At 41.4% G+C, this 57,671-nt stretch carries 46 protein-coding genes and 2 tRNA genes (2 of these 48 cut by a window edge); 32 read left to right on the top strand and 16 right to left on the bottom strand.

The window, feature by feature from the left end:
* Positions 1 to 1,141, top strand: partial view of an ATP-binding protein gene (locus FHS68_RS03700; RefSeq protein WP_167267308.1) — the 3' portion only. Its footprint begins 41 nt before the window's first position; only the last 1,141 of its 1,182 coding nucleotides appear in the window; its start codon lies off the left edge, out of view; the stop codon is at positions 1,139 to 1,141.
* Positions 1,142 to 1,149: 8 nt separating this feature from the next.
* On the top strand, positions 1,150 to 1,485 hold the full coding sequence (locus tag FHS68_RS03695; protein WP_167267306.1) for a DUF6984 family protein: 336 nt from the start codon (positions 1,150 to 1,152) through the stop codon (positions 1,483 to 1,485).
* A gap of 22 nt (positions 1,486 to 1,507) precedes the next feature.
* Here FHS68_RS03695 and FHS68_RS03690 read toward each other — a convergent pair whose 3' ends face one another.
* Both FHS68_RS03690 and arfB read right to left on the bottom strand, forming a co-directional pair.
* Positions 1,508 to 2,749, bottom strand: a complete 1,242-nt coding sequence (locus FHS68_RS03690; RefSeq protein WP_167267304.1) for an MFS transporter — start codon at positions 2,747 to 2,749, stop codon at positions 1,508 to 1,510.
* 33 nt (positions 2,750 to 2,782) lie between these two features.
* On the bottom strand, positions 2,783 to 3,190 hold the full coding sequence (arfB, locus tag FHS68_RS03685) for an alternative ribosome rescue aminoacyl-tRNA hydrolase ArfB (RefSeq protein ID WP_167267302.1): 408 nt from the start codon (positions 3,188 to 3,190) through the stop codon (positions 2,783 to 2,785).
* A gap of 304 nt (positions 3,191 to 3,494) precedes the next feature.
* On the opposite strand from arfB, the gene FHS68_RS03680 reads away from it, so the two are divergent.
* On the top strand, positions 3,495 to 4,805 hold the full coding sequence (locus tag FHS68_RS03680; protein WP_208408158.1) for a DUF6600 domain-containing protein: 1,311 nt from the start codon (positions 3,495 to 3,497) through the stop codon (positions 4,803 to 4,805).
* 139 nt (positions 4,806 to 4,944) lie between these two features.
* A complete protein-coding gene (locus tag FHS68_RS03675) occupies positions 4,945 to 5,964 on the top strand; it encodes a GntR family transcriptional regulator (protein WP_167267300.1) in 1,020 nt (339 codons plus the stop codon).
* A 57-nt stretch (positions 5,965 to 6,021) separates the two neighbouring features.
* Here the strand turns inward: FHS68_RS03675 and FHS68_RS03670 are convergent, their stop codons facing one another.
* The 3 genes from FHS68_RS03670 to FHS68_RS03660 form a co-directional block, all read right to left on the bottom strand.
* Complete coding sequence (locus tag FHS68_RS03670) at positions 6,022 to 7,305, bottom strand: sugar isomerase (protein ID WP_167267298.1); 1,284 nt, start codon at positions 7,303 to 7,305, stop codon at positions 6,022 to 6,024.
* 88 nt (positions 7,306 to 7,393) lie between these two features.
* A complete protein-coding gene (locus FHS68_RS03665; RefSeq protein WP_167267297.1) occupies positions 7,394 to 9,517 on the bottom strand; it encodes a bifunctional aldolase/short-chain dehydrogenase in 2,124 nt (707 codons plus the stop codon).
* A 370-nt stretch (positions 9,518 to 9,887) separates the two neighbouring features.
* Complete coding sequence (locus FHS68_RS03660; RefSeq protein ID WP_167267295.1) at positions 9,888 to 10,805, bottom strand: YjiK family protein; 918 nt, start codon at positions 10,803 to 10,805, stop codon at positions 9,888 to 9,890.
* Positions 10,806 to 10,897: 92 nt separating this feature from the next.
* Between FHS68_RS03660 and aspS the strand changes: the two genes are divergently transcribed.
* The 16 genes from aspS (at position 10,898) to FHS68_RS03580 (ending at position 30,679) form a co-directional block, all read left to right on the top strand.
* Positions 10,898 to 12,655, top strand: coding sequence for an aspartate--tRNA ligase (aspS, locus tag FHS68_RS03655; protein ID WP_167267293.1), 1,758 nt, complete (start codon positions 10,898 to 10,900; stop codon positions 12,653 to 12,655).
* A gap of 136 nt (positions 12,656 to 12,791) precedes the next feature.
* Entirely contained in the window at positions 12,792 to 15,209 is a 2,418-nt protein-coding gene (locus tag FHS68_RS03650) for a polysaccharide biosynthesis/export family protein (RefSeq protein ID WP_167267291.1), read from the top strand.
* Positions 15,210 to 15,214: 5 nt separating this feature from the next.
* Positions 15,215 to 16,276 carry a Wzz/FepE/Etk N-terminal domain-containing protein gene (locus FHS68_RS03645; RefSeq protein WP_208408156.1) on the top strand — a complete coding sequence of 354 codons (1,062 nt, stop codon included), beginning with the start codon at positions 15,215 to 15,217 and terminating at the stop codon, positions 16,274 to 16,276.
* An 84-nt stretch (positions 16,277 to 16,360) separates the two neighbouring features.
* A complete protein-coding gene (gene rfbF / locus FHS68_RS03640; protein ID WP_167267288.1) occupies positions 16,361 to 17,131 on the top strand; it encodes a glucose-1-phosphate cytidylyltransferase in 771 nt (256 codons plus the stop codon).
* An 8-nt stretch (positions 17,132 to 17,139) separates the two neighbouring features.
* Complete coding sequence (gene rfbG, locus FHS68_RS03635; RefSeq protein WP_167267286.1) at positions 17,140 to 18,225, top strand: CDP-glucose 4,6-dehydratase; 1,086 nt, start codon at positions 17,140 to 17,142, stop codon at positions 18,223 to 18,225.
* On the top strand, positions 18,212 to 19,126 hold the full coding sequence (locus tag FHS68_RS03630) for an NAD-dependent epimerase/dehydratase family protein (protein WP_167267284.1): 915 nt from the start codon (positions 18,212 to 18,214) through the stop codon (positions 19,124 to 19,126). The genes rfbG and FHS68_RS03630 overlap by 14 nt, the downstream gene beginning before the upstream one ends.
* A 7-nt stretch (positions 19,127 to 19,133) precedes the next feature.
* Positions 19,134 to 20,858: a thiamine pyrophosphate-binding protein gene (locus FHS68_RS03625; RefSeq protein ID WP_167267282.1), complete on the top strand. Its 1,725-nt coding sequence runs from the start codon at positions 19,134 to 19,136 to the stop codon at positions 20,856 to 20,858.
* Positions 20,859 to 20,956: 98 nt separating this feature from the next.
* A complete protein-coding gene (gene rfbH, locus FHS68_RS03620) occupies positions 20,957 to 22,282 on the top strand; it encodes a lipopolysaccharide biosynthesis protein RfbH (protein WP_167267281.1) in 1,326 nt (441 codons plus the stop codon).
* Positions 22,283 to 22,352: 70 nt separating this feature from the next.
* A complete protein-coding gene (locus FHS68_RS03615) occupies positions 22,353 to 23,195 on the top strand; it encodes a glycosyltransferase family A protein (protein WP_167267279.1) in 843 nt (280 codons plus the stop codon).
* Complete coding sequence (locus FHS68_RS03610; RefSeq protein WP_167267278.1) at positions 23,171 to 24,496, top strand: lipopolysaccharide biosynthesis protein; 1,326 nt, start codon at positions 23,171 to 23,173, stop codon at positions 24,494 to 24,496. The genes FHS68_RS03615 and FHS68_RS03610 overlap by 25 nt, the downstream gene beginning before the upstream one ends.
* 56 nt (positions 24,497 to 24,552) lie before the next feature.
* The gene (locus FHS68_RS03605) at positions 24,553 to 25,473 is read left to right on the top strand and encodes an FkbM family methyltransferase (protein ID WP_167267276.1); all 921 of its coding nucleotides are present in this window, start codon (positions 24,553 to 24,555) and stop codon (positions 25,471 to 25,473) included.
* 86 nt (positions 25,474 to 25,559) lie between these two features.
* On the top strand, positions 25,560 to 26,456 hold the full coding sequence (locus FHS68_RS03600) for an NAD-dependent epimerase/dehydratase family protein (protein WP_167267274.1): 897 nt from the start codon (positions 25,560 to 25,562) through the stop codon (positions 26,454 to 26,456).
* A complete protein-coding gene (locus tag FHS68_RS03595; protein ID WP_167267273.1) occupies positions 26,438 to 27,568 on the top strand; it encodes a glycosyltransferase in 1,131 nt (376 codons plus the stop codon). Before FHS68_RS03600 ends, FHS68_RS03595 begins: the two co-directional genes overlap by 19 nt.
* Positions 27,552 to 28,406: a glycosyltransferase family 2 protein gene (locus tag FHS68_RS03590; RefSeq protein ID WP_167267271.1), complete on the top strand. Its 855-nt coding sequence runs from the start codon at positions 27,552 to 27,554 to the stop codon at positions 28,404 to 28,406. Before FHS68_RS03595 ends, FHS68_RS03590 begins: the two co-directional genes overlap by 17 nt.
* Positions 28,407 to 28,448: 42 nt before the next feature.
* Positions 28,449 to 29,522, top strand: coding sequence for an EpsG family protein (locus FHS68_RS03585; RefSeq protein WP_167267270.1), 1,074 nt, complete (start codon positions 28,449 to 28,451; stop codon positions 29,520 to 29,522).
* Positions 29,523 to 29,536: 14 nt separating this feature from the next.
* Entirely contained in the window at positions 29,537 to 30,679 is a 1,143-nt protein-coding gene (locus FHS68_RS03580; RefSeq protein WP_167267268.1) for a hypothetical protein, read from the top strand.
* Between the two features lie 24 nt (positions 30,680 to 30,703).
* Here the strand turns inward: FHS68_RS03580 and FHS68_RS03575 are convergent, their stop codons facing one another.
* Positions 30,704 to 31,477 carry an FkbM family methyltransferase gene (locus FHS68_RS03575; RefSeq protein ID WP_167267266.1) on the bottom strand — a complete coding sequence of 258 codons (774 nt, stop codon included), beginning with the start codon at positions 31,475 to 31,477 and terminating at the stop codon, positions 30,704 to 30,706.
* A 40-nt stretch (positions 31,478 to 31,517) separates the two neighbouring features.
* Positions 31,518 to 32,651 carry a glycosyltransferase family 4 protein gene (locus FHS68_RS03570; RefSeq protein ID WP_167267264.1) on the bottom strand — a complete coding sequence of 378 codons (1,134 nt, stop codon included), beginning with the start codon at positions 32,649 to 32,651 and terminating at the stop codon, positions 31,518 to 31,520.
* A 160-nt stretch (positions 32,652 to 32,811) separates the two neighbouring features.
* Here FHS68_RS03570 and FHS68_RS03565 point away from each other — a divergent pair, with 160 nt between their 5' ends.
* The 8 genes from FHS68_RS03565 to FHS68_RS03530 all read left to right on the top strand — a co-directional run bounded on the left by FHS68_RS03565 (position 32,812) and on the right by FHS68_RS03530 (position 44,521).
* Positions 32,812 to 34,017 carry a hypothetical protein gene (locus tag FHS68_RS03565; RefSeq protein WP_167267263.1) on the top strand — a complete coding sequence of 402 codons (1,206 nt, stop codon included), beginning with the start codon at positions 32,812 to 32,814 and terminating at the stop codon, positions 34,015 to 34,017.
* 220 nt (positions 34,018 to 34,237) lie between these two features.
* The gene (locus tag FHS68_RS03560) at positions 34,238 to 36,430 is read left to right on the top strand and encodes a glycoside hydrolase family protein (protein ID WP_167267261.1); all 2,193 of its coding nucleotides are present in this window, start codon (positions 34,238 to 34,240) and stop codon (positions 36,428 to 36,430) included.
* Between the two features lie 270 nt (positions 36,431 to 36,700).
* A complete protein-coding gene (locus FHS68_RS03555) occupies positions 36,701 to 37,825 on the top strand; it encodes a glycosyltransferase family 4 protein (protein WP_167267259.1) in 1,125 nt (374 codons plus the stop codon).
* Complete coding sequence (locus tag FHS68_RS03550; protein WP_167267258.1) at positions 37,822 to 38,820, top strand: NAD-dependent epimerase/dehydratase family protein; 999 nt, start codon at positions 37,822 to 37,824, stop codon at positions 38,818 to 38,820. Before FHS68_RS03555 ends, FHS68_RS03550 begins: the two co-directional genes overlap by 4 nt.
* A 69-nt stretch (positions 38,821 to 38,889) precedes the next feature.
* Positions 38,890 to 39,972, top strand: coding sequence for a glycosyltransferase family 4 protein (locus FHS68_RS03545; RefSeq protein WP_167267256.1), 1,083 nt, complete (start codon positions 38,890 to 38,892; stop codon positions 39,970 to 39,972).
* 344 nt (positions 39,973 to 40,316) lie between these two features.
* Positions 40,317 to 41,318: a sugar transferase gene (locus tag FHS68_RS03540; protein WP_167267255.1), complete on the top strand. Its 1,002-nt coding sequence runs from the start codon at positions 40,317 to 40,319 to the stop codon at positions 41,316 to 41,318.
* 208 nt (positions 41,319 to 41,526) lie between these two features.
* Positions 41,527 to 42,927: a capsule assembly Wzi family protein gene (locus FHS68_RS03535; protein WP_229211756.1), complete on the top strand. Its 1,401-nt coding sequence runs from the start codon at positions 41,527 to 41,529 to the stop codon at positions 42,925 to 42,927.
* Between the two features lie 109 nt (positions 42,928 to 43,036).
* Positions 43,037 to 44,521, top strand: a complete 1,485-nt coding sequence (locus tag FHS68_RS03530; RefSeq protein ID WP_167267253.1) for a capsule assembly Wzi family protein — start codon at positions 43,037 to 43,039, stop codon at positions 44,519 to 44,521.
* 11 nt (positions 44,522 to 44,532) lie between these two features.
* Here the strand turns inward: FHS68_RS03530 and FHS68_RS03525 are convergent, their stop codons facing one another.
* Entirely contained in the window at positions 44,533 to 44,922 is a 390-nt protein-coding gene (locus FHS68_RS03525) for an HIT family protein (RefSeq protein ID WP_167267251.1), read from the bottom strand.
* A gap of 123 nt (positions 44,923 to 45,045) precedes the next feature.
* Between FHS68_RS03525 and FHS68_RS03520 the strand changes: the two genes are divergently transcribed.
* Positions 45,046 to 45,756, top strand: a complete 711-nt coding sequence (locus tag FHS68_RS03520; protein ID WP_167267250.1) for a 3-keto-disaccharide hydrolase — start codon at positions 45,046 to 45,048, stop codon at positions 45,754 to 45,756.
* On the opposite strand, the gene FHS68_RS03515 is transcribed toward FHS68_RS03520, so the two are convergent.
* Positions 45,751 to 49,737, bottom strand: a complete 3,987-nt coding sequence (locus FHS68_RS03515; protein ID WP_167267248.1) for an AAA domain-containing protein — start codon at positions 49,735 to 49,737, stop codon at positions 45,751 to 45,753. The genes FHS68_RS03520 and FHS68_RS03515 overlap by 6 nt on opposite strands.
* 24 nt (positions 49,738 to 49,761) lie before the next feature.
* On the bottom strand, positions 49,762 to 50,835 hold the full coding sequence (locus FHS68_RS03510; RefSeq protein ID WP_167267247.1) for a TerC/Alx family metal homeostasis membrane protein: 1,074 nt from the start codon (positions 50,833 to 50,835) through the stop codon (positions 49,762 to 49,764).
* A gap of 288 nt (positions 50,836 to 51,123) precedes the next feature.
* Between FHS68_RS03510 and FHS68_RS03505 the strand changes: the two genes are divergently transcribed.
* Positions 51,124 to 51,196: transfer RNA gene (locus tag FHS68_RS03505), tRNA-Gly, on the top strand.
* Between the two features lie 70 nt (positions 51,197 to 51,266).
* Positions 51,267 to 51,355: transfer RNA gene (locus FHS68_RS03500), tRNA-Leu, on the top strand.
* Between the two features lie 66 nt (positions 51,356 to 51,421).
* Here the strand turns inward: FHS68_RS03500 and FHS68_RS03495 are convergent.
* The 6 genes from FHS68_RS03495 to FHS68_RS03470 form a co-directional block, all read right to left on the bottom strand.
* Positions 51,422 to 52,147, bottom strand: a complete 726-nt coding sequence (locus FHS68_RS03495) for a hypothetical protein (protein WP_208408152.1) — start codon at positions 52,145 to 52,147, stop codon at positions 51,422 to 51,424.
* A 151-nt stretch (positions 52,148 to 52,298) separates the two neighbouring features.
* Positions 52,299 to 52,772, bottom strand: coding sequence for a DUF6252 domain-containing protein (locus FHS68_RS03490; protein WP_167267243.1), 474 nt, complete (start codon positions 52,770 to 52,772; stop codon positions 52,299 to 52,301).
* Between the two features lie 178 nt (positions 52,773 to 52,950).
* On the bottom strand, positions 52,951 to 53,757 hold the full coding sequence (locus FHS68_RS03485) for a LytR/AlgR family response regulator transcription factor (RefSeq protein ID WP_167267241.1): 807 nt from the start codon (positions 53,755 to 53,757) through the stop codon (positions 52,951 to 52,953).
* Positions 53,758 to 53,760: 3 nt separating this feature from the next.
* The gene (locus FHS68_RS03480) at positions 53,761 to 56,787 is read right to left on the bottom strand and encodes a sensor histidine kinase (protein ID WP_167267240.1); all 3,027 of its coding nucleotides are present in this window, start codon (positions 56,785 to 56,787) and stop codon (positions 53,761 to 53,763) included.
* A gap of 77 nt (positions 56,788 to 56,864) precedes the next feature.
* The gene (locus tag FHS68_RS03475) at positions 56,865 to 57,194 is read right to left on the bottom strand and encodes a hypothetical protein (protein WP_167267238.1); all 330 of its coding nucleotides are present in this window, start codon (positions 57,192 to 57,194) and stop codon (positions 56,865 to 56,867) included.
* A gap of 25 nt (positions 57,195 to 57,219) precedes the next feature.
* Positions 57,220 to 57,381 carry a hypothetical protein gene (locus FHS68_RS03470; RefSeq protein ID WP_167267237.1) on the bottom strand — a complete coding sequence of 54 codons (162 nt, stop codon included), beginning with the start codon at positions 57,379 to 57,381 and terminating at the stop codon, positions 57,220 to 57,222.
* A gap of 276 nt (positions 57,382 to 57,657) precedes the next feature.
* Between FHS68_RS03470 and FHS68_RS03465 the strand changes: the two genes are divergently transcribed.
* A protein-coding gene (locus tag FHS68_RS03465) for a DEAD/DEAH box helicase (protein ID WP_167267235.1) crosses the window boundary here: on the top strand, positions 57,658 to 57,671 show its start. It continues 2,926 nt past the right edge of the window; 14 of the gene's 2,940 nt are visible here — the first part of the coding sequence; its start codon is at positions 57,658 to 57,660; the stop codon falls past the right edge of the window.

Genomic DNA, 57,671 nt, shown 5'->3' with positions numbered 1-57,671 from the left:
AAAGCAGAAACAGGCGACGGTGATAACCGGAATGAGGCGCGTTGGCAAATCGACGACTCTGAAATACTTATTAACCAAAATCACTCATCCAAATAAGCTATATCTTGATTTGGAACGTGTTGAGAACCGAGCTTTATTTAATCAAAATTCATATACCGACATTGAACGGGGGCTTCAGGCGCTTGGACTAAATTTTGACCAACCGGCAGTTCTTGCGCTCGACGAAATTCAGTTAGTTGCTAATAGCACCAGCGTCATAAAAAGTCTATACGACACATATGATATCAAATTCCTTGTCACAGGTTCAAGTTCCTTTTATCTCAAAAACCATTTCTCGGAGAGCCTTTCAGGGCGGAAGCAGATTTTTGAAATGTACCCTCTTGATTTTGAAGAATTTCTGACTTTCAAAAATGAGGATACCTCAACTTTAAAAGCGGAACGCTTTCAAACTTTTCTACCTATTTATTATGATCGCTGGAAAGGGCATTATGAAGAATTTCTCCAATTCGGAGGCTTTCCAGAAGTTGTCCTGGCCAATTCAGAATCAGCCAAAATCAATTATTTAAAAGACGTACTCAATGCTTATATCGAGCTGGATATAAAGCTTTTATCCGATTTCAGTGTAAGCGACACACTTTATAAGTTAATTCAATTGTTGTCCACAAGGGTTGGAAGCAGAATCGATCATTCCAAAATTTCCAGCTTAATCGGCCTAAATCGCAATAAGATCAAAGATTACATGCACTTGCTGGAATACACTTACTTGATTCAGGTTGTGAAGCCATTGACCGGAGGTATTGATAAAGAATTAAGCAAACAGCCAAAACTGTACTTCGCCGACACAGGTCTGTTAAGGGTTGCAGGACAAGTTAGCAGCGGCGCACTTTTTGAGAATGCAATTGCCAATCAACTGGCACGAGTTGGCAATATCAACTATTTCGAAAAAAGCTCAGGAACGGAAATAGATTTTATTCTTGATAAGAAAAAAGCAATTGAAGTAAAAGAGACATGCACAGCCCAGGATCTTGCGACTTTGTCTAGCCGGGCGAAAATGCTCGAAATAACAGATGTAACGCTAATCGGACGACATCCTAATACCGGCAACTTTGTCAATTTTATTTGGGGAGGATCCATTTTCTAAATCAAAACATGACCAACATCCGACCAATCAGGCAAAACGAAATTGACCTGATCCGTTTTTTACTCCAAAAGCTGGATCTGAATCCTGCGCATTATCCTTTCAGCGACAATGTGGATGAGTATGAGTGCGGGAAGATGGGCAGTATCAGTTTAGGCGGAGATGTAGATGGTTACGACGGTGACTTGATACAGGTTGAATACATTGACAGTGATTCAACTCCTGTTGTCATTACCTTAACCAAAGACAATAAGGGGCAACTGTTAGACCTGGATTTCTGGAAAACGGATCTTTCAAAGCTCCTCAAATATCCAACGCCCGATAAATTAATTTTTGGTAAAATATAGGTCAGATACCAGTCAAAAAGAGCTATAATTCTTCGTAATCCAGCTCTTTACCGTAGGTTTCCTCCATTTTCCAAAGCGAGAGTAAAGCGAGAGAAAAACATATCACGCCCACAATTGCGCCGGAATTGAGAACGCCCCAGCCTGGTTTCAGAAGTTGAAATAATGGTAATGTGATCAAAACAGTTGCCCTTACGTTGTTTGCAACGGATGTGGTAACAGTAGCCCGCAGATTTGTCCCGAATTGCTCGGCAGTGGTAGTCAGGAACATTGCAATGTAGCCAATGGAAAATCCTAGCCAGGTATAACAAAGGTAAAGTACAGTAGCAGATTGAATACCGCCGTAAAGTAGCCAAACGACGCCTGCCAAGGTCATGGACATCATCAGCAAAATCGCTTTCCTTCGGGAACGCAGCCACTGGCTTAAGATACCGCTGAAAAAATCTCCCGTAACTATCCCTATATACGTGTAGAGCACGCAGCTGCTCGCCTGAATGTCTCCTGAAATACCTAATGCTTTCGCAAATTCATTTCCAAATGTTGAGTAAATCCCAATAACCATGTAAGTAGGCAAACCGATCCCCATACACCTGAGGTATCTCACGAATCTCGCCCAGCTCGTAAAAATAGTCCACCAGGGAACAGGCTTGGGGCCTCGCCTTTCAATACTTTTATTGAAAACGATCGATTCGAGCACATTCAGCCGCAAAACCAACAGTACCAGCCCCATACCACCTCCAATGAAATAAGCCATTCGCCAGTCTGTAAGCTTAACTGCAAAAAAAGCGGCTATTGCTCCTGCAAGACCCACACTTGCCATCACAGAAGCGCCGTATCCTCTTAATTCTTTTGGCAGGATTTCGGCGATCAGGGTAATGCCAGCTCCCAGTTCACCTGCCAGTCCCAGGCCCGCGATAAATCGTAAAAGAGAATAGATCTCAACATTCTGCGTAAACCCACAAGCAATGTTTGCAAGGGAATAAGTCAGGATGGAGCCAAACAAGACCGATCGCCTACCCATTTTATCGCCCAAAATCCCCCACATGAAGCCGCCAATCAGCAATCCCGCCTGCTGCCAGTTATAGATATTTGCCCCGATTTTGGAAATTTCCTCTTCCGTCAGCCCCAGGTCTTTCAAACTCGGAACCCTCACAATGTTGAAAAGCAGGAGATCATAAACATCAACAAAATAGCCGAGTGAGGCCACAATGACGGGAAGGGTAAGTACTGCGCTAATTTTTGGTTGAGCAGGAATAGCGGATTGCATGGAGTGATTTATATTTCAGGAAGGAGTCTGAGTTTATTCTTCAAAAGTCTTCTTTCTCAAAGATTTAACATTGGCGTTGCGCTGCTTGGTTTTCATCCGCTCTTCCTTCGAGGCCAATGTAGGGCGCGTAGCCCGCCTGCACTTTTGGACTGTAAATGCCTGAATAATCAAATGATCAAACTTGGCGATTACCTTATCTTTATTTGCAAGCTGCGATCTTTCAGTTTGATGATACAGGACCAAAACCTTATCGTTAGTCAGCTTGTTAGCCAGTTTTTCGTAAAGAACTTGTTTTTCTTCGTCGGTTAGCGCACTAGAACCAGTAACATCGAACCTCAACTCTACTTTGGTTTCGACTTTGTTCACATTTTGTCCTCCTTTGCCACCACTTCTGGCTGTTTGAAAGACCAGTTCATCATGAAGAATTTCAGGATTAATCATTATTTGGTCTTGAAATATTGTTAATGCTTGTTAAGGTTTTTTGTAGAAATAGGGGTCAATGGGCACTGAACTGTCTTACTTGAAACAGATTCAGAAACTTCGCAATAGGGGTCGACCTATAACAGTTTGATTTTGAGCAGAATAAACTTCCTTTTATCACTAAAATCGAAAAGCAGGTGATTACATTTAAACTTTTCAACCATTTTAACAGAAATCACATCTTTTTAGAGTTATTAAACCGAATGCAAAAAGTTATGTCCAAGAAACGATTTTTAAAAACAGAAAACAATTTAATCATACGGCCATGAACACCATGCGTACTCTTCGGATCCTCGGCTTGTTTAGCTTAATGCTCGGCGGTGTTGCGGTTTCCAATACAACTCAGGCACAGCCCGGGTTCAGCGTTTCCTTTGAAACTTTTTATAATGATTTGTCCCCTTATGGCAGGTGGGTGCGTAACCCTCAATACGGTTCTGTTTGGATACCCGACGTTCCCCGAGGCTTCCAACCTTATTCTACAGACGGTTATTGGGAAGTAACTGAATACGGTAACACCTGGGTATCGGACTACGATTGGGGCTGGGCTCCTTTCCACTATGGCCGCTGGTCTTTTGATGATTACAACGGCTGGTTTTGGGTACCTGACTACGAATGGGGCCCTGCTTGGGTAAACTGGCGTTCAGGCGGAGGATATTATGGCTGGGCACCGCTTGGACCTGGCATAAGCATTAATGTATCGTTTAATGCACCCTCGTTCTGGTGGAACTTTGTTCCGCAACGTTACATTACTTACCGCGGCTGGCGTAATTACTGCGCACCCCAAAGAAGGTTTACGCAGGTTTACAATCAAACCGTGATCATCAATAACTACTATCGGAGCAATAACAGAACCTATGTTTACGGTCCGAGACGTGATGAGATTGAGCGTGTTACCAGAAGAAGTGTGCCTGTAAGAACCATTGATGCCAGTGCGAGTGGAAGAGGACGTGTGATCGTCGCAGAATCGGGACGCGGTAACGACCCTCGTGGAAACGACAGATACAATTCACGGGACAATAATACTCGCGGTAATGATTCCCGAGGTAATGACCGCAACAGCAGAAATGAGCCGGACCGTCGCGGTGCAGTAATTGATGCAGGTTCTGACCGAAGCAATCGTGGTAATAATGATTACAATAGTCGCGGAAGAAATGAGCGTTCTGACAACAGCCGCATTGGTGACAACTCCGACAATAGCGGCAGAGGAAACGATCGCTCGGGCAATGTTCCAACGATTCCTTCTCCGAGCCGTGACGATAGTCGGTCTAACAGAAGCAGAAGCTCGGAGCCGTCAGTACCCGCAGAAAGTAGAAATGACCGTTATGAGGAGCCTCGTCAGAGTCAGCCGAGCCGAGAACAGAGCGTACCCAATTATGGTAGTGAAAGAAGCAACAGGTCTAACAGGTCCAGCGAATCACCAAATTCCGGGGCAAACAGAGGTTCTTATGAATCGCCTCAGCGTTCAAGCCGGGTTGAAAGAAGTGCAGAGCCAAGAGGAAATGAACGCAGCGAGAGGTCTTCTCAGCCGAGTCAACAAAGAAGCACTACGGAACGAAGCAGTCGTTCTCCAAGATAATAGTGTAGTTTGATGCTAAAACAACCCGCCGGAAAGCCGATCTTCCGACGGGTTGTTTTTTTGTTTGCACCGCACGAGCGTTACCAATGATTGCGGGAGAAATGTATTATTTTTAGCTTATTCTAACCAGCAGAGTTTAATGGAAATACAGTTTGATATTGAGTTTAAGGAGAGTGCTCCAAAATATATGCAGATCATTAAATCGCTTCTGCAAGCGATTAGTAAAGGAAAATTAAAAAGAGGTGATAAAATTCCGTCAATCAACCAGTTAAGCGAGGAATACCTGCTATCCCGGGATACGGTTGAAAAAGCTTACAAGCATCTGATCAAAGATGGCGTGTTGATTTCTGTACGTGGTAAGGGTTATTTCATCAACCGCGTCGACATTGAAACTTCATTGCGGATTCTTTTAGTTTTTAATAAGATTAGTAATTATAAGAAACAGATTTACAATGCATTTGTTGAGAATATCGGCCGGAATGTGAATGTTGACCTCCATATTCATCATTCCAATGTCAATATTTTTAAAAATCTCATCAAGAACAGTCTGGGCGAATACGATTACTATGTGATTATGCCCCATTTTTATGAGAAAGCGGAGGAAGCCATTGAAACACTCAAAATGATCCCTCCTGAAAAGCTTATTCTACTTGATAAAGACCTCGAACTAAGCAGTAAAAAGCATTCTTCCGTTTTTCAGAATTTTGAAAAAGATATCGTTTCCGCATTGAACGAAGCAATTGACTTGCTGAGAGTCTACAAAAAGCTTATCCTCATTTTTCCAACCATCATTCGTTACCCGAAGGAAATTATTAAAGGCTTCCGGGTTTTTTGCATTCAACATGAGTTTGAACATGAAATCATGTATGATTTCCATGAGAATAGCACGGCCATTAAAGATACTGCTTATGTGGTTATCGAGGAAAACGACTTGGTCAACCTGATCAAAAAATGCAGGGAACAGCAGCTGGCCATCGGCAAAGACATTGGGATCATTTCCTATAACGAGACGCCCCTGAAAGAGATTTTGCTCGATGGTATCACGACCATTTCCACCGATCATGAGCAAATGGGAAAGACGGCTGCGGAACTGATCACTGAGAATAGAAGGGCTGTTATCAAAAATCCTTTTACATTGATCAGAAGGAAATCATTGTAAAATGTATGCAAAAAAGCCCTGAGATGAATCAAATCAATTATTCTCAGGGCTTAAATTTTATAGGCCGGTTGCGACGGTCACTTTTCCTCTTTCGTTCATCAACTCAGAGCGTACACCAAGATTTCTGAACAAACCAATCGGATCCAGCGCCCCTCCACTCAATCGCATGGATTCGCGAACGAGCGGACGTACATCTGTCCTGAATGCATTTTGAAGGATTTGTTGTGCCAGCACTACATCATTTTGACTTCTAGCGAATTCCAGTTTCTTGCGGTCGACCATCAATGCCTGCGCATAAGCAAGAAGAATTGCTTCAACAGATTGTAGCAGATCTTCCAGGGGATCTTTGACATTGTGGCTTGCATCAATCATCCATGCATAAGTGTCACTGGCTCTTCCTGCCCGTTTCATTCCTTCAACCAGCTCAACAAATATCAGGAACAGCATATAAGGCCGGATACTGCCTACTGTTAAATCATCATCACCGTATTTGGAATCATTGAAATGAAATCCTGCTAGTCGGCCTTCCATCATTAATGTCGCGACGATTTGTTCAATGTTAGCGTTGGGTAAATGGTGTCCAAGATCAACCAACACATCTGCTTTCGGACCCAGTTTTTGGCAGAATAAAAGGGAGCTGCCCCAATCTTGAATGACAGTTGAATAAAAGTTGGGTTCATAGGCTTTATATTCAACATATACCTTCCAATCATCCGGAAGCGCCGCGTAAATTTCCTGTAAAGATTCCAGTGTGTACTGAAATGATTTTACAAAGTTGGACTGGCCTGGAAAGCATGAACCATCTGATAACCAGATTGATAATGCTTTTGAACCTAAATCCTTTCCATACTTAATCACTTCAATGTTATGCGCAACAGCCTGTTTACGAACTGCGGCATCAACATGAGATAGCGATCCGAATTTGTAAGAATGTTCCTGGTTCTTCTGATCCTGAAAAGTATTTGAATTAACCGCATCGAACTGAAGGTTCAATGACGAGGCCAATGCAATAATTGATTGTGCCTGCTCAGGGATATCCCAAGGAATGTGCAAAGAAATGGAACCGCTCGAATGGTTAAGCGCATGCAAAAGACCAACATCTTCTACTTTCTCTTCCAAAGATCTCGGTTCTCCGCCTCCCGAAAATCTGCCAAAACGTGTACCACCCGTTCCAAGCGCCCAACTGGGGATAGCAACCTGAAACGCCTCCAACGCTTTTACAATTTCATTCGCATTGATGCCCTGCTCGCCGAGTTGTTCCTTAATAAATATGTATTGATTGTTATGCTTAGACAGCAAGCTGTCATTGTGCTGATCAATCTGATATTGTTCTAGTTTCATTTTAATTGGGTTTTTAAGACAAAACTTGCAAGGTTTTAAAAACCTGGCAAGTTTAAACCTGGCAAGTTTAAACCTGGCAAGTTTTAAGTTACCGCAAGAACGCGGCGGGAACCCCGCCATCGACGTTGATGACATTGCCAGTACTTTTGTTCAGCAGCCCGCTCACAAAAATGTACACTCCATTTGCAATATCTTCCGTATGTATTTCAGCATTCAAAACCGTTCTTTTGGCATAATAGGCAGGTAATTCTTCGACTTTAATCCCATAAGCTTTGGCACGACCAGCCGCCCAGCCGCTTTCCCAGATCTTGCTGCCAGCGATAACTGCATCAGGATTTACTACATTAACGCGGATCCTGTCCGGCCCAAGTTCAGCTGCCAGTAGGCGTGTCATATGCTGTTGTGCTGCTTTTGCAGTTCCATAAGCCACATTATTTGGTCCTGAGACGATCCCGTTTTTACTGGCAATGTTAATGATATCTCCACCTAATCCTTGTTGACGCATAATGGCAACCGATTCTTGAGATACCAGGAACTGGCCTTTCACCAAAACATCCTGCAAAATATCCCAGTCTTTAATGGTAGTCTCGGCAAGTGGTTTTGAAATGGACAACCCTGCGCAATTTACCACGATGTCAAGACCGCCATATTTAAGTTTAGTTTCATGTATCGCTGCTTTGATTTGCTCGGGATCCAAAACATTTGCAATGGTAGTCGACGAAAAATCCTTCCCAAATTTTGAGTCAAATTCGGCCTTGGTCTCAGCAAGCGCCTTTTCATCGATATCAGAAATAACGACGCAAGCGCCTTCTTGCAATAGTTTTTGGGCAATCGCTTTTCCAATTCCCCCTGAGCCACCTGTTACAAAAGCCACTTTGCGGGAAACTGACTTTTCCTTCGGCATTCTCTGAAGTTTTGCTTCTTCTAAAAGCCAGTATTCGATGTCAAACGCTTCTTGTTCGGGCAGTGAGACGTATGACGAAATAGCCTCAGCGCCTTTCATTACATTGATTGCATTGATATAAAATTCAGCTGCGACGCGGGCTGTTTGCTTGTCTTTTGCAAATGAGAACATTCCCACCCCTGGCAATAAAATAATCACCGGGTTCGGATCGCGCACCGCGGGGCTGTTGCTGTGCTTACAGCGATCGTAATAGGCTTGATAATCAACACGGTATGCTTCAAATTGAGGGCGAACTTGATCAAGGATTTCCTGATCTGTTCCATCCAGTTTCTCAAAAGGTAGGTCAAGAACAAGCGGACGGATCTTTGTGCGCAGGAAGTGATCGGGGCAGCTTGTACCTAAGGGCGCAAGCTTAGCGAGATCATTGCTTGCAATGTATTCCAAAACCCTCGCATCATCTGTGAAATGACCAATCATGGTCTGTTTATCAGAAGCCAGCCCACGAAGGTAAGGGGCTAGTTTGCCTGCGATTTGAGTCCTTCGTTCCGGAGATTCACTTTCAAGTTTTACACCACCAAAGACCGGACGAGTTTTACCATAATTCTCATTCAGATACTCCGAAGCCTTTTCGATGGTATCTAATGTATTGATATAAGATTCGTAAGCCGTATCACCCCAGGTAAACAAACCATGTCCACCTAAAACAATCCCCCGTATTCCAGGATTATCGGCCAGCGATTGTTCCAGCTGCAAACCAAGGTCGAAGCCCGGTCGCTGCCAGGGCACCCATGCAATCTCACCGTTAAATAACTCTTTAGTAATCGCTTCTCCTTCTTTGGAGGCGGCGATGGCGATCAATGCATCGGGATGTAGGTGATCTATATGTTTGAAAGGCAGGAGTCCGTGTAAAGGAGTATCAATGGAAGGAGCCTTCGATTTGAGATCAAAAATACAGTGGTTAAAAAGCTCCACCATTTCATCTTCAAACTCTAAACCCCTATATATGTTTTTTAAGCTATGTAAACGATCCGAATAAAGCCCTGCCAGTCCGCTTCTTGTTAAAGTACCAATATCTCCGCCAGAACCCTTTATCCACATTACCTCAACCGGATTTCCAGTCAATGGGTCCTTTTCGATGGTCTTACAGCTCGTGTTCCCACCAGCGTAGTTAGTTAGACGAAGATCGGCGCCGAGCAGATTGGAACGATATAAGAGAAGTGCAACCTGATCGTCACCAAGAGAAGCTGCTTTTTCGTCATCCCATAAATAGCTTACATATTGATACTGGCTTACTTTAGAACTGCTCATATTTTTTAAGTTGATTATTTATCATTTTTAAGGTATAAGGCCATCTCTCCCAGAAAGGATTTAAAGACGCGGTTACTACTCTGGAATGGCTACAAGATTAGAAAACTTAGCTATTCACACCGTCCTGCTGTATCCTGCATGTAGAAATAAATTGAGAATAAATGTGAGATTTGAAAGTTTTTCGGAAAGGTTGCCGCTCAATTGCAGGAATCAGTGTCGATTCTCTTGTGTAAGGGGGTCTATGGATGAAGCACCTGCTTTTGACTGCAATTTAGCGGCCTATTCAAATGGATTTTCCAGACTATCCGGTCATCATGAGACCTGATCTGAAACGACAGAATAACCAGTTGATTTTCAGCGCAATTTGACCCTATTTTCTTTTATAGAAATTCAGCGTGACGCCGGTAGAATTCGATTTTTCGCTTAATGTGTAAAAACCGGTTTCATTAGAATTGAAGCATATGGCTTCGCCCTGAGGTTCAAGTTCGACTATAAGCGTCTTAGTGGCAGCCTTGATGAGAGTTTGCCCAACAGTCTCACCTTTTGTTCTTTTCCAGTAGTGGACTCCCAGATAAGTTCGGATTAAGATCTCGCTGCCATCCTTGGAAATGGTCGAGCCAGTCGCGATTACCACGGACGGAACAGTCCCTACTTTTTGTGCCTCAATGACATCACCGGTAGACTGAGGGTAGGGCAAGCGGTAGATTCCAGTGGTCAGCGTTTCCTTTGAAAGAACAAAAATGTCTTTGGTATCCGGGTCAATGATCAGCGCCTCTGAATTTTTAGCGCCGTCAGGATAGCTGAATGTAATTTTTTCGACATCACTTTGACTGAAAGAGGCATTAGAATTCTGGATTTCCGGAATACGATAAATGGTGTTGGTAGAAGCAATTGGTGCATTATTATTTCCAATATCTCCAATATATAAGTAGTTGGTGCCAACATTTGGGCCGGGACCAGCGGTGATTTCTTCCCAATCCCTATTGACTGACCCTGGAATCACAAATGGCTTTACTGATTTTCCATCTGTGCTAATTAGAGAAATTGAATTTGGGGCTCCGGAGTCCTGGGTGGTCCAGAGAAATCCAGTGATATTTCTACTCGAAGCCAAACCAGAAGCCTCATCTATAACACCTGGAGTTATTGCAACTTTTTCGGCTACCGTCTCGAAAGAAGCATCGGGAGTAATCGGTGGTTTTGGATCATGTTTACAGGAAAACGCAATACAAAATATACTTAATGCGGAGATAACTGTGGATTGTCTTTTTAAGTGCTTATCGATATTCATGAAAATGGTTGCATGTTAGAATTGCTAAAAATACGTACTTTTGCGCCATTTATTAGCAGCTATATTCTTTAGATCAGCATTAAAATCGTTATATGTTACGTACACATACCTGTGGAGAGTTAAGCTTAGAAGATGTCAATCAGAGCGTTGTATTGTGCGGATGGGTTCAGCGGGTTCGCGATAAAGGAGGAATGATCTGGCTTGACTTAAGGGATCGTTATGGAATAACCCAGCTTCTTTTTGAAGAAGGTAAAACCCCGGCACAGGTATTGGAAACGGCCCGTTCCTTGGGTCGGGAATTCGTTGTCTCTGCCAAAGGTGAAGTGATAGAGCGACTATCAAAAAACGACAAAATTTCCACAGGAGCGATTGAAATTCGTGTTAGTGAGCTTAATGTGCTCAATCCCGCCAAGTTGCCACCTTTTTTAATAGAGGATGAAACGGATGGCGGTGATGACATTAGGATGAAATACCGATACCTTGATTTGAGAAGAAATATCGTCCGCAAAAATCTTCAATTGCGCCATCAAGTTGCGCGGTACACACGTGCATATCTTGATGACCTTGATTTCATCGAAGTCGAAACACCTGTTTTAATAAAGTCTACCCCAGAGGGAGCCCGCGATTTCGTTGTTCCAAGCAGAATGAACCCGGGTCAATTTTATGCATTGCCTCAGTCGCCTCAGACCTTTAAGCAGCTGCTGATGGTAGCTGGGTTTGACCGCTATTATCAGATTGTAAAGTGCTTCCGTGATGAAGATTTGCGTGCAGATCGTCAGCCAGAATTTACACAGATTGACTGCGAAATGTCTTTCGTTACACAGGAAGATGTGCTGAGTACTTTTGAAGGCATGATTCGAAACTTGTTTAGCAAGGTGAAAAACATTGAGTTGCCGGAAGTACCCAGAATGACATATGCTGATGCGATGCGACAATATGGTTCTGATAAACCTGATATTCGGTTTGAAATGAAGTTCACTGAATTAAAGGGCGGAGATCAGGATTTGACTTCTGGAAAAGGCTTCGGAGTCTTTGATGACGCAGAACTGGTGATTGGGATTTGCGCAACAGATTGTGCAAGTTATACCCGTAAGCAAATTGATGAATTGACGGACTGGCTAAAAAGGCCTCAAATCGGTGCCAAGGGCTTAGTATATGTCAGATACAATACCGATGGTTCAATCAAATCGTCCGTTGACAAATTTTATTCAGACGAAGATATTAAAAAATGGGTAGTTGCGCTGAACGCTAAACCTGGAGATTTAATACTAATTCTATCCGGTCAGGCGGACAAAGCCCGCAAGCAATTAAACGAACTTCGTTTGGAAATGGGTACAAGGCTGGGGCTGCGTAATCCAGAAGAATACAGGGCTCTTTGGGTGCTTGACTTTCCACTTTTAGAATTTGGTGAAACGGAAAACCGATGGTTCGCGATGCACCATCCTTTCACCAGCCCAAAAATTGAAGATATTGAACTACTTGACCATAGTTTGGGAATGGTTCGTGCCAATGCATACGATATGGTTATCAACGGCGTTGAAGTTGGCGGAGGATCTGTCAGAATTTTCGAACGCGGATTACAGCAAAAAATGTTTGAAATTCTTGGATTTTCGCAGGAAGAGGCACAGGAACAGTTCGGCTTTTTAATGAACGCATTTGAATTTGGAGCGCCACCTCACGCAGGGATTGCATTCGGTTTTGATAGGCTTTGTTCAATTTTCGGAGGTGCTGATTCGATTCGCGATTTCATCGCATTTCCTAAAAACAACTCAGGCCGCGATGTAATGATAGACTCACCGTCTGTGATATCCGATGCTCAATTGAAAGAACTGGCCATTAACGTAGTATAATTCCGATTTAGCCGCTACAATGTTTTCTTATAGAAATTAATTATAATAAGATTTTGTAGTTTTGCCGGAACTTAGGGTTTTCTAATTTCACCCAGGATCGTTCGACAGACGACGCTGACTGTAATAAATACACTGCATGCATTATCAATCTCAGTCAAAAAAATACTTAAAAAGTATTTTCTCACTTTTCCTGATTTTAGTAAACCTTCAAGTTTTTGCTCAAAATACGGATCAACAGCAATCACCGACTGAAAATCCTGTCCTCCGCATCCTGACTCCCCAAACGGATCCTTCTCAGATCAATAATCAGCAAGCTGTTGACTTTTATAACCAGGCCAAGTCCTCCGGTATGTCGGATTTGGATATAGAAAGGGCTGCACTGCAACGAGGCTACACATTGGATCAAATTTCGGCCATGCGTAGAAGGCTCCAGCAAAAACCAGATGAAAAGAAAATGAATGATCCAAACCGGGATCAATTAGACGAAACCAGAGATCAGGATGATTTGGACGAATTGGAAGACGAGACTAACAATGAAAGAGATTCGACAAACTCCAGAAGAGCACAAAATCGTAGATTAAACCGAACTTTTGGCGCGGCGTTTTTCTCAAGTTCTTCCAACACATTTGAACCAAATCTTAGGATTGCAACGCCAAGGAATTACATCCTCGGGCCCGAAGATGAAATTGTTGTAGATATCTATGGTAATGCTGTCGATAATTTCAGAATGAAGATTAGTCCCGAGGGCACTGTTAAAATGCTAAACCTCGCTCCTGTCTATATCAACGGCCTAACAATCGAGCAGGCTTCCGAGCGAATTGTAAATAGGTTAAGACAAGCGTACTCGACATTAAACAAGCCTGGTTCTGGCACCTATTCATCCATAACCCTTGGAAATGTTCGTAGTATCAGAATCATGATTACCGGAGAAGCCGCGAGACCTGGAACCTACACGGTTTCTTCCCTTGCTACTGCCTTTAATGCATTATCACTGTCTGGAGGGCCGAGTAGGAATGGTTCATACCGGAACATCGAAATAATTAGGAATAATAAAATCATCAAGAAAATTGACCTTTACCGCTTTTTGGTTGATGCAGATTTGCGTGATAATATTTCTCTCCAGGATCAGGATATCATTTTAATTCGACCATTTGAGAACAGGATTGAGCTAAATGGTCAAGTAAAAAGGTCCGGAATTTTCGAGTCAAAGGCGGGAGAAAATATTTTAACACTTATTCGTTACGCTGGAGGCTTCACGCCCGAAGCTTACACAAAGTCCATTACTTACCAGCGTAATACAGGCAGCAATTATATTATTGGAAGCTTTGATTCCCTACAAATCGAGTCATTTGTGCCAAAAAATGGGGATATTTTTAATGTAAAAAGAATACTGGATGTTATTAGTAATCAAATCGAAATTAGGGGGGCAGTGACTGTGCCTGGGCCATACGCATTAGAAGAGAAATGCAATACTGTGTTGGAGCTTATTCAGAACGCTCAAGGCCTAAGCCCAAGAGCTTTTTTAAACCGCGCGATTCTTGAAAGAGCTAGCGGCGACACTCAAACCGGGTTAATTGCGTTCGATCTCAGGAAATTGGTTAATCGTGAAGTCGAAGATATTCAACTGCTAGCGGGAGATATTCTTACTATTAAATCCGTTGAAGACCTCAAAGAGTTTACATTTCTTTCGATTGCAGGGTCAATTCTTAATCCTGGAAACTACTATTATTATAAGGACATTACCATTGCAGACTTGATCTTTCAGGCAGGCGGGTACATGGAAGGCGGTATACCATATCGCATCGAGGTATCAAGGCGCATAAAAAATGATACCCTCGATTTGCCAGCCTCACAAAATGTAAGGATTTTCACCATGAACGTAAGCGAAAATCTTGTTCTGAACCCAGAAGACCAAAAATTCAAGTTGCAACCCCAAGATATTGTTATTGTTCGCAAATCCCCGCGATATGAAGAACAAAAGACAGTTACCATTATTGGAGAAGTTACCTATCCAGGGACTTACACAATTATCAATAATTTTGAACGTATTTCAGATATTTTCCCAAAGGCGGGGGGTGTTAAACCGGAAGCTTATTTAGCCGGAGCACAATTATATCGGAATCAAGAATTAGTTGCCGTGGATATAGCATCCATCGCTGATAAGCCATCGTTGCCTGCTAATCTTTTGCTCATTCATGGCGACACATTAGTAATACCAAAAAAATCTGAAACGGTCAGGATTCAAGGAGGTGTCTATAATCCATCAGTTGTTAATTTTGACCGCTCTTTTGCCTACGAGGATTATATCTCCCAAGCAGGGGGCTATACGGAACAAGGTTGGAAAAAAAGAGCTTATGTAACCCATCCTAACGGCCGCACGCACAGAACCAAGAGTTTCATTTTCTTTAGATCTTTTCCTAAGGTAGAACCCGGATCAACGGTCACAATTCCAATCAAAAGGACGAGAACACAAGACCCCCTTTCGCGCGGAGAAAGGCTTGCGCTGCTCTCATTATTTTCTACACTTGCAATAACACTTATCAGGATATTTTAATGCATATGCTTGAAAAGCAAACATTACGCAAAAATCAAACGCTGGAAGTGAGTCTTGGTGATTTGATAGACTTTCTAAAAAACTACATAAAGATTCTAATCCTAGCACCTGTTTTCTTCGCAATTATAGGTGTATGCTACAGTTTTCTGTTGCCTAGAAAATATACATCTCAGACAATTCTTCTGCCGGAATATAGCATGTCGAAGGGTAGTTCCATATTTAGCATGGCTTTGGGCGCCGACAAAAATGGTGCAGAAAAGCTGGTTCCAGAGCTATATCCAAATATCCTCAACAGTACACCTTTTGGACAACATTTGCTTGATCAACCGGTTATGGATCAGCTTGGGCATAATTATAAAACCTTAAAAGAATTCCTAATAACGACTAACAAGCCGAGTCTGCTTGGAAACCTGTTCTCATTTTCAAATAAAGGAAACCAAGAGAAGCAAGTGACTCCAATTGCGCCTAAAGGAGTTTTGATGTTGACACCGGGTGAAACAGGGTTAGTGAGAGGTGCAGCAGGTTTGGTTCAAGCAACCGTTGACAGCAAAAATGGTATAATAACCCTCGGCTGCGAAACGGCTGATCCAGTAGTTTCAGCAATTCTTGTTGAAGCAAGTATGAAATATCTAATCAGTTATGTAGAGGAGTATCGTACATCTAAAACAGGTGAGCAGGTATCTTTTCTTCAGGAACGGGTAACAGAAGCTAAAAGTCGCCAGCAAAAAGCGGAATATGCTCTTCAAAGTTATCGGGATAGAAATAGGAACTCTTTTTTAAATGTGGCTCGTATTGAAGAGCAAAGGTTGCAATCCGACTATACCTTGGCACAATCCATCTATGCGGATTTGGTTTCGAGGCTTGAGCAGGCGAAAATAAGGGTAAAGGAAGAAAAACCAGTATTTAAGGTACTGGAGCCTGCGAAGGTTCCTATTGGAAAAAGTAGTCCCAAGAGATTGATTATCGGAATGGTTTTTGGAGTGGCAGGTGGATTTATTACCCTACTATTTATAGTTTTTTTTAAAGAAAAGTATCATTTGAGGCTTCTTCAAGATCGTTCTCTTTGATATGATTTTCAAATCAAATGAAGAGAACATGCTACTTTTCGTTTCTTTTCAACTATTCATATCGCACTATAAATTTTTTTTTCTATGAAAGTCGTATTGCTAGCAGGAGGTTTTGGCACCCGCATTTCCGAAGAAACGATTACAAAGCCGAAACCAATGGTTGAAATCGGTGGTAAACCGATTTTATGGCACATCATGAAAATATATTCCTCCCACGGTTTCAACGAATTTGTAATTTGCCTGGGCTATAAGGGCTACTTCATAAAGGAATATTTCGCTAATTATTTCCTGCATCAGTCGGATGTCACATTCCATATGCAGGAAAACAGAGTGGAAATACACAATTCGCAAGCCGAACCCTGGAAAGTAACATTGGTAGATACTGGGGTTGACACAATGACGGGAGGTAGGGTTAGGAAAGTAAAGGAATATCTAAAGAACGAACCATTTTTGTTGACTTATGGGGATGGCGTCGCAGATATTGATGTCAAAGAATTGGTACAGTATCATAAGGCTCATCAGAAACTGCTCACTGTAACAGCCGTACAGCCCTCAGGGAGGTTTGGCGCTTTGGACATTTCAGAAAATCAAGAGGTTATTTCCTTCCTTGAAAAACCAAAAGGTGATGGTTCTTGGATCAATGGTGGCTTTTTTGTCTGCGAACCCGCTGTCCTTGATTATATTGCAGACGATCACACTATTTTTGAGAAAGAACCTCTTGAAAATATTGCGCACCAAAGCCAGATGGTCGCTTACAAACACGGCGGTTTTTGGAAACCTATGGACACGTTACGTGATAAACACGAATTGGAAAGTTTATGGGATTCGGGAAAAGCTCCTTGGAAAACCTGGTAAATATTGACATGGACTATCAGCACTTAACACATTACTATAAAGGCAAACGCGTTTTTTTGACTGGGCATACCGGCTTTAAAGGTTCCTGGCTTCTGAATTGGCTTTATCTTCTTGGTGCAGATATTAAAGGCTACTCGCTTGCACCCTTAAATGATTTCGATTTGTTCAATGCAATCGAAGGAGATAATATGTGTGTATCGGTTATAGGCAACATTCTTGACCGGGAGCATTTCTTAAGTGAAATATTGTCTTTCGAGCCGGACTACATATTCCATTTGGCTGCGCAGCCACTGGTAAGATTATCTTACGAAGTACCTTCCGAAACATTTTCTGTCAATGCGATAGGAACCGCACATTTAATGGACGCCGTTCGTCTGTTAAAACAGCCTTGCAACGTTATTCTCATTACAACTGATAAGGTTTACGAAAATAAAGAATGGCACTACCCTTATAGAGAAATTGATCGTTTGGGCGGTTACGATCCATACAGTGCCAGCAAAGCCTGCGCAGAAATAATCATCAGCTCTTATCGAAACTCATTTTTTAACAGCGCAAATTATTCTATTCATCGCAAGGCAATTGCCAGTGCAAGAGCTGGAAATGTCATTGGTGGTGGTGATTGGGCGCAGGATCGTATCATCCCAGATATTGTCAGGGCTCTTCTGAAAAATGATAAAATTGTTGTCCGCAACCCTTATTCTATACGTCCATGGCAACATGTTTTAGAACCACTTGGGGGCTATTTACATTTGGGAACAAAAATGACAGAAAATCCCATCTTATATTCGGATAGTTGGAATTTCGGTCCATTAGCAGAAGACAACCTTACCGTTGAAAGTTTAGTCAAAATTTCACTGAGTATTTGGGGGAATGGTAATTATGAAACCCCTGTGAAAAAAGAAGAATTGCACGAAGCGGGACTTCTTAAGTTAGACATCAACAAAGCGATGAACATCTTGAAATGGAAGCCTAAATACAATGCTCGTGGCGCTATCGAGAAAACACTGGAGTGGTACAAAATATTTGAAAACGGAGAATCCATTAGTTCCTTTACACAATACCAGATATCTGAATTTATAAATGCCAAATCATAAGATATTCCTGACAGGCGCATCCGGGTTTATAGGATCGCACCTTGCCGAATTTTTTATCGGACAGGGATTTCAGCTAATGGGTTTGAAGAGACATACATCAGACTTGTGGAGATGTGAAGAATTTGCTGATCAGATTACATGGATTACCGAAGAAACCCTAGAAGAAAACTTACTGACTTTTAAACCAGATATAATCATTCATTTGGCCTGGTCTGGGATTAGCGCTTCGGATAGAGAAAATTGGCACTTGCAGTTTTCAAACCTTCAGCTAATTATCGACCTGACGAGAATTGGAAAATTGATATCTGTCAAAAAATTCGTAGCATTTGGATCGCAAGCCGAGTACGGCAACATAGAGGGCAGGGTTGACGAGACTATCCATCCGATACCCAAGAATGCATATGCGGTAGCCAAACTGGCGGCTCAGAAAACGGTAGAAATATTTTGTGAGCAGAATGATATACAGTGGTACTGGCTTAGGATTTATTCGGTTTTTGGACCGAAAGAGGACAAAAAATGGTTTGTCCCGATGATCATTGATCATCTGCTGAACGACTTGCCTTGCAACCTCACCCGATGTGAGCAACAATATGATTATCTTTATGTGAAGGACTTAGCCAAAATGGTGCTGACGGTTATCAACAGTAATGACAATCATTCAGGGGTTTATAATTTATCTTCAAACCAATCTAGATCGCTGAGATCTTTAATTACTGAGATAAATGACATTATAGGGTCAAAGTCAGTTTTATCTTTTGGGGCACTTCCCTATCGACAAAATCAGTCCATGCACATAGAAGGAAACAGCGATTTATATAACCATGTTTTCGGAGCATTTACCGGGTATGATATGCGTGCATCATTAATAGAGACAATTGATTATTACAGAGGCGAAAATTGAATTGAGAATGAAAGTATCTGACTTTATTGCGGCATTTATTCACAAGCAAGGTATCAATGTCGTTTTTGAAATGGCCGGAGGCATGATAACCCACATACTCGATTCCATTGCAAGTTACGATGACATCAAAATTGTGAGCATGCATCATGAGCAGGCTGCCTCTTTCGCTGCGGATGCTTTTGGCCGGGTGACAGGTCGACCAGGTGTGGCACTTGCAACATCCGGGCCAGGTGCAACCAATTTGCTTACCGGGATAGGAAGTTGCTATTTTGATTCATCTCCTGCCATTTTTATAACTGGCCAGGTAAATCTTCATGAACAAAAAGGTGATTTAAAGATTAGACAGCTTGGATTTCAGGAAACTGATATTGCAACGATGGCCGAACCCATCACAAAAGCGGTCTATCGTGTAAAAGATGCTTCGGAAATAGAACAAGTTTTTAAAAGTGCTTTTCTATTGTCCCTGAATGGTCGCCCCGGACCTGTTTTGATTGATATCCCAATGAATATACAACGAGCCGATATAGAGGTTGGTGGTATAGAATATTTGGATAAAGAGAAGAATATTACCTCCGAAGAGAGTGCCTACAAACGAGTATGGGATCAGATAAAAGCATCAACCAACCCGGTAATTCTGGCGGGTGGCGGAATCAGATCTTCGGGCTCGTGGTCCTTGTTCCAGGAGTTTGTTGATACTACTGGGTTGCCTGTCATTACATCATTACTTGGGATTGATGTATTACCCCGAACAAACGAACACAATGTCGGTTTTTTAGGTGCTTATGGTAATAGATGGGCAAATTTGGCTATTGGTGAAGCCGATCTCATCCTTGTTTTAGGTAGTCGCTTGGATATTCGCCAGACTGGCGCCGATACCGGTTTTTTCAGCACAAAAAAAATGATACATGTCGATTGTGAAATCGGTGAGCTTAATAATCGGATAAAAAACTGCCATATTGTTCACGAAGATCTGATCGCTTTTTTCACAGGTATATTAGCCTATATTAACGCAAATAATGCGAAAATTGATTGCTCTGAGTGGAAAGACAAAATCAGGGATTTGAAAGAAGCGTGGCCGGACGTGAATGAATTGCCAGACATTATGGGAATCAACCCTAATGTATTTATGCATAAAGTCTCACAAAATGCAGGTAATGTATCTGCCTGGATTGCAGACGTAGGCAATCACCAGATGTGGGCTGCACAATCTTTGGAGCTGGTAGATGGACAAAGATTTTTAACTTCTGGCGGAATGGGCGCAATGGGTTTTGCATTGCCTGCAGCGATAGGCGCTTGCCTGGCCTCCAGAAGACCAGTAGTTGTAATTGCCGGGGATGGAGGGTTTCAGCTAAATATCCAGGAACTTCAAACCATTTTCAGGAACAATCTTCCTATCAAAATGATCGTGATCAACAACAATAATCTTGGTATGATCCGTCAGTTTCAGGATAGTTACTTCGATTCGCGTTATCAGTCTACTTTTTGGGGCTATTCAGCTCCCGATTTTGCCAAAGTTGCCAATGCTTATGGCATCCAAGCTCAAACAATAAAAGAAGACGAGGAAATTGAATCAGCAGTAGAATGGTTTCTGCATGACGACGATGATTTGAAGCCTAAACTTCTACAGGTTATTGTGGACTCTTACGCTAATGCTTATCCGAAGATTGCCTTCGGCAAGCCATTGACAGAGATGGAGCCATTTGCAAAACCAATCGCCATGGAAAGCACTTGATCGCGTTCCTGAGCATTAAATGAATCTCCTAATAAGATTAAACACATATTAAGAACGGCAAGATTGACCCGTAGGGCTTTCTTCATTAAGTGAAACCAATGGAACAAACACCACACCATTTTAATAACATTGATAGTAGTCTTATAGAGCAATTACTGCCTATTTTAAAGAAAAACACCACAAGAGAAATCATTGCAGGTACCGACTATATACCTGTTACTGGGAAAGTTGTAAATGAGCAGGATCTTCTCCTCGGAATCGATTCGATGATGGACGGATGGCTCACAACCGGCCGGTTTGGGAAAAAATTTGAATTCCAGTTTGCAAAATATTTTGGGTCAAAGTTTTCTGTTTTAGTTAATTCAGGTTCTTCCGCTAATCTTTGTGCATTTTATGCGCTTACCTCTCCGAAGCTTGGCGATCGCCAAATTAAGCCAGGTGACGAAGTGATAACAGTGGCTGCGGGATTTCCAACTACCGTCAATCCCCTCATACAATACGGAGCAATACCTGTATTTATCGACGTTGACATTCCTACTTATAATATCAAATCCTCGTTGATAGAGCAGGCAATCACTCCAAAAACAAAAGCCATCATGATTGCCCATAGTTTGGGTAACCCTTTTGATCTGGACACGGTGATGGAAGTGGCTAAAAAATACAACTTATGGGTTATTGAAGATGATTGTGATTCGTTGGGCGCCACGTATAGGGGACGTAAAACTGGTACTTTCGGCGACCTCGCAACGGTATCATTTTACCCCGCACATCACATTACAATGGGTGAAGGAGGAGCAATTCTGATTAATAATCCCAAACTGAAAATGATCGTTGAAAGCTTTCGGGACTGGGGAAGGGATTGTTATTGCGAAACAGGCAAAGACAATACCTGCCGCAAACGTTTTGAATGGCAACTGGGAGACCTTCCGTTTGGCTATGATCATAAATACACCTATTCGCACATCGGTTTCAATTTGAAGGTCACGGATATGCAAGCCGCAGTAGGCCTAAGCCAATTGCAAAAAGCAGATCATTTCGTGGCTAAACGACGCGAGAACCATAAATTACTATATGCAGCCCTTAAACCCTTTGAGGATCATTTTATTCTGCATGAAGCAACGCCTAATAGTGAACCGAGTTGGTTTGGGTTCATGATTACCATTAGGGATTCCAGCAAAATTAACCGAAGTGATCTAACACAATACCTGGAAGAGAATAAAATCGGGACTAGGCTACTCTTTGCTGGCAACCTGTTACGCCAGCCAGCCTACAAAGGAATAGATCACAGAATCATAGGTGACTTGACCAATACCGACATTATAATGAACGATTCTTTCTGGCTTGGCGTCTGGCCTGGATTAAACGAGACGCATTACTCATATATTCAAGAAATGCTTACAAAATACATAAGCATAAATTTGTAATTCAATGTGCGGAAAATCTAAGATTGGAGTTGCAATACCTACCTACAAACGAGAAAATTATCTTCGGATTTTGCTCAAAACCATTCCAGACAATATTGATGTGGTGATCAGCGATAATGGAAATAGCTGTTCTGCAGAATTTAAAGAGGAATTCAAAAATCGCAAATTCATTGGTACAAATCATGTTATTGCTCCACTCGAAAACTGGAATAATGCCGCGAGTAATTTAGACACTGAGTGGATTTGTGTAGCATGTGATGACGATATCTTTTTCGAAAATGCCTTCAGGGAATTTCATGTTTATGAAGATAAATATCCTGATGCCGAAATGATCATATTTGGGCATAAGAACATCGACGAAGAAGGCAAGGAAATTAATTCATGGAAAGTTGATACACTGAAAGTCCTGGACGCACCAAAAGGTTACGACATATTCAAGTATGGTGTAAATGCAAGGATCATTGGAGTAGTTTTCAAGAAAGACCTATATAATAGAATAGGCAAGTTTGACGAAACATTTAAGGTCACCGCTTCCGATAGTGACTTTATTCAACTTGCTCTGCTTAATTGCAAATCAGTATTTGTACCTGAAACAACCGTTGGTTACAGAGTTTGGAAAAAAAGCGCAACTGAACAAACTATCGCAACAAAGGAGTGGATGGAAGAAGTATTTTACTGGCAATCAAAGGTTGCGGCAGAGCTGAGAAAGACAAATTATAGTAATCAGGATATCAGGAAAAATACAAACGAAGTGATTGGGCTAAATCTTATTGGAGGTTTGAGTTCATTAAAAAAACAAAATAAAGGTATTTTTGTTTCACTCAAATATCTTCTACAATTCAAATATCCGGTTTACGCTACTGTTAAAACCCAATTAAGAATAATGACATGTCTGTTGAAAACCGCATTATAAATTTAGGTAGGGCAAGTAAATCGTTGTCAATTTCATTTGTAAGTCAAATAACCACTTCTGCAGTAAGCTTTATTGTCGTACCTCTGCTTATTCAATACCTTAGCAGAGAAAAATATGGCTTGTGGGTTACTTTGGTTTCCCTGGTAAGCTGGATTCTGATGTCTGACTTCGGAATAGGCTACGGGTTTCGAAACAAAGTAACAGAATATTTAGCTGATAAGGATTTAGTCAAATTGAATAGACATTTTAAAAATACCTTTCAATATTATTTAATTATTACATTTCTTGTTACTCTATTTTTTCTTTACGTATTAGCTAACAATCCCATTCTAAGTAAGCACAAGTCCCTGTCACTCATCATATACCTGCCCTATATTATATATTTTCCATTTAGCATAAGCAATCAGATACTGCAAGGACTTAGACTTGTTCATTACACTGCGTTAATTGGCCTTTTAAGGGCGTTACTATGGTTTTGTTTTATTGCAATTATAATTCATTTTGAAGGAAGCAGTAACTTAATCAATATTGCCATTGGTTACAGTCTTATTAACTCAATAGTGAATGGGATTGCTGTTTACCTTGCTATTACAAAGTCTGACATTACGGTACCAAATTTTAAAAGTTTATTCACACCACCCGTCATTGATAAGACACTAGTAACCGGGATAAAATTTTTTGTCCTGCAAATTAGCTCGTTACTAATGTTCTCTATGGGTAATTACTACGTATACTCCAATCTAACACCCAGTGACACGGCTTACTACGATACGATAAATAAAGTATATACTTTATACATGACATTCTTTAACATGATTATTTCCGTCTTTTGGTCAGAAATTGTTTTTCAAAAAACCTCGGGGGATTTTGCGAAGCTTCGAACAACTTACAAAAGACTACTAGCTATATCCCTAATTGTGTCCCTGGGATCTTTTGCAATCATGTTCATAGCTCCATTTTTTATCTCTTTCTGGACAAATAACAAAATTCTCATCAACAAAAAGGATTGTTTACCGTTTTCTTTTTTGGTTTCAGTTCAGTCTCTCGCATATTCCGGAGCAGTCTTCCTAAATGCATTTGAGAAGGTTATGCCTCAGGTAATTTTGGCAATCGTTAGTATTATTCTGATTTATCCATTAATACAATTAGGCTTTAAGCATAATACGGGAATTGGCACCGTCCCATTAGTTTCCGGGATATTGGCTTTGCCGGCATTAATAATATGTCACGTATTTGCATTACGTTTAATAAGATATAACGCTCAGTATGACATTCATTCGGAATTTTCCTCAGGAGGTTGAAACTATAAATTGTAGATGCTTCACAATAAATAAAAAGGTCTTATACACATAATGCTATGATAAACTTAATAAAAAGAAAATTAGAATCTCTTTTTTCAGGCTATAAGTCGTCTTTAAGTTCCGATTTGGAAAACATTAAGGTTTCACAAGGATTAATTTTGAATAAACTCAATTTAGGGAATAGTACGCCACTAATACTTGATGATATCACGAAAAGTGAGTTCAAAATATTTTCGCAGTGGGGTGATGATGGAATAATAAGCTTTCTAGTAAGTTATTTAGAAATTAAAGATAAAAGATTTGTGGAGTTTGGGGTTGAGAACTATACTGAATGCAATACAAAGTTCTTATTAATCTCTCAAAACTGGCGCGGCTTAATAATGGATGGATCGAATAAAAATATGACATCACTCCGTACCAGTGATTTGTATTGGAAATTTGACATTACTGCCGTTGATGTTTTCGTAACAGCCGAGAATATTGATTCACTATTAAAAGATAATGGATTCTCCGGAGAAATTGGCATTCTGCATATTGATATAGATGGCAATGATTATTGGATTTGGAAGTCCGTAACCGTCGCAAACCCGATAATTGTGATAGTCGAATATAATAGTATCTTCGGTTTCGAACAGCCTTGGACTATTCCATATAATCCATCATTTGTAAGAACTGAGGAACACTACTCAAACCTTTATTACGGCACATCGCTATTATCAATCTGCGACTTAGCTGAGGAAAAAGGTTATCATTTCATTGGATGCAATTCAAATGGAAATAACGCCTATTTTGTAAGGAAAGATTGGATAAAAGGTCTTAGAGTAGTCTCTCCCCAGGACGGTTACATTGAATCCAAATTTAGAGAAGCGAGAGACGAAAATGGCACTTTGACATTTGTCACCGGCTCTGAACGCCTAAACCAACTTCGCGGAAAAAAAATCCACAATACCCGAACTAATTCATTAGAAGATATATGACAATGTTTAGAGGCACTTTCCCCGAGTTGGGACGAGTTCGTTACTAAAATTTCTCCGCAGAATTTAATGCCCGTCGTTTAAAACACATGAAAATACTTGTAATTGGTTCGAAAGGGTTTATTGGAAGCCACGTGGCCAGCTTTTTCAAATTGATCCCTGATTCTACGGTTTTCGAGTGCGATGTAATGGTAGACTATGAAAAAGATAATTATTTTCTGATTGACTCGACTAACTCGGATTATCATACTATTTTTCAAAATACTGCTTTTGACGTTTGCATAAATTGTTCCGGAGCAGCGAGTGTGCCGGACTCCATCAAGAATCCATTCCGCGATTTTACACTGAACACCTATAATGTAGTCAAAATGCTCGATTCGATCAGAACGAATCAGCCCGGCTGTAAATTCATAAACTTATCAAGCGCTGCGGTGTATGGTAATCCCGCAGAAATACCAATACACGAAAATTTGCCTTTGAACCCCATATCCCCATATGGAATTCACAAGATGCAGGCAGAGCAAGTTTGCCAGACATATTCTAGATTTTACGATATTCCTACCTGTTCGCTCAGAATTTTCTCGGCGTACGGAAACGGTTTGAAGAAGCAACTATTCTGGGACTTATTTCAAAAAGCAAAGAAAGGACATGATATCGAGCTTTTTGGAACTGGGCAAGAGACCAGGGATTTCATCCATGCAGATGACGTGTCAAAAGCGATCCTTTGTTGTCAGCAGAAAGCTGAATTTAAAGGTGAAGTTATTAATGTCGCGAACGGCGAGGAGACAACAATAGGCTCTGCGGTTGAAATCTTCTATTCTTTTTTTCAGGGAACGAAAAAAGTGCACTTCAATGGTATGGTAAAAAAAGGCGATCCTTTAAACTGGCGAGCGGATATTTCAAAACTTAAAGGAATGGGTTACGTCCAATCAGTCGATTTATATGATGGATTGTTAAAATATTATCTATGGATCAGCCAGTTGTGAGAAAACAAATCGGTTTGCTATTCGTCTCTTCCTACAAGTATTGGGCTGGGGGAATTATTTATATGCTGAATTTAATCCGGGCGCTCGACTTGTTAAATGATAATGAAAAACCTGAACTTTTGATTTTTTATGGAGCCGAATCGCCTCTGGATGATGTCATTGATCTCAACTATCCATATATAAAATATCATCAGATCAACAGTGACAAAGCGATTGTTAAGGCTTATTTGAAATTTAAACGAATCCTTACAAGGAAATCTGCATTCTTTTCGCTGCTTCCAGAGATTGTATACCCTTATAATAAACATTTCTTTCTGGGAAAAAAGCCTATCAACTGGATCCCGGATTTCCAGGAGTGGTACCTGCCGCAAATGTTCTCCGAAGACCTTATCCGAAAGCGCAAAATGGGCCAGCGCGAGATAGCGGACGGCGGTGGTGTCGTCGTTTTCAGTAGTAATGATGCAATGAACGATTTTAAAAAGTTCTTCCCGGATCACAAATGCGAACTTAGATTGCTAAAATTTGCAAGCATACTACCCGATTTCAGCTACTTGAATATCAAGGACATTTGTGGTAAATATGACATTGAAGGAAGATATTTTATGTCCCCAAATCAGTTTTGGGTTCATAAGAACCATACCGTTATTTTTGAGGCTATTGCTTTGCTCAAACAGGACAATCTTGACTTCAGTATCGTATTTACTGGGAGCCAAACCGACTACCGGAATGCGGAATACTTTGAAAAATTGAAAGATTTTATCGCAAAAAATCAAATTGAGAAATGGATCAAATTTCTGGGCTTTATTGACAGAGCGGAACAATTATGTCTTATGGCGAATGCCGAGGCGATTGTCCAACCTTCACTGTTCGAAGGCTGGAGTACCGTTGTAGAGGATACAAAAGCAATGAATCAATACATACTGCTGAGCGACATTCCGGTTCATCGTGAACAAATCAACAAAAATTGCCATTTTTTTGACCCTACTTCGCCTGCGCAGCTAGCCGCATTGATCAAAGAAAATGTTCTGTCGAAACCGCAGATAGAGAGAACCGATTATTCCCGAAACATACGTGAATTTGCTTATACCGTATTAAATGTTCTACAACATTGAAACCGGTAGCCGGTTCCCAGCCAGTAATCTTATGACTTTGCCCCCTAAAATATCCATTATAACCGTTGTCAGGAACGGGGAGCAATATATTGAAAGCGCTATTAAGAGTATTATTTCTCAAACTTATGAGAATATCGAATACATCGTTATTGATGGGAAATCCTCAGACGGAACCGTTGAAATTATCAAAGAATTTGAGGATTGCATTACACATTGGATTTCAGAACCTGATAAAGGAATATATGACGCGATGAACAAAGGGGTTAGGTTTTCGACAGGGGAATGGATACTTTTTATCAATTCGGATGATTACCTATTAAATGATCATGTCATCGAGCAAGCTGTTCCGTTTCTGAATAAATGCACGAATCTCATTGCTTACGGACAGGTGCAGATCTCATTTTCTGCCGGAGAAGATAAGACATCCGGTGATGAATGGGATAAGCTTAAATATAGATTTCGGAATGTCGCGATGTGTTTTCCACATCAGGGAACATTCCATTCAAAGAGGTTATTCGATCAGGGATTATTTGACAACTCATTTAAAATAGCCGGAGACTACGATCTTCTTCTGCGGCATTTGAAAAATAACGATGCCACCTTCATACCGGTTTTGATAGCCAAAATGAGGGCTGTGGGCATCAGTAACAATGCGGGAAAACTTTTGTTATTGAGGGAGACAAGGCGAGTGCAGGTAAAGAATGGTATTTATAAGCTGGTACCTTCATATCCCTGGATCATTTCAGCAGCTAAATTAATAGTGACAAATTTCATCATCCGTTCAATTGGCATCGATGGAAAGGACAAGTTGAAAAAAATCCTTGGAAAACATAATTGACGATCCTTCTCAATGGGATTTACAATGCTAAAAAAAATTTGAATGGCGATATACGTTTTCATATACCTGGCATTCTTCTCTTTTGCAAATTTTGACTTATTCCTCTCAGGCAGAAGGAAAATTGTTACGCTATTTCTCATGGCGTGCCTGGGATTTGCTATTATTTTCATTGCGGGAATGCGCTGGGAAACAGGAACGGACTGGGGAAATTATCTTAGCTATTTCAGGTCTATTGAGAATCGCCCTTGGGGAGGGTCTGGAATGGAGATCGGTTATGAATTCATTGTACGAACATTTAAGGCGATCATCAGTAGCGACCCTACTCCATTTTTATTCTTTTGCGCTGCGTTTATTGTTTCGCTCACTTATTATACGTTGTTCGAGCACAGCACCTACCCATTATTTTCATTATTTCTGCTGATATCTTACAGTATGGTGGGCAGTGGATTTGGTGTAAGACAGGACCTCGCTATTGCCCTGACCCTTTTCTCCGTTACATTCATCGCTGATAGATCTTTTGTCAAATTTGCAATTGTGATGTTTCTAGCTGCATTGATTCATAAATCATCACTTATTTTCTTTCCTGCCTATTATTTGTACACTTTTAAATGGAGTGTGCTGAAATCCATCATAATTATTTTGGTGGTGATCATATGCGTACTCATGTCCGAAAGAATAATGGAAATATTTGGCTCCCTTATATCCGAAAACAAGACTGAAATATATTTAGAAATGGGGCAAGAAACCGTTACCAACCCCTACATAACGCTTGCGAAGGGTCTTGCCGGCAGACTACTATTCTTCATTATTGGCATATTATTCGTGACATACGGAACTGAAAAGGATGATTTTTACAATGGAATATTCAATCTCTATGTATTTGGCATTATCCTTTACGCGATATTCTCCCCTGTCAATCTAATTTTCGGTAGGCTCGCCAGGCCATATGATATTTTCCAGATTCTACTCATTCCACTCGCCTATTACCAGGCAAAACGGAAATATAAGATCCTCATTATTTCCGTTGTTTTCGCTTTTTCAATTGTGAAATTTTCGACTTCCATGAGATCTGATGGCGGTGTTTATATACCGTACAGAACAATACTTACCGAATAATTGGCTGGATACTTATGATTTATATTGCAGACATTGCATCAGTCGGTTCTCAGCACGAGCAATTCAATATCTCGTTTACTAAATTGGTGGAATTGAATAACCCCGGAATGGAATTGGTATATTTCAGCGATGCTTCTCACAGTTCCATCTTGGCCGGCCGCCTCGAAAATGTAACGTTTAAAGATGTTGACATTTATAAGAACCGGGGAGGTTTCCAGGAGTTTATAAGAGGATTTTGTCAGTACAGGGACTTATCTAATATTGTTCGGAATGCGGATCAAATCGGTGCAAAAACGGTATATGTTTTATTATTACATCCTTTTGGTCATCTTCTGTTTAAGCTTTTTACAAAACATCACGCCAATGTGCGGATCGTCATACATGGTGAATTAGAATCAGTTCGGTTCAACAAGCATTTTGTTAATAAGATTTGGGGATATTTTTTAACAAAAGCATTTGCACTTCAAAAACCTGTTGTTCAGTACATCATCCTTGGTCAAAGCATATTTGAAAACCTGGTAAAAACAGTTCCGTCATTCAAAAGGCAGAAAGCTTTTATACTTGATCACCCCTACCCTTTTGAGGAAAAGCCTCTAAAAAGACCGAGTGAAGGAAAAGTAGTTTTTTCATCACTTGGGGTAGCTACACTGGCTAAAGATTCGCAGTATCTATTTGAAGTTGCTGGTCGGGCGCATCAACTTGGTTTCGCGGGAAATGTAAAATTCAACGTCTGCGGAAAGGTATACAAGAATATGGAACCCTATCTGAACGACTTTGTACATTACAAGGCAAATCATGAATCTCTCAGCAGAGATGAGTTTGACACGCTTTTATGTGAGTCAGACTTCGCGGTTTTTTATTATAACAACGTGCATTATTCGCTTTGCCCCAGTGGCGCTTTTTGGGATGCTATTAATGCTGAAATCCCGCTTTTATTTGTCAAAAACGACTATTTCGACTATTACGCAAAAATTGCCGGGCCTATTGGCGTAGCATTCGACAATCCTCAGGATCTTAATGAATACATTCTTCAATTGGCAACAAAAAATCTGCAATCCAACACAGACTATCCCATTTACGTAGCAAACATCCGAAGAGTAAAATACGAGCACATGAATTTCGCGAATCTTTCGGCACAGTTGAAAACCATTGCCTAGCATTATGGGAAGCCTTCACGAACGTTACTTGTGCACGAGATCTCGGTTTATAATAACGGTATTTTCACCCATCTGACCAAAACTGTAATTAGTAAACGTTTGATTGATTGCCAAAAAAAATGGCTTAGAGCAGCCTTCCTGCATCCAGTCATGCAGTTCTATAATAATCACCTTCGTTTTGGGGAGCCAATTCTCAAAATTTTCACTAAACACCTGTTTTTCAGCTGTTTCGATATCCATTTTCAAAACATCAATAAATTCGAGATTAAACTCCTGAACGAGATCATTGATGGTAATTGTATTAAATGGCAGGTCATGTCCATCCTCCAAATCCGTCACTTCTTCCGTTACCATTCCCCATTTACCCAAACCATATTTATCCACGGTTCGAGTTCGCAGATTTTTGCACCATAACCCTGCTTTTTTTAGGTGAATGTCGCGGTAACCGGCAGTGTTCTTCCTTAGCATTTCGAAATTCTCATCATCCGGTTCAATAGCTATGATCCTGGCGGATGGATATTTGTTTTTGAAGTAGACACTGCACAAACCAATATTTGCACCCCCATCAACGATCGTCTGCGGTTCAAAATCAAGCTTGATATTATATTCGTGCTTCATAAAAATTTGACCAAAAACATCTTCATCAGAAGTGCCCGGCCGCAGGTGCACCGGTTCTTTCAAATGTGGAAGGGAAATAATCTTATTCGTTTTTAGCTTTCTTCCAATAAGATATTGTATTCCTCCAAAAATGCCAAGGTTAATTAGATAAGGAAGTAATTTCTGTAATGACTTAAGCATGATGTATAGTTTAATAAAGTTGAAAATTTAGCATTGATTCTTAAAGCTCTGAAAGCAATTTTGTAATTGTTTTACCTGCTACCTTCCAGTTCAACCTACTTTCGTATTCATAAAAAGAAGATTCAGCAAGATCACTATACGACTTCCAATCCGTGAATGCAGATGCGATGTATTCTGCATAAGAATTTGTGTGCGAATCCAGCCCAAAAGATTTTCCGTTCAAATCATCTTTAATAATGGTCGGAATACCGCCAACATTGGTTGTGATACACGGCAACCCAAATGAATTGGCTTCGGAAAAAACAACTGGCGTGCAATCCGCGCGGGTAGGGAGGATTAGAAAATGACACTCTGACAGCAATTTGGTTATGAGTTCGGCGCCTTTTGGATCAGCCTTGCTTATAAAACCATAGTTCTTCACATATGATGGTACCGTTACGATAGGTAGCTCTTTGATGCCCACAATATGCAGTGTTGTTTTAACCCCAATCTGGTTTAGCTTCTTGACAATCGCCAGCGCAATATCACCACCTTTTCGCTCCCAGTCCACTGCCAGGAAAAGCAAATGGCATTCCGTTTTACTCCTTTCAGAAACCATTAGCTTGATTTCGCTCAGCTTTTTTCCCGAGTCCATATTGGAGCCAAATGGTACAACTTTTACTTTTGCGGGATCAGCGCCGTAATGCTGGATTGCCGTACCGGCTGCCCAGTCTGAGGAATAAATCGCCAACTGGCATGAATCCAGTGCGTTCTGGTCTATAATGTTTCCGCTTTTAATTGTTGCAGGAGAAAGATTCGATAAATTTTTATAGAAGCCGGTCATCCCTGCGAAGGTTCCATCCGTGTAAAATGCTTTCGGCTTTTTGGTTTCAAGCATCGAGATGGGAATGGAACTGGGACTGAAAACGACGTCCGTATTCGGCTGCAAAATCGCTTCTATTTGTCTGGCATATTGCCGGGCAGTATGTACCTCGCGACCAAAATCAAAGTCTTTTCTTAGCAACTTGAAATACAACTTTTTGAGGTACATACTGGCAGACGGGGACGACTGCAATTCCCCAATATAGTTTAGCCGATTATCTTGTTGTTCGAGCGCCTTCGCGATCATATAGCCCAACCCGGACCAGTTATGAATATCGAGGGCATTATACGTCGTCACATAGGAAATGTTCATTCGTTTAATAAAAGCTTGTATTTTGCAAATCTAACACCTTTCCGAAAATCAGCTTAAACCAATGATCCATCGGAAAGAAACTGGCAAGATATTGGCTATGATATTGATTCGCGCCCAACAATTCAAATAAAGTCCATAAAACTATACTGACTACTTTGTTATGAAATCAATTTTTCTGAGCATTCAAATTGTACTGGCCGTCTGCTTTATGCAGGAACTACAGGCGCAAAATCGTGAGAAGATGCTTCGGGATAGTACAATTAAATACGGCGTCTCGATCGAACCTTTTTTGAAAAGCGTGAACGCAGGAAAGATGATCAAGGATTTCAACTATTCACCCTACATTAACAAATTTCTTAAAGAGCATAAATACGTCAAATTTCCAGCATATCCAATTTCGATTGGCATCGACGAATCTTTCAAATATCCAAGCCACATACTTGTCAACTCAGGTAACAGGCTTTATTTCCCGAAAGGAAGTTCATTGATTTGTCCGGAGTCGATGAAAACAAATGGCTACATGGTGTTTATCGCCTGGGATGTAAAAGACGTTTTTATCGATGGCATTAGTCTGGTTGGAAGTAAGGCAAATCCAGACTATAAGACTTCTATGTACGGAGCGGGTATTGCCATGTACGGAGCAGAAAATGTGCTTATTTCTAACGCTTCGGTTGTGAAAAATTCCGGCGACGGTGTTACTGTTCGGGTGCAGTGGAAGAAACAGAGTCAGAATATCACTATCAACAAACTTAGGATTATTGATGCTACCAGGGTCGGAATGCTTGTCACGGGTATTATAAATGGCAAATTTAACAACATATATATAGAAGGTACTGGGGAAACGGACAAAGCTCAGGTTGTGAAACCACAGACTGCATTGTCGTTTGAGCCGAATGACTGCACAAGCAAATATGTAAACTGCAAATTCAACAATCTTGAAACGCGCAACAATCTTGGACCGATACTGGCAACAACCAACTTCTACGCCATTTTCACCAATAATACCTGCGGAGTGAATAAAATTGATATACTAGTCAATAATTGGAGGGATTATACCGATGATCCGAATGCTTATGGTGCATCGTTTGATGTGGCCAGCGGTGATATGAGTGCTTATGATACCAAAGATATCTCCGGTACATTCAAAATAATCAATCCTACCATCATCAAAAATACCGCTAAACCAAACTATTATTTCTTTCATGGCACAGGCGAAACGCGCAAAGGTGGTGTGAAATACACATTAACCAATCTCAAACTGGTACATCAGGGTAAAGCGTTCAATCTGAAAAACAAAGGGATTGATGAGAAGGTGAAAACGCTGATCGATCAGGCGAATAAGAGTAATAAAGTGTCCATTAACTAGGCGTTTTCATAGAATTGGATTATCCTCTGCGGCTTTATCCAGTACTGTTGCTATAATGGCAATTTAAATTTCTAATAAATATCATCCAAACGAGTGCGCAGCACAATACTTTTCGATAATATTAACTATTTGTAGAACTAATTTTGAAATTGTAAAATTTGTTTTGTAGAAATTTTTAATAATTTTACCAAAAAATTACAAATTTCTTAATCTACAAATCGTGATTAAATCACTACAAGTTCGAATAATTTCTATATTGCTTCTGGTCTCAGCGTCGATTTTCACTCATGGAAAACCCCTGATTGATCCAATCAAGTTTACAGTTTCAACGAAAGCCACACACGTTGGATTAAATGAAGAATTCCAAATTGACATCCGGGCTGCTTATATGCAGATCCCTACCAACACCGTTTTTGTTTTTGAAGGGTCTAATGCATTTAGGTTAAAACTCATTCTCCCAGACGGTTTCGAACAGACCGGTGGTTCCTTTACAGACTTCGTTGGCGATGAGCTTTCATCCAGAAAACCTTACGTTTCATACACATTGAAAGGAAAATTTACCCGTAACTCGGGAGATGGTGTATTTCAGTTACTACGAAGTCATAGAAAAGCAGATAATCAAAGTACCTACGTAGCGGTTTCAAAGCTATCTTTTCATCCCGACGACACTTCTGAACGGGTTGAAGAAGATTCTGCTGCGCGGATTTCTCTGGTAAATACACTTAGCTACATTCCATATCTCACCATTGCACAGCTCAGAACCGGGATGGCCGATACGGCGAAAGCAGTTTTTATCACCGATGAAGGAAGATTCGGTTTATTCCGGCATAACCCTTCCTCAACTGCTCCCGACGATGCGGCCATGACAATACTCGCTCCGGGCCGGAGATATGAACGCGTTTACGAGGGGGCGATTAATGTATCCTGGTTCGGAATTATTGCAAATGGTACCACAGATCAGTCGGTTGCAATTCAAAAAATGCTTGATAATGTCAAATACAGGAATGTGTTTTTCCCAAAAGGTACATCGCCGTATAAAATCAAGTCTATCCGGATTTGGAGCAATTCCACGCTAACCTTTGAAAACGGAACTGTCGTGGAGGGGATGGGTACATTGTCTACCGCTCAGAAAATCATGTACATGTATGATGTCGACAACATCACTATCAAAGGTAATGGAGTAATATTCAGAGACTTGCGCGCGGGTTATACAAGTGGTCAGCACCGACATATTTTTTCCATGGAGGGATGTACTAATATTGTGCTGGAAGGAATGGCTGCAAACGATAGCGGCGGGGACGGATTTTATGTCGGTTCAGGAAGCGCACGCAAAGTGAGTGAGAATATCAAGCTGATTAATGTATCAGCCAACAATAACAGAAGACAGGGTATCTCGGTGACATCGGTTAAAAACATTGATATCATTAACCCAGTTCTCACCAATACAAATGGAGAAGGTCCGCAAGCCGGTATAGATCTGGAATCTAGCATACCGGAACAACGACTTGAAGGCATAAGAATAGAAAACCCGGTGACTGGGGGCAACCGAGGACCTGGTATTTGCATTAGTCCGGGGGTACTTGCAGGAACAGACCGCCTCATCGATATTGTAATTTCCAATCATGTCGATGATGGAAGTTCTTTTGGTCTCCTTGCAATTTCTGTAAAAAATGTCTTGGGTGGATCGGTGACCATTGAAAATCCAGTTTGGAAGAATAATAAGTACAATGCTTTCGTAGCCCGCAACTGGGGATATCGGGCTTGTGCCGTGATGGTTATTAATCCTACCGTGATTAACAATAATACTTTGGCAAGTAATTCTCCGAGTGCGAGTGCAGCATTTCACATTCACAGAGAAACCGCGGACACCGGAGACACGCACATTGGGAATATCCATATATTTAATCCCAAAATCTCTGACACCAGAGCCACAAAGCTGATTCACCGGGCATTTACTTTTAAAGACTGGAACAGCACTAACAAGATTCTCAACTGCAGCATTGTCAGTCCAATTAAATCCGCAGATTACTTCCCAATGAACAACATGATTGTAAATACAGAACTCAATTTGACTGATCCTAACAACACGATGGTCCACGAAATTGGGAACAATGGCACGATTGCAGATTACACGTATTTCAGGCCATTATACATTAATCAGACATCTACATCAGGAAGAAACGTGGTACTTGGAAAGGTAAATGCCGGATTTCCCGAACTTACGATTGAAGTAAGGACTCCTTACAATATTTACATAGTACCTAATGCAACGGACAATATTATGCCCATTTCTTCAGGCAATGGAAGATGGATCACGAGCAAAGTGGTAGGCAGCAAGATGAAATTGCGCAAAACGCAAGACAACACCTGGACCGTCGTAGAAATGACCGGGACCTGGACCTTGCAGCCATAATATTCCTATTTTAAATAGTCAGCCGGTAACCATATTTACCGGCTGTTTTTATTTTCAGCCTGAATCGAAAAGCAAAGACTTTGTATGCTTTGCTGGCAAATTGATAAATAGCGGTATTTTTACCAGCGAAATAAAACACACTAAGCGTTTATATGCTTTCAGCAGCACTCTCATCACAAGACCCATTCCAGTTACACTACATCGCTACGCAGCAATTTCAAGTTGATTTTGTTATTGCAGAAGTAACCTCAACTTACTCATTTTCAAGGAATGACATCTAAAAATATCCTTCTCTTGGCGCATGATGGTGAAGATTTTTATAAGGCCCGCATGCCATTTGCTCGATACCTGATCCAGGATGGATTCCGTGTATTTGTGATTGTGCCGCAAGATGAATATTCAGATCTTATTCATAATGAAGGCATTGAAGTTCAGCATTCCAGTATAGAAAGAGACAATACAAATCCGGTTAATTTAATCAAAACGATTTCTGGTATTCGCCGTTACGTCGAAAAAAACGATATTGACCTTATACATTCGTTCAAGTTCATACCAAATTTTATAAATGTTGCCTCAAATCTTTTTAACCGGAAGAAGGTTGTCCTTCACATTGCTGGTCTGGGTATCGCATTTGCCAATAACTCATTCAATTACAGGCTTATAAGAATTATATTCAGAATTCTGTTCTTTTTTCAGTTTCTTCGTGCCGACCTGGTGATTATTCAGAACCCGGACGATTTCAATGATTTTCTTTTCAAAAACAGTTTCCGGAATAAGATAAAAGTGGTTAAAGGGAGCGGCGTAAACATTGAGTTCTTTAATCCAAAGAACAAGATCAGTACAGATAAGAGCAAAAGCATTTTTCTATGCACAACTCGCCTGATCTGGGAAAAAGGGATCGCTGAAATGGCAAAGGCTTTTGACTCGCTTCCTGAGAAAATCCGGTCAGATGTGGAACTGCTCATTATTGGCGATCCGGACACTAAAAATCCCAGGGCAGTTTCAGAAGAATTTATTGATCGCTATAAAACAAATCCAACGATTCGGTTTTTGGGTCGAAAAGCGAACATTCAGGATTACCTAAACTTATCCCAAGTTTTTATTCTTCCAACTTATTACAGGGAAGGGATTCCGCGAAGCATTTTGGAAGCCTTGGCGTGTGGCCTGCCCATCATTACAACCACCGTTCCAGGCTGTAATTTGACGGTCAAGTCGGGAGAAAACGGATACCTTATTGAGCCAAGATCCGTTGATGAAATCAGGACAAGCGTAGAAAAAATGTTATCACAAAAAACACACTGGAAAAAAATGGGTGAATATAGCCGAAAACTAGCAGTTAGTGAATTCTCCGAGGAAGTTGTATTCGGTCAAATTGTTAATTTGTATAGCAGATGAAAGTTTTAGTCACAGGCGCCGCTGGATTCATTGGTTACCACCTCGTAAAAAAATTGATAGCTGCAAAAGTTGATGTAGTTGGCCTAGACAATATCAATGATTATTATTCGGTTGAGCTTAAAAATAACCGTTTAAAAGATTGCGGCATCAACGTTAACGAGCATGATGTTGACTACACAAGTGCCGAGGGTAATTACAGGTTCTTGAAAATAGATCTTCTTGATTTTGAACGGCTATTGCTTCTTTTTCAAGAAAATTCATTTGACTGCATTGTGAACCTCGCAGCTCAGGCAGGAATAAGATATAGTTTGGAAAATCCCAGGAGCTACATCAAATCGAACATTGAAGGTTTTTTCAACATATTGGAATGCTGTCGCATTAATCCTCCTCAGAAACTTGTATATGCAAGCAGTTCCAGTGTTTATGGCTTAAATACAGAACAGCCATTTGCGATAAGTCAGAAATCAGAAACACCCATCAATGTTTATGCTGCCTCGAAGAAGACCAATGAGCTCATGGCCCATGCATACAGTCACCTCTACAACTTCACAACAGTTGGTTTAAGGTTTTTCACCGTATACGGCCCTTGGGGGCGCCCAGATATGGCTCCATTTTTATTTGCAGAAGCCATCCAGTCAGGTAAGGCCATCAATGTTTACAATAACGGGGATATGAAGCGTGATTTTACGTATATAGATGATATCGTTGAGGGTATCCAAACAGTTTTGAAAACGGAATTTTCCGAGAAATATCAGGTATTTAATATAGGTAATGGAAAGCCTGTTGATCTTATGTATTTTATTAAATGTCTTGAAAATTCGTTTAGCAGGAAGGCTGAGGTAAACCTGAAAGACATTATCCCGGGTGATATCGTCTCCACTTGGGCTGACACCGAAGCGCTTGAATCTACAACCGGATACCGTGCCAATACAAACGTTGAAAAGGGAGTCGATCTGTTCGCTAATTGGTATAAGGACTACTACAAACAATCCTGAAAATTGACAATCAGAGATTAATGTTAATAAAGGACGTCCAAAGTTAGAATACATGCATTTTTGAGAATCATGCACCGAAAGCGAATCTTATACATTCTTCATGATATTCAGATAGGCGGCGTTGAGATTGCTCTAATTTCAGCGATTCCAGAATTGAATAGGCAATTCGATCTCAGAGTAATAGCACTGGGAAAAATAGATGACAAAGTTATTTCAAATCTTACTCCTGACGAGAAACGCCGCCTCTATTCATTTGACTACAAATTTTATCTGTATCCTTGGCTTATTTTTAAACTACTGCAGTTTGTCCTGCAATTTGATCCTGCAATAATGATTTGCTCTCTATGGAGGGCCTCACTGGTCGGGGTTGTAGTGAAGGCATTCCGGAAAAGAATACAATTCTTAGCATTCATTCACAATACTGGTTTTGCACACCAGTTTGACCGTTTCTTTACAATTTTGGCAATTCGCCATTCTGATAGGATCCTAACCGATTCAAAAGCAACATTCGATTTTGTAAATTCAACGTTCAAACCTAATGTACCACTTCAAATCATATCTTTTTGTATAAGGCCATCGCCAGCAGAGGCTCATTTCATACAACTGGATACCAATGACGTGCGCATCTTTTTTTTAGGTAGAATTGCTGCGGTAAAAAATCTACCGCTAGCCATCGACACTATCGAATATTTAAGATCTCAAAACCTGAACGTTACCCTCGACATCTACGGACGAAATGATGGGGCCGAGGAAGATGTCAAAAAATATATCCATCTCAAAAAGCTATCGGATCACATCAAATTCATGGGTGAATTACATGGTTCCAAAACGGAGATCATGAATCAATACAATTTTCTTATACAACTCAGTTCACGGGAAGGAATGGCTATGAGTGTTGTGGAAGCGATGCAAAATGGGATCCTTTGCATTGTCAGTCCAGTGGGGGAAATTCCAAATTATGCCAGCGACATGGAAACTGCAATTTTTATTGATATCTGGGAGTCTAAACAATGGCTTCCATCACTGGAAAAGATAGTGCAGGTGTTGCGAAACCCTGCATTGTACGATCAAATGTGCCGAAATAGTGTGGACAAATTTAAAAATGCACAAACCTATTCAGAATCATTAATAGAACAACTCAACACCATCTGACCCTTGGTTCAAGATATCTGCACTTTCAATATCCAAAAATTAAGGACTTATACTAAATCTTAACAAACCCTTTATATTGCTATTTTAACGATTCATAGACAAATGTTGCTTTGTGTCACATTTACCCCATAATATTCTTCAAAATTGTACAATTACTTTTGAAATAACGGCCAAGTAAGCATTTAGACAACACAGGTTCACTAGTTTATCTGGCATCGATCCCAAAAAATTTATATTGTTATATTGGTGAGTTAATTTCATTTTTAAAAAGTTTATGTTTAAACTTGTGTCTTGACACACTTTTTTTTATTGTTTAAGATATTCTTGTATCAAAATACACACATATGAGCAACACTTACGTATCGGAACGGAGGTATATTCACAGACTACTAAGCAAAACTGCCGTTTCAGAAGAAGTATTGATTGTTACCAGTTATGATTATTTTCTTCAGAAATATGATCTAGCCTTACTACTTAAAAAATATAAGGAGATCATTCTTATTCCGCATAGTTCTGATGACGATTACTTGCTAAATCATACCGTGAGGCCGCTTTTGGATAAATTTGAGAAGATCCATCTTGTGACCAATCCCCAATATGATAAGAGAAACAGGGTCATTTACGAGCTGGTTGTCAGGAAAAATAAATCCATTCGCATCAACACGGTTTACGATTTTTGCGAAAAGATTCTCAAAAAAGTTTACATCCCCGATAACGTCTCGGAAATTAATCCAAATCTGCTTTCCTTACCCGTCTTTGGGAGAAGAGTGAGATATCCGAAAAAGATTATCGACGTGACTATCTCAATCATCCTGTTTCTATTCACACTTCCACTCTGGATATTGAGTTATTTCAGAATCAAGCTGGAATCTCCGGGGCCTGTCTTTTACTATCAGGAACGTGTTGGCATGAACAACGTCTCTTTCAATTGTATAAAATTCCGGTCAATGGGCTTGGATGCGGAACAGAATGGCGCTTCCTTCTCCAAGAAAAATGATGCTCGAACTTTTTCCTATGGCTCTTTTATGCGATTGAGCCGGATTGATGAGCTTCCTCAGATCATTAATATATTCAGGAGAGACTTATCACTTATAGGCCCTCGCCCGGAAAGGCAGGTTTTCACAGAAACTTTTGACGAAACGATCCCTTACTACAACATGAGGCACAATATCAAGCCCGGGATCACTGGATATGCACAGGTAATGTATTCCTATGGGGCTGGCGTATATGATGCCCGTCACAAACTCATGTATGATCTCTACTATATAAAAAATTGGAATCTGTTTCTGGAAATGAAAATCATTTTGCTGACCGCTGTTGTAATCTTGAAGAAAAGAGGTCGATAACATCAAAAAGAAGCTTTTTCGAAACACGCATACCAGGATTGACATTTTTTACTCTTAAGCTCTCAGGTCGAGATTCTCGTCTGAGAGTTTTTTTTGAATTAACGTTATAACTTTGGCAAAATAACCTTTCATCAACGGAAAAGACGTTTCTCTATTTATTTACATGCCGGCCCCGATCCCTCAGTTGCGAGTCTGTTTAATATTATCTTTGTCTTTCCTCGCGTTCAATGTTTACGCACAGGATTCTACGCTTTACTACAATGCATCTGTCGTGGCGGCAGGTGCCACAGAACAAACGCCATTCTGGGAACAAGCCAATCAAAACGGCAGCGTCCCACTGGATGGAAAATTTGTTTTGGGCAATCTCGGCGTGTATAAAGTGTACAATCCAAACAATCCCCGTTTATTTCAATGGAGTGCTGGCTTGCAGGCCATTGGGAGCTATGGCAAATCCACCACCAACTTATTTTTATCTAATGCCTACGTGGCGGCGAAAATTGGAATAGTAGAAATATTAGCGGGGCAGAAAAGCATGGTTACGGGTTTAATGGATACCACGCTTACATCCGGCTCTCTGTCCGTGGCTGGTAACGCACGGCCGATCCCGAGGGTGCAAATATCCATCCCAAATTATTACCCGTTCTATTTTTCCAATGGATTTGTATCCTTTAAATTCTCATACTCCGATGGTTATCTTGGGGCAAGTAGCATTAACTATGGAAGCACCATCCGGATTCCCCGCACCTATTTTCACCAAAAAAGCATGTACCTGAGGTTTGGTAACACATCACAGCGATTTAAGATTTATGCCGGAATGAATCATCAGGCCATGTGGGGTGGTGAAGCACAAATTAACCCCCTCTACGAATTCAAACCGACTAAGGCATATTGGTATACCATCATCGGCAAAACGGTTGACAATAGGAAAGTCGGAAACCATTTCGGCACGATTGACATTGGTGGTGAGTGGAAACGTAAAAATTGGCTGTATTTTTTATATCGACAAAATATATACGAAACAGGGTCTCTTTTCAAAGTAATCAATTTTGAAGATGGTTTGAATGGCCTGAGTATAAAACGGATCGGTAGACTGCCAGATGGATCTACGTATTTCGCATTTCAGTCTTTTCTTATTGAAGTTTTAGGAACACAGAACCAGATTAATAGCTCACCGCTTGGCGGACTGGCACTATTTGAGAGAGGCAATTATTATAACAGTTACCTGTATCGGAGAGGCTGGTCATATTTTGGTACAGGAATCGGTACCCCACTCATTCCTGCTTCGGGGAATACAAGGCAAGATTTGCCCAAAAGCAGCTCTGAATTTACCAATAATAACCGTCTCTGGGCATTTCATACCGGGTTAACCGCGACCTGGTTGAATGTACGGTTGGGGTTTAAAGGCACATACTCCCGGAATTCCGGCACATTTTTTAATTCCTACGACAAGGTAAAGCAGCAGGCATCCGTTATTCTAAGTGCGGAGAAAAGTTTAAAAATGATGAAAGGCTCCGCTATTTTTTCGAGCATATCATCGGACGTCGGAGACTTATATAACCATTCCTTTGGATTGCTGATTGGGTTTCGGAAAAATGGCTTTATCGACTGATAGTCCAGTCCAACCGCGAAGTACAATATGAATACAGAAAAGTTATACTTATTTTTGTTTCCTTGAGATTTACATTATACACATTACGAACGAGCTGTTGGGCAATTTTATGAGAATTTTTAACTTCCTTATTTTCCTTCTTGTAGTGCCTATTATTGGTTTTTCACAAACTGAGCCCAGCCAACCTGAGATTTATACTGATTCCACCACCAACTATATTGAGTTTGACGGTACCGGAAGCAATAACGGTCATACTCCGTTTTGGATCCAGGCTAATCAGTTCGGAACAATTCCCGTCACCGGGCCAGCAGGAATTGCCAGAGTAGGCATTGAGCATTACTGGACATTGTCGGCCAACACAAACAGAAATATTTGGAGACTGGGCTTCGGTGTGGAAGCCGTGGGAAGCTACAATGACACACCAAAGCTGCTGCTGCCACAACTGCATGCTACGCTGAAATTTAAAAACTGGGAATTATACGTTGGCCGCAAAAAACAATGGGTTGGCCTGGCTGACTCAACCTTAGGTTCCGGGTCTTATGCCTGGTCGGGCAATGCACTTCCAATACCTAAAATATTTATCGGAACAACCCGCTTTGTCTCTGTTCCGTTTACGAAAAATTGGATATCCTTTCAGGCATTCTATTCCGACGGCATTTTCGAACGAGGCAGGCCTGCCACTAGTGGTCTGAAGCTTCATCAGAAAGCTTTTTATTTACGCATTGGAAAAGCAAACTCTAAGCTGAAATTATATGGGGGCTTTAACCATCAGGTTCAATGGGGAGGTAAATCAAAATATTTTGGTACTACGACAGATGGCAGCCTGCCAGATGGTTTCTCAAACTATCTTCATGCAGTAGCTGGAACCATTGGAGGATCAGGGGACAATCTTCAGCATTTTGACAGTACAAGCAGGATCGGCAATCATCTTGGCTCCATTGATATGGCTGTTGAAGTCGAAACTTACGAGGCTAGTTTTTTGCTGTACCGACAGTTTGTATATGAAGACGGTTCATTGTTTTACCTGACCTCAATCGCGGATGGCTTAACCGGCTTCCGGATCAAAAAGAAGAATTCTTATGGTGCCGATTTTGAGATAACCGAAGGAGTGTTAGAAGTGCTTTTCACTAAAGATCAGGGCGGAGATATTTTTATTATTGGAAATGGGAAATACCGGGGACATGACAATTATTTCAATAATCAGCAAGTCAGGGATGGCTGGTCCTACTTCGACCGCACCGTAGGAACTCCCTTTATCACACCTACTTCACAAACAAGCTGGAAATGGCCGTTGTATGCAGATAATTTCACCAACAATAACCGCGTCCTTGTATATCATTTGGGGTTAAAAGGCACTCTGTTCAGAAAAATTGAATGGCAAACAAAACTTTCTTATTCCAATAACTCAGGTACCTATCTCGAAAGGTTCCACGGTTTACCCATGCAATTCTCAGGCTTATTCGCCATACAGTCCAAATTAGATATTTTGGGAGGATTAACCCTTAAAGGAGCATACGCTGCCGATATCGGTGATTTATACCGAAAAACTTACGGATTTATGATTGGTGTAAGGAAAGACTTCTCATTTTATTGAAGTCAATCTTCTCAAAAGTTGTTTCGGATTTTTTCAGCAGTTGCCGCCAATTCTTCTTGCGAAACCTTAATTTTCTTTCCAAAATCTGCATCAGCCATACTATTTAACGGAAGTAGATGGATATGTGCGTGAGGCACTTCCAAACCAATTACACTCACACCAATACGCAGACAAGGAACCGCTTTTTCAAGCGCGGGAACAATGCTTTTCGCGAAAAGAAAGAGTTTCGAGTACAATTCTTCATCCAGGTCAAACAGATAGTCTATTTCCTTTTTTGGAATAACAAGCGTGTGACCATTCGCAATTGGAAAAGCGTCCAGAAAAGCCAAGAAATCGTCATTCTCCGCTACTTTATGGCAAGGGATTTCCCCTTTTACTATTTTCGAGAATATGGAAGCCATATCATTGGGGTTATGTATTTGCTGATGAAGGCAGAGAACAACTGCCCAACTTTTGATCAAAATAAGTAATTAGCTGTATAAAAGTACTTAATATTGTGATCCAAAACTTTTAACAAAGAAGACATGAATTGTAAAAAATGGCAAGCTTTAGGTAAGGCATCGGCTATCGCAATGGTTTCACTCATATTAAATGGAACTACTGCCATTGCCCAGGAAAAAGGCAAATGGGTTACACTTTTTGATGGCAAAAGCCTGAATGGCTGGCACAGCTGGCAATCAGACAAAGTGTTACCGCAATGGAAAATTGAGGACAAAGCGATCGTGCTTGCAGAAAAAGGAGGAAAGGATCTTGTTACAGATAAAGAGTACGGTGATTTCGAACTTGAATTAGAATGGAAGATCGCAGAAGGCGGAAACAGCGGCATTATTTATCACGTGATTGAAGATAAAAAGTACTGCTGCCCCTACTCTACCGGTCCGGAAATCCAGGTTTTGGACGACGAAAAACATCCGGATTCAAAAGCGGGAAAAGCCGGTAACCACAAATCCGGCTCATTGTATGATATGCTTCCACCTAACGATATCAAAGTTGTGAAACCTGCGGGACAGTGGAATAAAGCAAAAATTGTCATCAAAGGCGGCCATGGCGAAAGCTGGCTTAATGGTAAAAAAGTAGTTGACTTCCCTACACAGGGCGCAGATTGGGACAAGCTGGTTGCGGGAAGCAAATTCAAAACCTGGGAGGGATTTGGTGCTTCTTCAAAAGGAAAGATCGCATTGCAAGACCATGGAAACCAGGTATCTTTCAGGAACATCCGCATTAAAGAGTTATAAGATGCTGTCATCCAATGTATTAGCCCAATATTGGCGGCTATAAACGCGTTTGAACGGCCAATTTTTCATTCGCAGGAGGAGGGGTAGATAAGCGTGTGGTTCTTTCGACGACTTGCTATGATGGTACAAATCGTCATCCGTCAGGATCAAACCCTTATATACCCCTTCTTTTTTAACCGTCACATCACCAAAAGGCAATTCCTTCCCATATTCAGGCTGCAGTTGAAGTAAGCGGTCCTTTAAAAGCCAGTCCGCCTTGAATTGTTTTGTCGAAACAGGCTGAGGCTGAAACTTACCCTCTGAAACTTCCAGGGCGTACTCAAGATAGGCTTTCAGCATTTTCGGCCCGGCATTAGCCAGTTGCTCCGTCTGCAACTGGGGCGGCCATAAGCTAGTAACAAAATAGATCCGCTCTCGGGCACGCGTCACTGCCACATTGAGCCTGTTTTCGCCTCCCTGCATATTGAGGCTACCAAATTGCATAGCAACCTTTCCTTTCTCGTCGGGAGCATATCCCATCGAGAATATAATGATGTCTCGCTCGTCTCCTTGCACATTTTCAATGTTTTTGACAAACAGGCCAGGGGCGGAGATCCCTTCCTTTTCAATGCTATCCTGAATTGCTTGTTGCTGGTAAAAATTGAATGTGACAACTCCAACGCTATGATTTTGAATCCCAAGTTCTTTCAACAATTCTACCACCCGTTGAACCTCTACCAGATTCGTATTATTTTTCCAAATGCCATCCGTTTTAATGTATTGAATTCCAGGCACATCTTCGTTAATCCTCGAAAAGTCGGGGAGCAGTTTCAGGGTATTTTTATAGAAATTTTGGTTAGAGAAATCAATAAGGTCCAGGGAAAGACTTCGGTAATGTCCGGTTAGCTGATATTGTTCCAGCGATTGCGCCGCCAGATCCAGCAAAGATTCAATTTCGATCACGGCAGAATATTCTTCCTCCTCGCTCTTATCATCAAAACGGATTTTGTATAAATCACTTGGTGACAGCTGTTTACTATCTCCAGTTACCACAATCTGCTTTCCACGAAATGCAGCCGGCAAGCCATACTCCGCATAACATTGCGAAGCCTCATCAAAAATCACCAAGTCAAAGAGAGCTGCCTGCATTGGAAAAACAGCTGATACTGCCTCCGGGGACGCCATCCAGCAGGGAACCAATGAAAATACTTCGTCCGTGTAGCTTTCAAGAAGTTTTCTGATGGGCCATATCTTTCTCTTTTTGGTAACCTGATGCCCTAGTTCCCTATAAGTCACCCGATTTCCTAATCGATTTTTTTCAACATCCTGATAAGTCGCTTCCCTGAGTTTGATACCAGTGATATCGCCACTTAATTTTTGTTTATGTGTGATGCTTTCTTGAATTTGCTCCTCCCATTGCCTCATTTTCAGCGACGTTACCGACCTTAAATGAGGATGCTTTGTTTCTATATGTTCAATCCAGGCCAATTTGATGCTGTTTTCGAAAACGGTCAATATTTCGTGTGAGCTGCGCTCCCGTACGCTGCGCGCTTCGATAACCTTTTGGGTCACGGATTGTTCGGGAGCAGACATTTCCAGCCATATCCTATCCATGTCGACCATTGAATCAAAATCCTTTCGCAAAGAATTTAGCAATTGTTGGCTGTGTGTCGGCTCCTTGACAAGCATTTTGATTTGATCAGGAAGCAAAAAGGGCGACATGGCTTTTTCCAAACGGTCCCACGCTTCCAGCCATTGCCTCAACCGGCCTATGCTTGATAAGAAAGAAGAAATGTCTGACGCCTTCAACGACATTTCTGTAAAAATCAAAAACCATGGTTCGATCGTCGCTCCTACGACCGCGTCAGCAGCCGTTTCAGCTTGTTGAAAAAACTGCAAATATCTTTGACCTTCTGGCGGGTCAACATCATTGAAGTAGCTTGTTTCAAACCCCAAATTAGGATTTTTAAGCCAGGCGTGTAGTTCTTGACGATTTCTCACGCGAAGCTGAAGCGTCGTTAAATCCTCCAAAGATAAGGTCAACCCATTTTCGGCTGCTACGAAAGCAATCTCCTTCTTATCCTTGGCAAACAAATCCCACCAAAGTGCATTAAATGCTGATTTTTTGACATCAACAGCTTTTTTCAAAGTTTGTGCGAATATTGGAAGCTGTTCACCTTTTAAAGAAAATTCAACACCGTCTTCCGCCAGAAAGCCCTCTAATGCGTCGGTGGTTTGTCTGATAAACGCGAGTCTTTCATGACAGCTTAACGGAGAAGCTATATACGTTTTAAATAATGTCCATGAATGCGGGTTTGATACCAGCTCTGAAATATCCAAAAGCCTTTCCAGCATTTCGCTTCTGTCTCCAATAAATATATCTGAAAATGCCCGATCTGTTATGGATTCAAATTTTTCCTTCTGTTGAAGAGATGCTCCTGGCCATTCAGCAAGCATCCTTTCCATGTCACGCAACTCACTTATGCCAAATGTGGCGAAACTTTTGCGTTTGCTCCAAACATGTTGAGACGTAATGTGCAGCGCGTATTCGCTGTATGTTTTGAGACGTCTTTTGAAATGATCCCACGTATCGGGTCGGAAATGTCTGTAATATTCTTTAACCTCTACAAAGGCAGCGTTCTGATTACTAGTAAGATATAACTCTTTAATGCTGATCCCACATTCACTTTCATCAAATAAAGCATTTCGAAAACTGGTTAAATCAACGACCGTCCTGTCAATCGCACGACTTTCCTGGGCGAATTGCCTTTCTATAAAAACGGCATCCAAGCTGTAATTTTCCTGTCGATAAGCCTCGACCTTCTCAATTTGTGACGCAATTTGCCGGAAGAGCGATGAACGGTCATTCTTGAAATCATGGATCAAGCCTACAAAATCATTCATCCCAATACTTGTAAGGCGCTGATAAACAACATCAAGAGCGGCACGTTTTTGGCAAACTAATAAAACACGTTTACCTCTCGCCGAAAAGTCGGCCATCAGATTGCAAATTAATTGGGACTTGCCGCTTCCCGGAGGTCCCTGAACAACAACGGATCGACCCGATTTTACCGCCAAAATAATCTCTTCTTGGGACTCATCCACCGAAAACGGAGTCAGCACCTCCTCCTCTCTTACGCTCCGGGTACCCACTTCAATTGGATCCGCTTCTGCCAATTCCTCCCGGTCATATTCCTCACTTCCAATCAGGGGCATCACGAAGGGCTTTACTTCAAAATTTTCAATAAGCGTATTGTAATCAGGAACGAGATAAGAACCTGCTTGCGGGAAAATACCGAGAACAGCCTCAGGAAACAGCTTCAACTCACCATTTCGCTCGGTAACCGCCAATTCCGAACTTTTTTCAGGACTAAATGAAACCAGCTTATCCTCAAAAAGCTGCTGGTTAAAATTTATCTTGAAAGGCGTCGTCTTAAGCCATTCATATAATTGCGTCCGGAATTCCAGAAAATCCTTCGAGAAATCTTCCAAAGATTTTTCCAGCACATCATCGGGGATGGGCGACTCATTAAAATGCGCATAAGCAAGCGCAAAACTTTGATTCAGCGTAATTGCACTCTCTTCTCTTTCATACAAACACCATTGTTCCCTTTCCATCCGCAATGTGACCGGGAAAAAAAGTAATGGGGCATGAATAGGTGTTCCGTCGGAAAGCTTGCCTTTGACAAATGGATATCCTACATACAAGTCCTGCGAACCCCGCTCCTCTTCTATGAATTTTTCAGTACGTGCTATTTTTCGCAATCTCTTGCTCACCTCATTAACCTTTTCAAAACGGGAATCTGCAACATCGCAAAGCGCAATGCGTGTTTTTCGCTGAATCAATTGGCCTACAAGCTCAAAAGACGGTTTCCCTAAAAGAAAATCCGTCTCATGAATGTCCAGAAATTGTTCTGCTGCGAGGTTGGTAAGTAAAAGGGACTTATTGCGTGCGCTGAGATTGGTTAGTCGTTTTAAATAAGCTTTCAGAATCCGGTTCATAGATACTCAAACGATCCCTTTTGCCTAACTATTAGATAGTACTTTATCCTCATTTTCTTTTTTTTCAGGGATAAGGACAGAGGCAAGTATGCTTACCGCCAGTATTCCTAAAATGATATACAGAGAATAAACCGTTTCAAATCCCATGTCTTCAAGCGGTTTGTGAGCTAACATCTTTCCTCCAATGAAGACAAGCAATACCCCTAGACCATATTTCAGGAAGCGGAATAGTCCCATAATGTTGCTCAAGAAAAAGAACATGGAACGCAGGCCCATAATGGCAAAAATATTGGAAAAGAACACCACATATGGATCTTTTGTAACCGAGAAAACCGCTGGTACAGAATCTACTGCGAAGATTAAATCTGTAAATTCGATGATTAGCACCACTACAAATAAGGGAGTAACGAGCCATTTTCCTTTCTTCAGTACAAAGAAATGCTCCCGTACATACCTTGGAAAAACGGGTAGGTATTTAGCGGCAAATTTCACAACAGGATGTTTGGCAGGATCAATTTTTTCCTCTTCACTACCCTGAAAAAATATTTTACCTCCCTGGTAAACCAGCAGTATCCCGAACAAATAAATAATCCACTCAAATTGCTGCATGAGTGCAGATCCCAGGAAAATAAAGATAAACCGCATAACAATAGCGCCTAACACGCCCCAGAAAAGCACTTTCTTAAAGTATTTCTGCCTTACACCGAATGAGGAGAAAATAAGAATGATCACGAAGATATTATCAACTGAAAGTGCATACTCCAATAAGTAGCCGGTGATAAATTCCAGCGACATATTTTTCCGGTAAATCTCGACGCTTGAATTGAAGTTACCTGGAACCAACTGTAATTGAGGCGCATATTTATTCTTAATTGTCTCCAGTTCCGCATAATTATCCATTCCATGGACCAGGTCCCCGTGTGTTCTAATTATAAAGTAAAAGACCAAAGCCAGTGCGATCCAGGCGATCGTCCACGCTGCGGCTTCTTTGAATTTGACTATATGGTCTTTTTTGTTAAAAACTCCGAGGTCTAACAGGAGCATTACGCTTATTACCAATATAAACCCGCCGAAAAAAAGTACTTCGTTGGAAAACATGAAAGATCTTATTTAATAAAAAATCAGTGGATTAAATGTGGGGTGATTCAAATTAATGTAACCGTAATCTAGTCAAAATCCCCGTGCAGGTGGCAAAGGTAGTCAAAATATAAAGTGCACATATTAATTAGGACAGAAGGCAATAGTGCAAGAAATTCAGGTTGTAGAAGGTTTGATTTACAATTTGTTAATGGAAAGTTGTCGCCTTTTTAACAAATATTTCCTATAAAAACTTGCGTCAAATAGACCATGTGCATACATTTGCACCACGATAACCGAGTCGGTTACGCGAAAGTAGCTCAGCTGGTAGAGCGCGACCTTGCCAAGGTCGAGGTCGCGGGTTCGAACCCCGTCTTTCGCTCGGAGGACATAAGCACCGGAAACGGTGCTTTTTTTCTCATAGGTGCCAAAAGTTCACAACAATGGCTGACGCCGGGGTGGTGGAACTGGTAGACACGCAGGACTTAAAATCCTGTGAGCCGAAACGCTCGTACGGGTTCGATTCCCGTCCCCGGTACCAACAGCCCTGGCACAATGCCGGGGCTGTTTTAGTTTGGAACCTTCACTTGAACATGGCTCTACCTATTTATCCCGCCTGCCCGAGAAAATACATTACGCCAATCAGAAGGAACATTAGTACTGACCATTTTAGAATTGCAAGCCGCCCCGGCTTCGGACCGCTTCGCAATACCTCCACACCCAATGGCACCATTGCCACGCATAGACCCAATATGACCAATACGGATACGATAGAACTGCCTTTAAGGACTCCTATCATCAACGCCGACATTGAAGCCAAAGCAATCGCCCGGATGAGACCAATTGCTTTGGAAAGATAAGCTCCGATGGCCAATATTGTCCAGCCCGAAAGTATTGCCGCTGATAATGTTGCTACAATGTGAAAAGCACCGTAAGAATTGGCCACAGCTTCCGTCGCCTGCCCAAGACTTTGCACTTCCACCAGCTGAAAGGCCAGGTGATTAATCCCGTAGTGAAATGTCCTGGCAAATAATCCAAGCAGTACAAAATTCCCACCCCAAATTGCCCACCCCGGTTTTGTCCGCCCGATTAATGTGGCGAGCGTAATGATGGCCGGATACAACAAAATGTTTCCCGCTAGAAATAGGTTATATGCGGTCATTATCCGCATTGGATGTTGCTTAAAAGCGATCAGCTGATTGGTAAAGAAAAAGTCGAAAGGCAGACGAAGAACACTGCCGACTAGCAGCAGCAACGGGCCTACAATCAATGAGATGCCTCCAACCCAGCGGCCGGGAAACCAGAAATCATCAGGATTAAGGGAATTTTTCATTTCTAACATGGCTTTTCAAATGTGTTATATGCATAAGAAGGTACTATGTATTACAATATACTTGAAAAGTTTTTAGGTGAGTAAAATCGGCAACAAAAAAGGCTGCCTAAAAGACAGCCCAGTGTGTATAGATCTGGTTAAGATTCAACCACTAACGAACATTTACGTTAAAACTCCCTTCGGTCAGATTGAGCTTTTTAGTTCCGGTAGGATCCATAACTACGATGTTGAAAGTACCTGAAACATAAGTTGCCGTTCTTTTCTTAATGGTAACCGTTCCTGTGCCGCCGTTGATGGTTGAAAAAGTTTCTTTATTTAGCGTCATCACAGCAAAGTTAGTTTCATTGATTTGCACTGTTCCTTCCTTTACAGTATTTGGTAACGCGATAGCGACAACATCATTTGTTTTGCTGTCAACACCATAAATGGCATAGTACAAATCATTTCCAGGGAAACTAGCAAGTGCATAAGCGTAATCAGGAGCGTAAGCTTTTCCGTCAACTTTTACACTGAATCCGACTGTTGCATCTGGTTCGGGCGTTACGTCATCCGATTTTTTGCTGCATGAAGTCAAACCAATAAGACTGATAAAAGTTAGAGCTGCGAAGAATTGTAAAGTTTTCATAATGAAATTGAGTTGTTGTTTTGTTTTGAAATCTTGATTAAGTCTGGGTCTAGGATCTTTTTTGCTGTCCTGTTTCCCTTTGACATTTCAAAACTAATACAACCGGGAGGCGTCAATTTTCAGAATGTGTGTGAGGCCGGTTTTGGTTTAAACGCGGCGGAAATTATCTCAAAATTGGTTATTTTAATTTTCCTGAATTGACATAAAAGTCAGACAGTAGGGCTAGGAACTCATCTTTGCGGCGGCGCGAAACCTCAATTTCCGTATTGTCGCTCATCCAAACCTGCCCGCCATCCCCTTTTACATATCTCTTAATATGTTCCAGGTTTATAATGTTGGACTGATGCACCCGGAAGAAATAGAAATTGTCCAGAATCTCTTCATATTCTTTCAGTAACCTCGATACGACGATAGCAGGGCCTTTTACCAAATGGAATTTTGTATAGGAACCCAGCGATTCGCATTGAATGATATCCGTCATCTGAACAAAATGGATACCTTCTGCGGTCGGCAGGGCAATGCGCTGGTTCTCATTCCTTTTGCGCTGAATGAGCCTGGGACTTTTTGCGGGATCCAAATGTTCCTGTAATATCTGAAGCTGCTGAGGGTTAACGCTGCCGATTTGCGATTTGAATTTCTCAACTGCGGTCTGCAGTTCATCCGGATCGATAGGTTTAAGCAAATAGTCGATCGCGCTGAAACGAAAGGCCCGGATCGCATACTCCTGATAAGCCGTCGTAAAGATCACCCCAAAATCAACCTTTTCGAAGCTTGCCAGCAGGTCAAAGCCCGTTTTCCCCGGCATTTGAATGTCCAGGAAAACAAGATTTGGTTTTACTTTTCCAATCAATTCAATACCCTGATCCGCATTTTTGGCTTCCCCGCAAATTTCTACTTCCGGACAGATAATACGAAGCAGATTGGTTAAGGCTTCACGCGCATTGGTTTCATCATCAATGATTACTGCCCGAAGAGATTGCTGCATTTTTTATACGTTTTCAATTGGAATGATCATTCTTACGCGGGTACCGGCAGGCTTATTTTCGTCGTCAAACAAATCAATCAGTTCCAGTTTCGCTTCACTGTCCTTTCGGCGTAGCGAGTCAAAAATCCCTCTTGTCATTTCTTGTCCGCGCGATATATGCCCTTCTGTCCTGGGCGAAAACTCCCGCCCGACCCCATTGTCTTCGATGGTGCAGATGATGTGTTTGTCTTCAAGCTTAGCCATTATCTTCAATTTTTTCTCGCCTTCCTTAGGCATCAGTCCGTGCCAGATTGCATTCTCTACATAAGGCTGCAATAACATCGGCGGAAGCTGCGCGTCCAGGAGTATTTCATTTTCCTCAATCTCAAACACATAAGTAAATTCATGATTGAACCGAAAAGACTCAATTTCAACGTACATCTTTAATGTATCAATGATTTTTTCAAAAGACAGGTATTGATGATTTGAATTTTCCATAATCCTCCGCACCAGTTTCGAAAACTTGGAAAGGTACTTGGCACCTTCTACCCCGCGGTTTGTAAGCAGATAATTCTGCACCGAGTTGAGTGAGTTAAATAAGAAATGCGGGTTCATTTGCGATTGAAGCGCTTTAAGTCGCCACTCCGCAATCTGTAAATCCAATTGAGTCCGTTCAGCCAGCGTATTAAACCGCCATCGCATCATTCCCACGATCAATGCGGCAATGGTAAGACCGATCAGGATCCTGAAAAACCAGGTGTTCGTAAAATATGGTTTGACAGTGAGTTGGATCGTCAGCGGCTTTTCGCTCTTAATGCCCGAATTGTTACTGCTAACTACCCTTAATATGTAGGACTTGGCTGGGAGATTGGTGAAAGAAACGGTATTCTGATTGCCCATTTCAACCCAGCTGGACTCAAACCCATCCAATTGGTAGCTATAATGATTTTGCGATGTAGGTTCAAAATTAAGCGTGGAGAAATTCAGTGTAATCGCATTTTCATCTGGCTGAAGCACAATTTCTTTTGCCAAATCACTCTTAAGTATTTTTCCTTTGACCTCAACCGTACTCAACGCGATCTGCGGACTGGTAACCTGCTTGCCCAGCTGGTTCACATTCAGAATATTAATGGCATTGGTGTGCCCAAGTATCAATTCTTTATCCGGCTTGAAGTAAAATCCGACCGGTGCATTGCTGCGAAGACCTTCAATAGTGGTCAGGTAGCGAATCCTACGGGTTTTTAGATTGGCAATGTGAATGCCTTCGTTGGTACTGAACCACAAGTTCCCATCCTGGCTTTCCGCGATATTGGCGCAATACGTATCATTCAATGCTGACGTTTTGAAGGAAAAAGTACTGAGTATCCGGCCCGTACTTGCGAGTTTGGCGACGCCTCCCCAACTGGCAACCAGGATTGAGCCGTCCGTGGTAAGCTGCATTCCATTGATGCAATCCCCGCCAAGCCTTCGGCCCTTATTGAATTTGAGTTTTTCAATGTTAGTGAATTCTCTGCGTTTTTCGTCATAAAAAAACAGTCCGCGAGAGCAGGTAGCAATCCAAATCTTTCCATCCTGACCTTCCAGAATACCCTTGATATAACTCAGATTGATCAGTTTGCGCATTTCCTTGTCCATCCAAAGTTTGAGTTCCGTGTTGGTCTTCGGATCTATCACCCTTAATCCTTCGTTTAGATTGGCAATCCAAAGTCTTCCCTTGCGGTCCATCAGCCCATCACGAAAATCCCGGTTTTTGAACAATTCCGTACCTGGTTTCCATAAAGCAAAAGATCCTTTGGCCAAATCCCCTTCAAAAACCCCTTTATCCGTAAAAGCAAACGGCCGACCGTTGATCCAGCGCAATTGCTGGGTGATCGCATTGAAAGGATAGCGCAGCAAATCGAATTGATTATTTCCAGAATTCCATTTGATCACTCCTGAATGTGAGAGGCCGAGCAGATAGGTTTTGGCTTCCATTGGCAGTATGCTCGCTACCTGGACCGGAAGCCTGACCATGTTGGGCGGAATGGCGATGGTCTTAATGCCGATATTCCGGTAGCGATATTTATAAACCCCTTCGCTGGTACCGATCCACAGGATCCCATTGGTCTTATCATCATACATATCATTTACCTTAATCCCGTTATTATAGAATTCGGGCAGATGGTACAGTTCATTGCTTTCAGGATATAAAACGCTCACACCATCATTTGTACCTACAAAAAGAAGCTTCCGGCCATTTTCGTCAAGGGATTCCTGAACACACAAAACATTACTATGTTCAAATCCAGCTTTGCGGATGCTGAAAGATTTATCCTTCGGGGAGTAGCGGATCAGTCCATATGCATAACCTCCAATCCAGATATTGCCTGCCGCATCGGAGGATGCTTTACTCAACCTCATTGGAATCCGATTCTTCGGTAAAGCAGCTTCCGACCCGAGCTCGCAAATCAGTTTATCGTTTCGGCGGTCATACCAGAAAAGTCCCAGTTCAGACACAATCCATAATTTTTTTTCAGAATCCTCAAAAAAGCTGGCATATTGGTAAACATCCCCGCCGGAGGCTGAGGTCTTAAATGAGTAACGTCGAAGTTTTTTGGTTGCCGGGTCGTAGCGTTTGACCGACGTATAGTCGCACACCCAAACCTGGTCGTGAGAATCAACCATTCCCTGTTCGTGCAGGTCATTACCCGGATCTGAATCGTCGTAGTTATTGTGCAGCAGCGTGCTTACTTCAAGAGTCTTAATATCAATTTTAACCAGTCCCCTTGTGTCAACCGAAGTAAAAATATCTCCCTTCGAATCCGTGGATACACCGGAACAGTAGCCCAATAACAGGCTATCGAGGCGGAGAAAATCATAACCGTCGTACCTGCAAATGTTACGACCGGTACCGATCCATAAAAAACCTCCTTTGTCTTTAGTTATGCACCATACATCATTGGATGGAAGCCCATCTTTGGTGGTAAGATGTTCCAGCGTGAGCGTCGGCATCTGAGCATTGATTTTCCAGGAAATGCTGAAAGCAAGCAGGAAAACCCATAAATACTTCATAAACCGATTTTTATTGGAGCCTTTTTATACTATCCCTTAAAAGCCACGCCGCCGGGTTACCATACTGTTCAACGCCCTCAGCGAAAATCCTTCAGGGGAAACGAACACAGGTAATTGCAGTTTAACAGCTCATTTGGATTATTCACTGCGCCGAAGATATCGACATTTGTTTTGGAGTTTGCAGGACGATAAGAGTCCTGTATAAAATCCTGATGAATGTGAAGCCGCATCTGGAACGACGGAATTTTCGACGGTCCGCCGTTGGATGCAAACTTCCCTGGGAAAAGCTTAGAAGCAGCAAGCGGTTTTTCCAATGCAGTATCCGGGGGTGGACAGGAGCGCTGTCGTTCACAATAGCAGATAACCAGAAGAACGCTAAAAATAAAATAGGCCGGGAATGATTTCATGACTGAGGTTGAGTGGGTTACATGATCAGAAAAACACAAGTGTGAGGAGGATGATCAGGGTTATGAAGAGCAATGCAATCCAGTCGAAACCCTTTTCAAGGAATCGCTTCAGACTTCGTCGAACCACTTTCATGCGGCTTTTTTTTGTCGTTTGTTCGCCCCAGCCCATACTCTTTATGTCGTTCATAGGATCAATTTCATATTAAAGATGTCCACTAAGTCGTAGGAAAGCACTCGGGATTGAAATCCGGTAAGAAAAGGAGGAAAACCGGCGGCATCCACTTGATATATGGAGGCTTGTAATTGAATATATTCTACATAAATATTTCAGAGGACTTACCTGGACAAGCCTTTTATTTAGCCCCACTTTAACTTATATTTGAAGTTTTCCAAAGTAAAAAGATGGCCTTTTCAGGAAGTCTGTTCTCTTTTTTCATCAACATTTCATAGCGCAGGACCACCAATGAAAGTATCTCC

The organism is Dyadobacter arcticus, assembly GCF_011762185.1.
Lineage (GTDB): Bacteria > Bacteroidota > Bacteroidia > Cytophagales > Spirosomataceae > Dyadobacter > Dyadobacter arcticus.
Note: the sequence above shows the minus strand (reverse complement) of the source record. Positions and strands in the feature narration are given on the sequence as shown.

Bases quoted from the DNA above. Each gene is read 5' to 3' on its own strand.
- FHS68_RS03695 (WP_167267306.1), top strand. From the start codon at position 1,150: ATGACCAACATCCGACCAATCAGGCAAAACGAAATTGACCTGATCCGT.
- FHS68_RS03690 (WP_167267304.1), bottom strand. From the start codon at position 2,749: ATGCAATCCGCTATTCCTGCTCAACCAAAAATTAGCGCAGTACTTACC.
- arfB (WP_167267302.1), bottom strand. From the start codon at position 3,190: ATGATTAATCCTGAAATTCTTCATGATGAACTGGTCTTTCAAACAGCC.
- FHS68_RS03680 (WP_208408158.1), top strand. From the start codon at position 3,495: ATGAACACCATGCGTACTCTTCGGATCCTCGGCTTGTTTAGCTTAATG.
- FHS68_RS03675 (WP_167267300.1), top strand. From the start codon at position 4,945: ATGGAAATACAGTTTGATATTGAGTTTAAGGAGAGTGCTCCAAAATAT.
- FHS68_RS03670 (WP_167267298.1), bottom strand. From the start codon at position 7,305: ATGAAACTAGAACAATATCAGATTGATCAGCACAATGACAGCTTGCTG.
- FHS68_RS03665 (WP_167267297.1), bottom strand. From the start codon at position 9,517: ATGAGCAGTTCTAAAGTAAGCCAGTATCAATATGTAAGCTATTTATGG.
- FHS68_RS03660 (WP_167267295.1), bottom strand. From the start codon at position 10,805: ATGAATATCGATAAGCACTTAAAAAGACAATCCACAGTTATCTCCGCA.
- aspS (WP_167267293.1), top strand. From the start codon at position 10,898: ATGTTACGTACACATACCTGTGGAGAGTTAAGCTTAGAAGATGTCAAT.
- FHS68_RS03650 (WP_167267291.1), top strand. From the start codon at position 12,792: ATGCATTATCAATCTCAGTCAAAAAAATACTTAAAAAGTATTTTCTCA.
- FHS68_RS03645 (WP_208408156.1), top strand. From the start codon at position 15,215: ATGCTTGAAAAGCAAACATTACGCAAAAATCAAACGCTGGAAGTGAGT.
- rfbF (WP_167267288.1), top strand. From the start codon at position 16,361: ATGAAAGTCGTATTGCTAGCAGGAGGTTTTGGCACCCGCATTTCCGAA.
- rfbG (WP_167267286.1), top strand. From the start codon at position 17,140: ATGGACTATCAGCACTTAACACATTACTATAAAGGCAAACGCGTTTTT.
- FHS68_RS03630 (WP_167267284.1), top strand. From the start codon at position 18,212: ATGCCAAATCATAAGATATTCCTGACAGGCGCATCCGGGTTTATAGGA.
- FHS68_RS03625 (WP_167267282.1), top strand. From the start codon at position 19,134: ATGAAAGTATCTGACTTTATTGCGGCATTTATTCACAAGCAAGGTATC.
- rfbH (WP_167267281.1), top strand. From the start codon at position 20,957: ATGGAACAAACACCACACCATTTTAATAACATTGATAGTAGTCTTATA.
- FHS68_RS03610 (WP_167267278.1), top strand. From the start codon at position 23,171: ATGTCTGTTGAAAACCGCATTATAAATTTAGGTAGGGCAAGTAAATCG.
- FHS68_RS03605 (WP_167267276.1), top strand. From the start codon at position 24,553: ATGATAAACTTAATAAAAAGAAAATTAGAATCTCTTTTTTCAGGCTAT.
- FHS68_RS03600 (WP_167267274.1), top strand. From the start codon at position 25,560: ATGAAAATACTTGTAATTGGTTCGAAAGGGTTTATTGGAAGCCACGTG.
- FHS68_RS03595 (WP_167267273.1), top strand. From the start codon at position 26,438: ATGGATCAGCCAGTTGTGAGAAAACAAATCGGTTTGCTATTCGTCTCT.
- FHS68_RS03590 (WP_167267271.1), top strand. From the start codon at position 27,552: ATGTTCTACAACATTGAAACCGGTAGCCGGTTCCCAGCCAGTAATCTT.
- FHS68_RS03585 (WP_167267270.1), top strand. From the start codon at position 28,449: ATGGCGATATACGTTTTCATATACCTGGCATTCTTCTCTTTTGCAAAT.
- FHS68_RS03580 (WP_167267268.1), top strand. From the start codon at position 29,537: ATGATTTATATTGCAGACATTGCATCAGTCGGTTCTCAGCACGAGCAA.
- FHS68_RS03575 (WP_167267266.1), bottom strand. From the start codon at position 31,477: ATGCTTAAGTCATTACAGAAATTACTTCCTTATCTAATTAACCTTGGC.
- FHS68_RS03570 (WP_167267264.1), bottom strand. From the start codon at position 32,651: ATGAACATTTCCTATGTGACGACGTATAATGCCCTCGATATTCATAAC.
- FHS68_RS03565 (WP_167267263.1), top strand. From the start codon at position 32,812: ATGAAATCAATTTTTCTGAGCATTCAAATTGTACTGGCCGTCTGCTTT.
- FHS68_RS03555 (WP_167267259.1), top strand. From the start codon at position 36,701: ATGACATCTAAAAATATCCTTCTCTTGGCGCATGATGGTGAAGATTTT.
- FHS68_RS03550 (WP_167267258.1), top strand. From the start codon at position 37,822: ATGAAAGTTTTAGTCACAGGCGCCGCTGGATTCATTGGTTACCACCTC.
- FHS68_RS03545 (WP_167267256.1), top strand. From the start codon at position 38,890: ATGCACCGAAAGCGAATCTTATACATTCTTCATGATATTCAGATAGGC.
- FHS68_RS03540 (WP_167267255.1), top strand. From the start codon at position 40,317: ATGAGCAACACTTACGTATCGGAACGGAGGTATATTCACAGACTACTA.
- FHS68_RS03530 (WP_167267253.1), top strand. From the start codon at position 43,037: ATGAGAATTTTTAACTTCCTTATTTTCCTTCTTGTAGTGCCTATTATT.
- FHS68_RS03525 (WP_167267251.1), bottom strand. From the start codon at position 44,922: ATGGCTTCCATATTCTCGAAAATAGTAAAAGGGGAAATCCCTTGCCAT.
- FHS68_RS03520 (WP_167267250.1), top strand. From the start codon at position 45,046: ATGAATTGTAAAAAATGGCAAGCTTTAGGTAAGGCATCGGCTATCGCA.
- FHS68_RS03515 (WP_167267248.1), bottom strand. From the start codon at position 49,737: ATGAACCGGATTCTGAAAGCTTATTTAAAACGACTAACCAATCTCAGC.
- FHS68_RS03510 (WP_167267247.1), bottom strand. From the start codon at position 50,835: ATGTTTTCCAACGAAGTACTTTTTTTCGGCGGGTTTATATTGGTAATA.
- FHS68_RS03495 (WP_208408152.1), bottom strand. From the start codon at position 52,147: ATGAAAAATTCCCTTAATCCTGATGATTTCTGGTTTCCCGGCCGCTGG.
- FHS68_RS03490 (WP_167267243.1), bottom strand. From the start codon at position 52,772: ATGAAAACTTTACAATTCTTCGCAGCTCTAACTTTTATCAGTCTTATT.
- FHS68_RS03485 (WP_167267241.1), bottom strand. From the start codon at position 53,757: ATGCAGCAATCTCTTCGGGCAGTAATCATTGATGATGAAACCAATGCG.
- FHS68_RS03480 (WP_167267240.1), bottom strand. From the start codon at position 56,787: ATGAAGTATTTATGGGTTTTCCTGCTTGCTTTCAGCATTTCCTGGAAA.
- FHS68_RS03475 (WP_167267238.1), bottom strand. From the start codon at position 57,194: ATGAAATCATTCCCGGCCTATTTTATTTTTAGCGTTCTTCTGGTTATC.
- FHS68_RS03470 (WP_167267237.1), bottom strand. From the start codon at position 57,381: ATGAACGACATAAAGAGTATGGGCTGGGGCGAACAAACGACAAAAAAA.